The following is a 57,671-nucleotide window of genomic DNA, read 5'->3' on the forward strand; positions in this document are numbered from 1 at the left end:
GGTCAGGTCATTGAGGTGGGCTGCATGGCGCATGCGCGTCGTAAATTCCATGAACTGCATGTGACCAAAAAAAGTCAGGTCGCTGAACAGGCATTAGTGCTGATTCAGAAACTGTATGCCATAGAAGCAGAACTCAGGAAAAAGACCGATGGTACAGCAGAACAGCGCCGCGAATACCGACAACAGCATAGTCAACCGGTGATGCAACAACTGTATGAATGGCTCAACCAACATCAACTGACTGTGCCATCGAGTTCTCCAACCGCCAAGGCGATCAATTACACTCTGAAGCGTTGGCCAGCCTTAAGCCGCTATCTGGATGATGGCAATCTACCGATTTGCAATAACTGGGTGGAAAACCAGATGCGCCCCTGGGCGTTGGGACGTAAGAACTGGTTATTTGCAGGTTCGCTGCGCAGCGGTCAGCGAGCAGCCAATATTATGACATTAATCCAGTCAGCAAAGCTGAATGGGCTGGATCCCTATGCCTATTTAAGTGATGTGCTGAAAAGGTTGCCGACACATAAAGTGACTCAGATTGAAGAATTGCTACCACACCGCTGGAAACCGGAACCGAATTAAAAAATAGGCATGGGGTTCAGCGGACGCTTACGGTCTAAGCCCTGAATGCCTATGCCTTTGGGGCCTCCTGCTGCACCTGGAATAATATCGACGTGTTGGGCATGTAAGCCTTCTTGTTCAATCAGTTGGCGTGCCAGATGTCCTGCGCGAATACTAAGTGCAGGGACACGTTTATGCAAAATCTGAGTCATGCTTGATCTATAACGCTACAAATGTGCATTAATTGTAGGCGTGGTGATTTTTGCAACAATGGCGAGAGGCATCACTTGGTGACTGATGAGTCATACTATGGTTTTTTAGGATGAGTTAGGGGAAATCAGCGTGATAAAAAAGCCTGCTTTAAAACAGGCTTTCTAATTTTTTTATCGTTTAATCAGTTTGTTATCAAGCAATGTAGCTTTATTTGGCTATACGCCAAATCGCCAAGAAACTTGCCAACGCGATTAAAACAATAGAGACATACCACGGTGCAATAATCGCAATGGAGAGGAAAATGGCCATAATGCTGCCAAAAATCCAGCTGCGTTTTTGCTGATGTTCCATTTGCAGACGCATGCTTTGTAATTCATGTAATTGTTTGGAATGCCAAGCCGATTGGTTTTTTAAACCATTTAAACTGTCAATCATTAAACTTGGTAAGTCTTGTGCACCTAGTAACAGGTCGGGAATTTGCTGCCCAATTTCTTTGATATTTTTGACTGGATTCATATTGGCTTTAATCCAATCCGTTAAAATTGGTTTTGCCAGTTTCCAGATATCCAGTTCAGGATATAAGTCTGTGCCCAAGCCTTCAACGTGCACCAATGTTTTCAGTAGCAGCATCAATTGTGGTGGAATTTCCAAATGGAAACGACGTGCAATATCCATGACCTGAATCAGAATGCCAGCAAAGTCCAATTCGTGCATCGGTTTAGACACCATTGGCCCGACAGTACGACGCATTTCGCGGGCGAGGGCATCTTGATCTGTGCCTGGTGGAATCCAGCCAGCTTGATGTACGACTTGAATCAGCTGCATAAAGTTGCTGTTCATCACTGCTAGCAACATACGCGCTACGGTCATTTGGTCATGCTTGGACAGCTCGCCCATAATCGCACAATCTAGCGCAATAAAACGCGGATTATTCGGATTGATGGTTTCCACGAAGACGTTGCCAGGGTGCATATCGGCATGGAAAAAGTTGTCACGGAACACTTGGGTAAAGAAAATTGTGAGGCCTTTTTCTGCCAAATCGGCACGATCCATACCCAAACGATCAAAGGTTGCTGTGTCGGAAATTGGCACGCCTGTAATGCGCTCTGCCACCATTACATCTTTACTGTCCATATAGACTTCAGGCACATACATCATGCTTGAGCCTGTAAAGTAGTGACGCATGCGGCGGGTGTTATCCGCTTCTAAGGTCAAATCCAGTTCGTTGAGAATAATTTGACGATAGTCCTGAATAATTTCAGATAAATGTAGAGCACGTGCCGCTTCCAGACGTTTTTCCAGTGCTGCACCGAGCCATTCCAGAATTTCAAAATCTTGTAGAATTTGCTGGCGAATATCGGGACGGGTGACTTTAACCACGACTTCACGACCATCATGCAAGGCGGCGGTATGGACTTGCGCAATGGAGGCTGCTGCTAAAGGTTGCTCATCAAAACGGGCAAACAGGGTGTTGATGTCTGCCTTGAGCGATTGCTGAATTCGCATTTGTGCCACGTCAGAACCGAATGGTTTGACACGGTCTTGTAGCAACACCAATTGCTGTAAAACTTCAGGCGGAATCAGGTCACGACGTGTAGACAGCAATTGCCCAAGTTTAATTGCCAATGGTCCCATTTCTTCTAAAGCTTCTTTGAGCTTCAGCGGGTTTTTACGCTCTTTACTTGACCAAGCCGCAGGGTGCATGCGAATAAAACTGAGTGCATGACGTGCCTTTTCTGGTAGTTCTTCCGCAGGAAACAACGTGTCGAGTCTATAGTGCGCGGCAATGCGCCAAAGTTCGAGTAAACGTGAAACGTGCGGAATCATAAAGACTTATTCCCTAGGGCTGAGTGGAGTTTAAGGTGTCAGAAGCGGTATCTGGCTGTGCATCAAGCTGCGTTTGTAGCTGTTGGATTTTGGCTTCGGCACGGTCTAAATTTTGTTGAAAAATGCGCGTATCTTGTTGTAAGTCATCCATTTGCCAGCGTGGGGCAAATAAACCACTGTCTTCTTTTAGGGCATCTTCAGCAAAGAACAAATGGCTGTGTAGACTGCGTTTTAAATGCTTGGGTGCAAGCTGAATTTTGCCAACTTCATGAGCCAAAGCAGGACCAATCCAAGGGCTTAAATGTGCGGCCAAGTCTAGTTCAGCCTGCTGCATAATGCGCTGAATATCTTGTAAAAGATGATAGTCACCTTGTAGGGGAATATTGCCCACTTCATCGGATAGCAACAGTTTGAGCAATTGCACCACATTTTTAACATGCAAAGTGGTCGTTGCGGGGCTGATATTTTGCGCTTGATCAAACCTTGCGAAGCTAGAGCGCTTCTCATGCTCAAAAATAGAAGGCTGCTCGCTGTGACCTGTTGCAGTAGGTTCTAAACGAACTTTGTTGTCATCAAAAAAGACATCTACAGAAAGCTGTGGCGAATCGAGCACCACACGCAACATTTTGCCGTGTAGTTGGTTGAGCTGGATGCGAGTAATCGCATCCAAATCAATAACATGATGAATCAGTTTCTCAACTGCACCAAGGGCGAGAATTGACCACATTGCGGTACGCCTTAGAGTTTAAAACCACGGTGAACGGCAACAATACCACCAGTCAGGTTGTGGTAATCACAGTTTTGGAAGCCTGCCTGTTCCATCATGCCTTTTAAAGTGCGTTGATCTGGGTGCATACGAATAGATTCAGCCAAGTATTTGTAGCTTTCTGAGTCGTTTGCGACAATTTTACCCATCAATGGCAATGCTGTGAATGAATATAAATCGTAGAGTTTTGAGAACGGTTCAAATACTGGTTTTGAAAATTCTAAAATCAATAAACGACCACCCGGCTTGAGTACGCGGTACATCGCTGCCAAAGCTGCATCTTTATCGGTCACGTTACGTAAACCAAATGAAATAGTCAGTAAGTCAAAGCTGTTGTCTTCAAATGGTTCTAAAGTTTCGGCATTCGCCAACACGAAATCGACATTGGTACAGCCTGCATCAATTAGACGGTCACGGCCAACATTCAGCATAGATTCGTTAATATCTGACAGTACCACATGACCTGTAGGGCCAACTTCACGGCTAAAGACTTTGGCTAAGTCACCCGTACCGCCTGCAATGTCCAGTACGCGCTGACCACGACGTACACCTGACATATTAATCGCAAAGCGTTTCCATAAGCGGTGAATACCAAATGACATTAAGTCGTTCATAATGTCGTATTTGCTTGCAACCGAGTGGAAGACTTCTGCGACTTTCTGGGCTTTATCTTCACTGCTGACGGTTTGGTAGCCGAAGTGTGTGGTTGCACCGACATTGCCTGTGTTGGCACCGCGCGGCAAATTATATTTTGGCACTGAACCCGTAACAGGTGTATCCGTTAATTTTTGTTCTAAAGATTGTTGCTGACCTTGTGGAGCGCCTTGCGGTAGAGGTTCGGTTAAGAATGGACTCACTTTGTCTGTTGGTTGTGCCGACTCGGGAGTAGCGGTAGGCGTTTGATTTTCATTCGACATTGGAGTCACTCCTCAGATAAAAAGGCTTAAGGCTGCAGTGTATGCATGATGACAGATTCTAAGCACTTGTACAGTAATCATCATGCAATTGTTATGAATAATATACAGAAAAAATCAAATAGTGCGCTAGCCATGCGCGGAATTGTTGGCTATTTCACAGAATGAGCAATCCTCTGCTTGAGCTGACAGATGGCTTAAAGATCAACTGAGTAAACATGCCTACGATTGAAAGGGGTGTAAGTCACCTGCATGGACTTTGGCAATAATCTTGCGTTCTGTGGCTGTGAATTGTTTCACAAACTTTTCTGCAGATTTGAGGGGTTTCATGGCTAAGAAACCATCTTGCATAAATTCATACATGATTTGAAAACTGTATTTTTGAGCTGCACCTTTGCACATTTTAAATGCGGTATAGACCACAAAAGAGCGCATATATTTATCTAGGTTTTTACCCAGTTCATCCAACATATTTAATTGTTTTAAGCGTGCTTCGCCCTGATCGAGCTTTAAATAAGTCAGACGCATCATCTCATCATTTAAAGGCATATTTTCAGGATAGTCCTGTAGCAATTGTATCGCGACTTGTTCATCTAACTGCACTGCCAAAATCGCCAGACTTACCCCAGAAGTCCCTGTTTTTATTGCATTTTCAGGGATGATTTTTTCAGCTTTGTGTGCATATTTCAGTAGGCGAGCAATTTGACCTGCCAAAGCGTCAAAATCTGGACCGCCATATAAGCGGTTTAAAAAATATTCAGCCATCAAGACATTGTGCTTTTCGGCAAACTGTGTGGCATGGGTGCGTTGCATACGCTGTTTTTGCCATGCTTGAACATCTTGTAAGCGTTGAAAAAGCATAGGATTTTTATGATATTTAAATTGATAATACAGTTCTAACAGCTCATCTAAAGCAGCAAGTTTAGACATAGGGTGTCTCATTATTGAGTTGAATGGGCAAATCTTAATGTGAGTTTGATCTCGTCGCTATGACAAATTACACAGAATTCCAAACGGCAAAGGTCAGTGTGTGAGATTAATCTACAAAAATAAGCGAAAAGTTGTTAAAAAATGGGTCGATATTCGTATACTGATCAAAGTCTGTCGCTCATTCTAATATCGTAAATATAGATGAATGATCAGCAGAGCTTAAATAACACAACAATAGGGTAGATGATGTCACAAGCACATACTGAATTTAAACTCATGGAAGAAGAACAACTTTCAGTCGAGCTAATTGAAGCCCAATATGCTTTAAAAAACACCAAAGGTGAAAAAAATGCCAAAAGTTTGCTGATTTTAGTGAGCGGCATTGAATTGGCGGGTAAGGGTGAATCGGTTAAACAATTAAGAGAATGGGTCGATCCGCGTTATTTAAGGGTAAAAGCCGATGCACCGCACCCGTTTAATCCCAAACAGACACTTTGGCAGCCTTATGCACGTTTTATTCCTGCCGAAGGTCAAATTATGGTGATGTTTGGCAATTGGTATAGTGACTTATTAAGCACAGCCATGCATGTGTCTAAACAAATTGATGACACCATGTTTGATAACTATGTCGAAAAAATGCGTGCCTATGAAGAAGACTTAAAAAATAACCATGTGGATGTCATTAAAATCTGGTTCGATTTATCGTGGAAATCACTACAAAAACGACTAGATGATATGGAACCGAGCGAAGTGCATTGGCATAAATTGCACGGCTTGGATTGGCGCAATAAAAAGCAATATGACAGCTTGCAAAAGCTGCGCCAACGCTTTACCGATGACTGGATTATGATTGATTGCGAAGATGAAACCATCCGCGATCAACAATTTGCACAGCATATTTTACGTGCTTTAGAGCATTGTCCTGTGCATCCGACCAGTTCGGGCATCACTTGGCAAGCTGCAGAAATTCCAGAAGTTTTGCTTAATCCTATATCTGAATCGGTCAATGAGGATGACTATAAAGCAGAGTTAAAGAAACTCACGAAAAAAGTGGCAGATGCACTGCGTTTAGATAACCGTAATGTCAGCATTGTTTTTGAAGGAATGGACGCAGCAGGCAAAGGCGGCGCGATTAAACGGATTGTAAAAAAACTGGATCCGCGTGAATACGAAATTTACACCATTAGTGCACCTGAAGCCTTTGAAATCAGTCGTCCTTATTTGTGGCGTTTTTGGACGAAAATTCTGCCTGAAGAAAAAATCAATATTTTTGACCGTTCTTGGTATGGGCGGGTATTGGTAGAACGTGTAGAAGGTTTGATTAGCCCACTGGAATGGCAACGTGCTTATGACGAAATCAACCGTTTTGAAAAAGACTTAAATGATCATCAAACTGTCGTCATCAAATTTTGGTTAGCCATTAGTAAAGATGAGCAGGAGCTGCGTTTTAAAGCACGTCAGGAAACCGCACATAAGCGTTTTAAAATTACAGATGAAGACTGGCGCAACCGTAGCCGTTGGGATGATTATTTGGTGGCTGCGGCAGATATGTTGCAACGTACCAGTACCGAATATGCACCGTGGCACATCATTCCTAGTAATGACAAAAATGCAGCACGTTTGGAAATTTTAAGAACTATCTTGAAACAACTCAAGGCAGAATAATCTGCCTTTCAGGGCGAGCATATTTTTTGCTGCTATTGCGTTATGAGTCAGTCATTTAGAATGACTAAACTTCCTGCCTCATGCCTTATATCAGCTAAAAAATCTTGCGAGATATATCTCTCACACCAAAAACATAGGTGAATGATCAACAGACCCTATGCATTTACAACTTTGGCTTGTTTAAGCTGAATGCTTTTTGCTAGTTTATAGCTTTCTTCAACATGTGTTTCGGCAATTTTTTTCATAATAAAATAACCCAAACCTGCTGCCACCATTTGTCCACCCAATGGAATAAACTTGGTCACTTGTTTGGTGATGTACTTGGCTGCGACATTATTCAGGGATTTTTTTACTGCAGTACGCGCCACGACTAAGCCTGAAAACTCCACACCGCGTTTACGCAATTCGCTCCAGTGGACTTTTCGGGTTTCAGGATCGTACACGCTGACTTGTTCAGGAGATAAGCCAAAACGTGCATTAATTTCTGGAATCAGTTGCGACAAGATGCCCACATCAATGACAACGTCTAAGAACGGCACAGGAATGACGGCTGCACCTGCAGAAAAATAGGCACGTTTTTTGACCAGTTCTAGGCATTCTGCACGAATCATTTCCAAGTCTAGGCTTGGATCAATACTGTCTGGAATTGTCTCTCTTTTTATCATAAGTACAACCTTAAAATGGCGGATAATCGTATGCTGTTTGGTAAATTAAACCACTTTATTCAAAGCACTTTTTGAATAAAGTAGGCAATAAAAGTATGCTTGTAAAGTGGCATACACCGTTGTAAGTGTATAGCCAATAATCTTTATTCTTTTGTTGTGCTTGAGGCAAATGATAGATCAACGGCCTTCTAGTACATTTAATACATTCTTATTCAAAATAAATTAAAGGATACCTTATGGCGATTCATGTCATACAAAGCCAACGTATAGAAGTTTTAGTCAATGAAATGCTGAAAACCATACGTCAACCGACATCGAATCCGCTTCAGGTGCTACAAACCCAGCATTTTATTGTGCCTTCAGTGGCAGTAGAAAAGTGGCTGACGGAAAAAATAGCCGAGCAAAAAGGCATTAGTGCCAATACTGAATTTCATCATCGTATTCGTGCCTTTCAATGGGCCGCTTATCAGGCAGTTTTAGACGATAAAGATCGGGTGCGTCAGGCAAATATTCCGCGTATTGTGATGCAATGGCGTGTGTTTTATGACTTACAACCGTGGATACAACACGAACAAAACCCACTTCCTGCCGAGCATGCTTTACATCGTTTGATTCAGCGAATTTATGACAGCGCAGAGCAATTGTCACAGGGTTTAGAAAAGCAGCTCAAAAAGCAAAACATGCTGTATTGGGTGGCAGATAAAGTTTCACGTTTATTTAGCAATTACATGGTTTATCGTGGTTTTTGCCAAAAAGGCTGCGAGGGTGTCTGCCAATGTCAAAGCAATTGGTTAGCGGTTTGGGGACAGCAGAAACGCCTGAACTTAAAGCAGCAAATTTATATCCCTAAAAACTTTGAGAGCGAAGAAGAAAAACAAGCGGCATTGGAAATAGCCGCATTTACTCAAGAGCAAGCCGAAGAATTAGAGCAATGGCAAAGTTGGTTGTGGTTGCATATTTTTCATGCAGATTTTGAAAAAATGCAGGAGATTGATCTGCAATTTTGGCAAGCTTTGGGCGAGCCTGAAAATCCAAATTCGTGTATTAACAAATTACCCAAACAGTTGGTGATTTTTACCTTATTGGATTTGCCGCCAAGCCAGTTGTTGTTTATTCGCCGTTTGGCGCAGTATATGGATATTTTTATTCTGCATTACAACCCATCGCAAGAATATTGGGCAGACATGGTCGATCCTAAGTGGAAATTAAACATGGATGCGCGAATCAAAAGTCGCTTTATTCGCGAGATGGAAAGTCAAAATAAAACTGTAAGCGATGATGATATTGCTGCGTATATCAAAAAATATAATGGTGAATTTAATGCCGATATGCGCGAGTCACATCATCCCTTGCTGACACGCTTTGGTAAACAGGCACGTGATCACTTTTCTTTATTGGCGGCGTTGTCAAGTGGTGATGAAGGCGAGTGGTATGATCTTTTCCCTGAAGAAGAGCCGCAGCATTTACTGGGTAAAATTCAATCGGATGTATTGAATTTGGTTGAGCCAGTCGCGCAGGCGTATGACTTAGATCCTGCCGATGAGTCATTGCAAATTCATGTGTGTCATTCAAGTTTACGTCAGCTTGAGGTACTCAAAGATCGTTTAATTGCATGGCTAGGACAAGATGACAGCCGCCAAGCCAGTGATATTTTGGTGTTGAGTCCGAAACTCAAAGAACAAGAATCTTTAATTCGCAGCGTATTTGCTGCACCGCCAAGTGAACGTGATCTCTATCAGAAAGGACAACAAAAATCACAGCAGAATCAAGCCGCTTTAGGGCATCAACTCAGTCAAGATAGTGTGTATTTGCCTATTCAAATTGCAGGCATCAGCTCTTTAGACATTCATAATGCTTGGCGTGCGGTGGTTGGGCGTATAGCGCTAGTACAAGGACGTTTTAGCTTTGAGGAGTTTGGCGACTGGTTGAGTTTAGCTGCCACACAACAGCGTTATGCCTTGAATTTAAACAATATTGAGCGCATGAATGAGTTGTTGGCCAATGCAGGTTTTAAACGTGGTTTAGATGCCGAGCATTTAAAACGCAGCCTGAGTGCAGATGATCAAGATTATCGGTTCAGCTTAAAGTTTGCTTTAGATCGTTTGGCTTTGGGCGTTGCAGTGCCAGAGCATTGCGTGGTTCAGCACACTTTAAGTTATGCCGATGTGCAAAGTAGCGATTTTGAATTGATTTTTAAACTGGTTCAAATTTATCAGGATTTTGCACAGCGCCGTGATTGGCTAATTCAGCATGAATTGGGGCAAGCCAAAACGGTGGAATATTGGCTCAAACAACTGATGCAAGACTTGAGTGAGTTTCAGGATGCAGGAGTAGATGTGTTGGCATCGGTGTTTAGTTTGGTACAAAAACATGACCGTATGCTGACCTTAGCCAGTTATTTTGATGTGCAGTCGGGTCAAGATTTGCGTCATTTAAGCTTACCGCTGGATTATATTCTGCAAGAAATTTCAGCCCAGCTCGAAACCCAACTCGAACAAGCCAGTCCATCGGGCGCCATTACCTTTAGCCAAATTGGTGCAATTCGTCCGCTGCCATATAAGTTGATTGTGATGTTGAATTTGGACAATGGCGTGTTCCCAAGTCGTGATCAGCAATTGGCTTTTGATTTGATGCAATTATTAAAACCACAACTGGGAGATCGTTCACGCATTGAGGATGATCAGGGGGCGTTTTTAGACAGTTTATTGTTGGCGCAAGACAGTGTTTGGTTATTTTATAACGGTTTTGATGTCAGCGATGGTGAGGTACGTGATCCATCCGTGGTGGTGCAGGAATTTGTGCAGCATTTGGAATTGATTGTGAAACATCCCGATAGGGCTAGCGATTCACGCTTAAATTTGAATGGTGTCGAGATTCCCGCACAATTGAAATCTCTTTATCACTTACATAGTTTGCAACCTTTTGATCAACTGCGTTTTGCCGAAAGCCGTGAAGTTCGCTTTAAAGATCAATGGTATCGGGTTGCCAAACAAATGCAGCAAGAAACCACACCACGCGAAGCATGGTTTGGTGAATATCCATTATTGCCACAAGACGTGGTGGTACTCGACAGTATGCAATGGATTCGAGATGTATGTTTCCCTGCACGTGCCTATTTAAAAGCGATTGGAGTCGAAAATTTACAATCCGACACTGCTGCAATGAACCATGAGCCACTGATTTTAAATGGCTTGGAAAAATATAGTGTGCGTGATTTTTTACTCCAACATGGCACGCAAGATGCAGAAAGCTTGTTGCAAGATACTTTACCTGTGGGCAAAACTTTAAATGCCACGTTTAAAACGGGACTGCAAGAACAGCAATATTTACGTGACATACTGCAGCAGTTTGCAGATGAGGCAACCGCAACAACGCAACAGCTTTGGAAAATGAATCCGCATTTGCATATCCGTATTCAAGTGCCTGAACAGCCTACAAAGCTTTGGTGTAGCGTGGTGGCAGCGAGTGCCAGACCAAAAAAATATGCCGAAGTATGGTTGGAATATCTGTTCTGGGTGGCTTATCAGAACACAGAACAGCAAGATTTAGAGCGGATTGTGGTGTGTAAAGATGCGGTGATTCATTTTGCCAATATCCATGCACAGCAAGCACACGAGTATTTAGCCCAGTGGTTTGAGTTCTGGAAACACGCACAGCAATATCCTGTGTTATTGCCTGCGGCTTTGGTTTTAAAAATGAAAGATAAAAAAGAATTTGAAATTCAGTGGGATGAAGCTCAGTCCGATCAAGTTTTGAATATGGAAAGCTTCGTAAAACATTGGCATGACGGTGCTTGGGGAGGTTTTATTGATGAAAGTGAGAAAAACCACCCAGACTGGGCATTTATTTTTCAAGACAGTGAAACTGAACCGTTGTTGATTGAGGCGTTTCAGCAATATAGCCATCGACTGTATCAGCCCATCATTGAAAATTATGAGTCTACGAAAAATCTTCAAAAACAAGGGGAATCTGCGTGAACTCATCTAGCCCATTCCCAATTTGTTATGACCCAATTCAAGAGATGCAATTTAAAGGTTTGCATTGGATTGAGGCATCGGCAGGTACAGGCAAAACCTATACTTTATCGAGTTTGATGGTGCGGATTTTCCTGAAAGATTATTTGCCTAATCAAGTGATTGCGACCACATTTACCCGTGCCGCCGCAGCCGAGCTAAAAAGTCGTATTCGTGCACGCTTGCTTGAAACCCAACAATATATCGACCAGTGTTTAAACCAGTCTTTAGATCAGCGCGCCCTTACAGAGAAAATTGCACAACTACAAGATCCTTTACTCAAACATATTTTGCAGGAATATTGTTTAAAACTGGACTATGCCAGTTCACGTTTGAAGTTGGTGATTGCACAACTCGATGAGTTGTTTGTAGGAACATTGGATAGCTTTAGCCAAAAATTATTGCGTGAATTTTCCTTTGAAAGTGGCAAAATTGAGCGTGCCAATATTACCGACCAAGCATCGGTCTATACCGAACAATTGCTGCATGATGTGCTGCGTGAATGGATTCAGGCACAGCCTCAGCATGTTGTGGACTATATGCTGTTATGTGGGCGGTTGAAATCTGCAGCAGACTATGAGGGGTTGGTCAATACCAGTTTGAATTTTGCATCGGCAGAGATTCAGGGCATAGATCAGGCACAATTGGAGGTACAAGATTTAGCAGAGGCGTTGCAGAATTTAACCAGTATCACCATCCCACAAATTGAAGAATTAAAAGAATATTATGATGGTGAATATAGCTTTAGTTTTTCCCATTATGTCGCGGGGAGTGACAAGAAGGGGTTGCAGCCACTATTTACAGAAGCTTTGCCGAAACTGATTGAAAAAATTAAGCATAATCCTTTAGAACATTATTTTAATTCACACCTTGCTGCATTGTTTAATGCGGTCTTTGCAATATATTTGAATCAAGACGGTAAGCTCAGAAAATCAATTTTTAACAAAGCGAAAGCACCATGTACGCAAGAGGTGCAAGATGCTTTTTTTGATCATCCTGTGATCCGTAAAATTAAAGCAGTGGTGGATGCCAAACTTAATTTTGAGCGTCAAATTGAATTGGTGGATACCAATTTAAAATTCTATTTGGTACAACACGTCAAACAGCGTTTACCGCAACTTTTACAGCAAAAAGGGGAAACCACTTTTGCACAACAAATTCGCAGCTTAGCCGAAGCTTTGCAGGGAGAACGCGGGCAGCGTTTTGCACAGTTTGTGCATACCCGTTATCCACTGATTTTGGTGGATGAGTTTCAGGATACCAACCAAGATCAAGACGACATGTTGGCGCAAATTTGGCGTAATCCAAAGTGGTATATGCGCGGTTGTATGATTATGGTGGGCGATCCTAAGCAGGCGATTTATGGTTTTCGCGGTGGCGATATGCTGACCTATAACAATGCCCGTGATGACGTGCTGAAAAAACAAGGTCGCATTTATTCACTCAGACAAAATCATCGTTCAGTGAAAGAGTTGGTCTGTGTGGTGGACGAGCTATTTCAACGCCAACCCGCTTTTGGTGAGAAAGTGATTTATGAACCTGTCATTGCAGGTTCACGTCCTCATCCTGCTTTAATGGATCGGCAACAGGTCAATCCTACACCGCTGCGTTGGGTAACGGTGGAACATGATCAGGATGAGTCCATTCAAATTGCACGAAAAATTCGCGAGTTATTAAATCAAGGCATTGCAGGCGATTTATATTTTGATCACTCTTCAGGCAAAGTCGCTTTACAAGCCGATGATATTGCCATTTTATCGACCAGTCATCAAAAGCTTGATCAAGCCCAATACGAGCTTGAACGGATTGGAATTCAGGTCAATAGAAGTAGTCAGCGCAGTGTTTTTACAGGCTTTTTAGCCAAAGATGTGGCGGCAATTTTAACTGCAATTTTACATCCTTATGATGAAGCCAAGGTCAAGCGTGCCTTACTGACACGTTTATTGGGTTATAACCTGCAACAGTTGATTGAACTTGAGCAACAGGGGTTAGGTCAGTTTATTTATGACTTCGACTGCATTCGGGAAATGTGGGTCAATAAAGGCTTTTTAACCGCATGGAATTACTGCCTGAACTTATTTAAAATTTGGGAAAATTTGGTGGCAAAACGCAGTTTTGACAATGAACGGCATGTGGTGAATTTACGCCATTTAACCGAATTGCTGAGTCGTCAAAGTGAACGCCATCAAGGGGCTTACATGCTGTATTACTGGTATTTACAGCAAGTTGAATCACCTGCCAAACGCGATTGGGAAATTGAACGAAAACTTTCTAATGCGGCAGGCGTGAAATTGATGACCATTCACCAGTCCAAAGGCTTGGAGTTTAAAGTGGTCTTTTTGATGTCGGCAGATCAGCCGCCCAAATCTGACAAGTCTGCTTTGGTGTTTGCAACGCAGGAAGAGCAAGGCATTGAGCAACGTATCATTGCCATTAAACATAAAGACATAGATGCCACAGCAATGCAGCAGCACAGTGAGCGCCGTTTGGCAGAGTTGAATCGGCTTTGGTATGTGGCACTCACCCGTGCCAGTTATCGGGTCTATGCGATGCTAAAACAGCCTACGCCTGCAAAAGAAGGTAAAAAAGAGGCTGCACCAAAATCTGCTGGTTTAAATGTCTGGCGTTTACAAGCGCCAAGTTCAGCAGAAATTGCAGCAGCATGGAGCTGTGATGAAGCACCTCTGACACAATTGGCGGCAGCATTACAACTTGAACAAGTGCAAGAAATTAAGATTGAAGCTGCAGATTTTCCGCAGCGTCGCTTTTATCCACGAACCAAAACCAGTTTTAGTGGCTTGGCACAACATTTACCTGCCGCCATGCGTAGCGATACTTTGGCATTGGCAAGCGAGGAGCAGGCTGCTGCTGCCGACGAAATCAATCAGGAACCTGTCGAAACGGAACAGGAAATCGTACAGGTGGCTCAACCGATTGCATGGATCAAAGCTAATTTTCAGCGTGGTACTCAAGCGGGGAGTTTTTTACATAAACTCTTTGAATATATCGACTTTCAAGCCAGTCATGATGACATTTTTGAAGAAGTCAAACGCCGTTTTCATAACGACAAAGAGTTTAATTCAGATGTGTTATTGGTAGATTTGATTGCAAAACTCGACACTGCCAAAGGCAGCGCGACTGTGCAGGAAGCAGATATTTTTGCGCACATGACCGAGTGGCTGAAGGATGTGTTGAATACTCCTTTGCACGATACTTTCCAGCTTTCCGCCTTATCTACTGCACATTATTTATCAGAGTTTCCATTCTATTTGGCGTTGGCAGATCAGCGCTTATTTATTCAAGCAATTCAGCAATTGTTTGAAGATGCGGGACATCCTATTCAAGATTTAAATGAAGCCGCTACTGCGCGTTATCTGACAGGCTCAATTGACTTGGTTTATTTTGATGGGCAGTGTTATCACATTGCCGACTATAAGAGTAATTATTTGGGTGCCGATCAGCGCGATTATGAAAAAACCAACCTTGAACACAACATGACCCAATCGAGTTATTGGTTACAAGCGGCCTTGTATTTGGTGGCGTTGCACCGTTATTTGGGCAGTCGTTTGCAAGATTATGATATTCGGCAACATTTGGGTGGAGCCAGTTATTTGTATTTGCGTGGTATGCAGGGGCAAGCAGGGCAAGGGGTTTGTCATTGGCGGCCAGATGCGGAATTTATTCTGCAACTAGATCAAATATTGGGTTACTTTGAACTTAAAAAATAACGCTAAGTCAGCTTATCGACTTAATAAAACAATTGCTTATCCTGTGGATAACTTTGAGGATAACTGTGTGGAAAACAAGCATATTCACTTAAATTCAGCTCAAACGCCAATGCAGGCGTGGATGGATTACCTATGTCAGCCGCCATTTAGCAATGTCACTTTTGATGCTTCAGCGCAAATTTTGATGCAACAGGTACTCGATGCTATTCAGCAAGGGGATAGCTGTATTCCTGCAACCGCAGAACAAGTGGCGGCATTGCAACATTTGCACATGAACTTGCAGCGTAGCGCTTTAAATCCTGATCCACAAATTGCACCGTTTGTATTTGATGGGCAGCGTTTGTATTTGTATCGCTACTGGAAACTGGAACATCAGGTCGCCAGCGATATTTTACGGATTCAGGCGCAGCTGCCATTGTCATTTGAATTACAAGCCGAACAGCTTAATTTATTACAAGATCCTCAGCAGCAAAAAGCGTTACAGACTGCGGCAACTCAAAGTTTGAGCATTATCACAGGTGGGCCAGGTACAGGAAAAACCTATACTTTGGCGCATATTATTGCGGTGCTCAATCAAGCTTTACCAAATATTCGGATTGCGATGGCGGCACCGACAGGCAAGGCAGCACAGCGGATGCAGGAAGCCTTGCAAAATGCTTTGAATAGTCAAGCTTTACAAGCGTTTAATGTCGATGCCTTGCGTCAATTACAACCTGTGACGTTGCATCGTTTATTGGGTCTGGGCAATACAGGCAAGCCACGTTTTCACGCCAAACAACCTTTACCTTACGATGTGATTGTAGTCGATGAAGCTTCGATGCTGGATTTAAGCCTGTCACAGATGTTATTGGCCGCCATTCCTGCGCAGGCACGTTTAATTCTGTTGGGCGATGCCAATCAATTGGCTTCAGTCGATGTCGGTACAGTATTGGCCGATTTACAGCAAGTGCCTGAACTCGCAAATAACCGTGTCAATTTAGTGACCACACGTCGTTTTGCTGAAGGTGCAAAAATTGGCGCAATGGCGAAGTTTATTCAGCAAGAACATTCTCCTGCACAGGTTTTGGCTGAGTTTGAACAGCAAGTCGTGGCAGCAGGTGAATTAAAGCCAATTCAATTTAAGCAAGTCGAAATAGATGCCCTACAACTGCAATATTTACCTCAGCAAAATGGGCAAATTTCAGCGGAAAATTTAGCGCATTATTATGATCAGCTGATGTATGGTTATCAGGCTTATGTAGCGGTATTAAAAGCACATACTTTGGGCTTGGAACAATCAAGTACAGCATTTCAAGTGCATGTTGAGAATGTGGTGAATGTATTTGATGATTACCGTATTTTAACCGCAATTCGTCATGGTCATTTGGGTTTACAACAACTGAATTTGCAGATTGAAAAACGCTTGTTGCAACAGTTAAAACAAACCAAACATGGCGATTGGTATGCAGGACGCCCCGTCATGATGACCTATAACGATTATCAACTGGGGTTGTCGAATGGTGATATTGGCATCTGTTTTATGCGAGAGCAGAATGATCAGCGCCAGTTTGAAGTATATTTTCCAAGTTTAAATAAGTGGGTGCCTGCAACACGCTTACCTAAAAATATTGAAACCGCATTTGTACTTACTATTCATAAATCGCAAGGTTCTGAATTTACTCATACAGCTGTGGTGTTGGATGCTGCGGCAAAAAACTTGCTGAGTAAGGAGCTGATCTACACTGCCATTACCCGTGCTAAAAAAGTCGTAAGTTTGTTGGTTGATGCGCAAGCTTTGCAGCAAGCTTTGATGATTCGTACCCGTCGCAGCAGTGGTTTATTAGCCAGAATTAATGACGCTTTGGATTGTTAAGTAAAACTGAATAAGAGATGGTTTTGTACGAAATGGCTTACATTGATTCGAGAAATTTGCGCATAGAGATTTCAAGATCTTTTTGAGAAGATGACTTCACATAAAAAGCTCAATAGGGATAGTTGAGCATAATCGCAGAATAATAACGATAAATGTCGAAAGACAGCGAACTGACAGGACGTGAGTGAGAAGAGGAAACTTACAGCCGCTAAGCCTTGTAGTTTTGGGAGAGACTACAGGGCTTTTTTATGCCTGTAAGTTTGGGTGATTTGCAAAATGCTGACAATGCTTACCTGTTGTAAGAAAAAGCTTACAAACAGATACGAGAAATACGACTTCTTTCACTTTAGTATTGTGGCAAAATCTACCACACAAGGACGTGAAAGCAAGAACAGGAATGTTCAGAGAATAAGACGCGAAAACGCGCAAATAACCACAATAAACAAGACAATAAGAATAATAAGACAAGAAACTACAGCGCAAAAAACAGCCCGAGCTATGCTCGGGCTGTTTTATTTTAACGGCAAAATATTCCAGTGGATGAAAAGCAGTTGGCAAAATATTACATATTATCAATCATATACAATTGTATATTTATTTTCCTTAGACACTTTATACCTAACATGATGTGTATACCCTTAGCATAAATCATACTTTTATTGGTACATCTCAAAATTAAAAGTGCTTGTTTGTCGTTCTGTTTTGCAATCGGCACGTTTTTGCCTTAAAATAATGCCCTTGCTGTAGTGATGCACGGCAGTCAATTGAGCAATCAATTGATCGGTATCAAATCTTTTTATTAAGCATCTCGGAGAAATCGAATGGCTTTAACAAACGCAGATCGCGCAGAGATCATCGCTAAATTTGCTCGTGCTGAAAACGACACTGGTTCACCAGAAGTTCAAGTAGCGCTTTTAACTGCTCAAATCAATGACTTACAAGGTCACTTCAAAGAGCACAAACACGACCACCATAGCCGTCGCGGTCTAATCCGTATGGTTAACCAACGTCGTAAGTTACTTGACTACCTTAAAGGCAAAGATGTGACTCGTTACAGCGCATTGATTGCTGCTTTAGGTTTACGTCGTTAATTCGATTTAAGCTTTTATTTTCGGACTATTGCATGTTGAATGCTGTATTACTGAAAACTAAAGTATATCTAGCCTTGGCTAGATCAGTGGAAGGGGCGAATGATTCGCTCCTTCTTTGTGTTTAAAAATCGTGTTTCATTCGAGTGAGGTCGGCTTCTAAGCTTTGTCATTTACCTAAACAATTGTATTGTGAATGCCAAACCTTAGGGGTCTCCACGAGAATAATTGTTCACAAGAACTAGGAAAAAATAAAACATGTCGATGTTTAATATTATTCGTAAAGAATTCCAATTTGGTCAGCACCAAGTTGTACTTGAAACTGGTCGTGTAGCGCGTCAAGCCAACACGGTAATGATTACTATGGGTGGCGTGACTGTATTGGTTGCAGTGGTTGCTCAACCAACAGCAAAAGCGGGTCAAGATTTCTTCCCACTGACTGTTAACTATCAAGAAAAACAATATGCTGCAGGTCGTATCCCAGGTGGTTATGGTAAGCGTGAAGGCCGTGCTTCTGAAGCAGAAACTTTAATTTCACGTTTAATTGACCGTCCAATTCGTCCGTTGTTCCCAGAAGGTTACTACAACGAAATTCAAGTTACTGCGACTGTTGTATCTTCTGACAAAACCATGGAAGCTGACATTGCTGCAATGTTAGGTACGTCTGCTGCACTTGCAATTGCAGGTACACCGTTCCGTGGCCCAATTGGTGCGGCGCGTGTGGGTTTAATCAACGGCGAATACGTGCTTAACCCGAACTTTGAACAAATGGCGCAATCTGACCTTGACCTTGTGGTTGCAGGTACAGAATCTGCTGTATTGATGGTTGAATCTGAAGCAAAAGAACTTTCAGAAGACCAAATGTTAGGCGCAGTGCTTTACGGTCATGACGAAATGCAAATCGCGATTCAAGCGATCAAAGAATTTGCTGCGGCTGCAGGTGCAACTGAATCAACTTGGACTGCTCCAGAGAAAAACGAAGACCTTCGTGCAAAACTAAAAGAAGCGTTTGAAGCAAAAATTTCTGAAGCGTACACCATTGCGATCAAACAAGACCGTTATGCTGCATTAGATGCACTTCAAGCAGAAGCAGTTGCGCAATTCGTTCCTGAAAATGACGAAACTGGCATTGCAGATGACTTGAACGAACTCTTTGAAGATCTTAAATACCGTACCGTACGTGACAACATCTTGTCTGGTAAACCACGTATTGATGGTCGTGACACCAAAACCGTTCGTGCGCTTGACGTACAGGTTGGCGTTCTAGACCGTGCGCACGGTTCTGCATTGTTTACCCGTGGTGAAACTCAGGCTTTGGTTACCACCACTTTAGGTAATACACGTGATGCCTTGATGGTTGATACCTTATCGGGTACTAAAACTGACAACTTCATGTTGCACTACAACTTCCCTGCATATTCAGTAGGTGAAACAGGTCGTGAATCTGGCCCTAAACGTCGTGAAATTGGTCATGGTCGTTTGGCACGTCGTGGTGTGCAAGCAGTTCTTCCTGCAGCAGATCGCTTCCCGTATGTGATTCGTATCGTATCGGACATCACTGAATCAAACGGTTCATCTTCTATGGCGTCTGTTTGTGGTGCATCGTTATCACTTATGGATGCAGGTGTTCCATTGAAAGCACCAGTTGCGGGTATCGCAATGGGCTTAGTGAAAGAAGGCGAGCGTTTCGCTGTACTTTCTGACATTTTGGGTGATGAAGACCACCTTGGCGACATGGACTTTAAAGTTGCGGGTTCTGCCAACGGTATTACTGCATTGCAAATGGACATCAAGATTGAAGGCATCACTGAAGAAATCATGGAAGTTGCATTAAATCAAGCTTATGCAGGTCGTATGCATATCTTAAATGCAATGAACCAAGTGATTTCACGTGCGCGTCCAGAAATTTCAATGCATGCACCAACTTTCCAAGTGATTAACATCAACCCAGACAAGATTCGTGACGTGATTGGTAAAGGTGGTGCTACCATCCGCCAAATTACTGAAGAAACTAAAGCGGCAATTGATATTGAAGACAACGGTACAGTGCGCGTATTTGGTGAAACCAAAGCTGCTGCACAAGCTGCTGTTGCAAAAATTCAGGCTTTAACTGCTGAAATCGAGCCGGGTACAATTTACACAGGTAAAGTAATCCGTATTGTTGAATTCGGTGCGTTCGTAAATATCCTTCCGGGTACTGACGGTTTACTTCACATTTCTCAAATTTCAAATGAGCGTATTGCCAACGTTGCAGACGTGTTGAAAGAAGGTCAGGAAGTGAAAGTACAGGTTGCTGATGTAGACAACCGTGGTCGTATCAAATTAACTATGAAAGATATCGAACAAGCGTAATGCTGTGTTGATGATCTGAAATGGTCAAAAAACCCGTATTCAATCTGAATGCGGGTTTTTTTATGCTAAAAATTTTGTTGCATCGTACAAACCATCTTTGTTGTATGAAAAGCGGCATAAATTACAGCATGTATTTGAAAAGAAGCCTGATCCATGCTTAAACTGAGTACATCTTAAAATCTCAAAAAACCGTACAAGAAAACTGAAATAGAGTGCCCGTTCTATGCAAAGTTATTATTTTTATCTGCATACCAATCATAAAACCAATATTTATGTGCAAAAACAGCCAATTGAAGGGCTTGAGCCTGAATTTATCTGGATTGATTGCACCCGTGATGATGTGCTTAACCGTGCAGAACAGTGGCAACAAGAGATTTTTCAGTACAGTCAATTATCGCTCAATGAATATCATGTGCGCGATATTTTAAATATAGAGCATCCATGTGCGTTTGATACTTTAGATGATTATGACTTATTGATTTTCCGTAAACTGATCACACCCGAAGACCGTATTGCAACAGGGCAACAAGTCGGGGAGAAACATGAACGGATTTTTGGACTGGCCACTACGCCGATGAGCTTTATTATGACACCGCAGATTTTGATTAGTGTGCGGGAACAGGGCAATAAAGTCATGGAAAGCTATTTGTCACGTGTGGAAGCAGCGGTACAACGCCCGATTGAAGAACAGAATAAAGCACGCAAATTGGCAGCAACACCACTAGATTTAACGTTGCGTTTACTGAATTTGGTAGCGGATGATTACTTGGATATTCGCATGCCGCTAACCCGCCGTGTGGAATATTGGCAACAAGAGTTGTTGCAGGGACATCGTCGTTTTACCCGTTGGCATCAATTGCTGCAAGAAAATATGGCGTTTCAGCAAGTTGAAAATTTATGTGAAGAGCAAATAGAAGCCTTGCAGGAATTGCGTGATGAAATTGTCGATAACTACCCACATTTACGTGGCAAAAAACGTAGTGAACGGCAGGATATTATTTTGGTACGTTTGGATGATTTGACCAGTCACATTGAACGAATTCAAAAGCATACCATTCGCTTACGCTCTGCAGTGCAAACCGCAATTGATCTGCATTTTTCTGCTATTGCCAACCAGACCAATGAAAACATGCGGATTTTAGCCATCATTACCGCAGTTTTTGCACCTTTGACTTTATTTACAGGGGTGTATGGTATGAACTTTGAGTTTATGCCGGGGCTGAAACACGCACAGGCCTTTTGGATCATGCTTGGGGTAATGGTGATGACTACTTTGTTGTTGCTGTATTATTTTTATCGTAGGCACCTTGTCGGTCTGGGTGAAAAAAGTGTGATTGATATGTTGGCACAGCAACATAATGACCAAACCATGAATTTATTTTGGTTTTTAGACTATGAACCCATTAAGCAAACCGTGAAAGGCACCATTAAAGAAGTCGAAAAACTGACTAAAATTAAATAATCCAGAAGATAGACTTGCAGATGTGGTGATAAATTGAGTTCCACATCCAATATATGTCACAAGATAATTCGTTGATAAAAGTTGTCCACAGACCTCAAAAGTTATCCATAGGACTGATAAGCTTATACACAGATTGAACCAGATAGGCAGACACTTAGCTCAAGATGGCAGTTTTTTGAATGCTGTTTTCAGACTTGAATACGCCATCTTGTTTTGCTTTTTGTCTTTTCTTGCTGTGTCCTGCATTTGATCGTATGAGGATTTGCAGTTCAGACTTGTATGTATTTTTAAGCCAATTGATCATTTTGTGCATTACGCAGCAAGTGATACATTTCATCTTTTAGTCTTAATTTTTTGCGTTTCAGCGCTTCAATGTCATCATTAATTTGATGCACAGGATCAAGCTCTAACTGGCTGATTTCACGGTCTAGCTGTTCGTGATCTTCAAAAATTTTTGAAAAATGTGGATTGCTGTCGCGTAATCCCTGAATTAAATCACGAAACTCAGGAAACATATTTTTAATCTTCTTGTTGCAGTCTTTAGTTTTCATTGTGTAGATCATTCTCATCAAAAAAATTTACGGGCATAGAAAGAAAAACGCTCTAGCAAGGTGATGAATCACACAGCTAGAGCGTGAGGATTAACTATGTTGAAAATTCAGATGTTTAACTTCTTTACGTAATTTTTGCACTTCATCAATCAGGTCAAGCATCATGGCGACAGCTGAAAAACTGGCATCAAAATCACGTTGCAGCCGATAGGCTTGGCGTGCACGGCTGACATCTTCACCAAAAAATTGGTGGATACGTTCGGCAGGGCGGGAAGGCAGGATGTCATATTCTAAAAGTTGTAAGACCCATTCAGGGCTTTGCCCACACGCTTCGGCAAATTTTTTTAAATCTAACTGGGTAAATTCTTCAATAATTTCTGTGTGCTGTCCGTCTGAAGTGATTTCACGATATAAAATGGTGGTCATGGCATACTCCTTCTGATCGAATTCAAACGAGTTGGCTCGCCTGAAATGAGGGATTGCTTTACATCAATAATTGGTGGATATCCAATAAGTGATTCTCTTTAATTTAGCCTGTGTACGCTGTAATAGAATCTTTTATTTGTATTCCTTTGGTGAAATTCAGCCAACCCTTTGCTGTGCTCACGCCTGTTATATTGATGTGTCAATTTGGCTTGTGCGTATAGATGTCTTATAGATATTAGTCTATTTTTTATTCAATGCCATCCTTTATTTCAATATTTTGGATTGAACGGTCGTACGGTGTTTAAAAGGATTGTTTCAAAATTTGGTAATAAAAAGGGCTCTTTAAAAAGAACCCTGTAAATCAATATCTTAGTTTTTGGAATTAGTATTTTACCCAAGTCACGCTGCGACCAATCACTGAAACACCTACATAGCCACGTAAGGTGAGGCGCTTACCGTTAGCGCTTAAACGAGCTTTGCCTTTATAAACTTTACCGCCAATTGGGTCTAAAACATGACCTTGGTTAAATTCACGTGGGTTTTTAGCATCTTGTTTAAAGCCCCAAATAAATGGCAAGCCAATAAAAGGTTTATTCTTTAAGTTACCTGGACAATTGCTACAAATCACCATTTTTTCTGCACCCGGAATATTACGGGTTTCCACGATAATGCCTTCATAAGTGCCATCTGGCTTTTTGCGAATTTCGACATCGGCACGTGAATAACCAGTGCGGTCATCAATGGTTTTCCATTTACCGACCAGTAGATCGCTTTCTGCAAAGCCAACACTTGAGAGGGTTGTTAAAACGAAACCCGCAAAAATCCCTCTGAAATTTATTTTCATGAACAGCATCCCCAAAATTGTTATTTTAAAAAATAGAGTAAAAATTCTATTTCGGGTTTTATAGCAAGAATGTAATAAACAAGCAAATTGAGCAGTGTGAGATGTCAGGCAGGAAAAGATATAAGTGTTATGGAGTTGGTAATTTAAATCTAATCATTCCGATAAAAGTGTGCAGAACACAGCTTTTATCGCATTGGTGAGGAATAAAATCAGTATTTCACCCACGTCATTTTGCGGCTGGCATTGGTGGCAAGGTCTACATTATAAAGGGTTAAATGTTTGCCATTGCTGCTTAAACGTGCACGAGTTTTATATTGTTTACCTGTGCGCGGGTCTAAATAGTCACCTTCATAAAATTCAATTTGATTGCTTGGCGTAGCTTTTAAGTGACTTAATGGCACAAAACCTAACAGTGGCTTATCTTTATTTTTACCCGTACAGAGTGTGCAATTTTCCAAACGCGGTGCGCCAGGAACCGCACGTAGTTCTATAATCGTAGCGGCATACGCACCTTGTTTATCTTTACTCATGACTACGTCAGACAATGAAAAACCTGTGCGGTAGTCTAATGTTTTCCATTTGCCCAAAAGTGGGTCTGCATTGGCTGCATAAGCTAAACTTGAACAGCAAATCGCGCTGATGAATGCTAAACGAGAAAAGAACAGGGTGTTCATAAAATCAATATCCCAGAGAAGAAGCAGCCTAAAATATATAAAGGCATAAAAAAAATATGGGATTATTTATACCTAATTTACGCGGTATTTTCTAGTAATTGCATGAAAGTTTTGTGAAATTAATCACATGAAAAGTAATAAAATAATAGGTTTTGACGATGATCGTCACGCAAATAAAAATGAGCAGAATGGACTGCTCATTTTTGGTGAATTTTCAGTATTGCATCACACATTAATCACGGTATTCGCCATGTAATTTAGCTGAGATGTTCTCCGAATAAACCTAAGGCTTCTTCGGCACTAAAGCTATATTGTGTGCTGCAGAATTGGCAATCCATAGTAATTGGGTTCTGATGTTCCAAAGTTTCACGCACCGCAGCAACGCCAATCTGCATTAAGGCATTGGCACAGCGTTCTTTGGAACAAGTGCAACCAAAACGTAAGGCTTCTACTTCAGGCAAACGCACTTGTTCTTCATTGTACAAACGGTACAAAATTTCATTGACGTCTAAATCAGTCAATTCTTCCGCTTTTAAGGTTTCAGTCAGCATGGTCACACGCGGCCATAAATCTTCATCGACTCGTTGTTGTTCTTCTTCACTGTTACGCGGCAACAATTGAATCAGCAAACCGCCCGCACGTTCAGCATTGCTTGCCAACACAATACGAGTTGGAATTTGTGCCGATAAGTCGTAATACTGCATTAAACATTCAGCTAAATTGGCTTTGTCTAAAGGCACAATACCTTGATAACGCTCACCAAATTCAGGCTCGATATTAATAAACAGTACAGGACTGACCAAACTTTTCAGGACGGTGCTGCTGTCTTCAGCGTTTAAAAAGCGCGGGTCTTGTTCGTAGTCTGCCAACGCACGTACTTCACCCAAATGGTTACATTCCGCCATAGCCCATTTAAATGTGCCAGATGCCTGAATTTGTAAGCTAATACGCCCTTTAATTTTTAGGGTACTGGCCAGTAGGGCAGTGGCGCAAAGCATTTCTCCCAACAATACTTGCACCGCAGGCACATAATCACGTTGTTTTAAAATGGTTTGCAAAGCTTCTTCGAGATGAACTACTTCACCACGAACAGGGCTATCTTCAATAAAAAAGCGTTGGCGTAAATCAGACATAAAATTCTCCATAACCCTGTTTTAATGGTGGCAATATTGTAAAACACAAGTCAGTTTGCTGCATCACGTGTTACATCAATATGACTGCTATGCAAGCCGCGTTTTAAATCGACACCCAAGGGCATTTCACGGTTTTGTGCATCACTTTCAAACAGGTGTTCCAGTTCTGCCAAAGCGTTACGATGGGTTTCATATACTTTTTGTTCATCGGTATAAATGTGCTGCTGTTGTGCCAAGAGTTGTTCATCATAATCACGGAACAACTCAATGCTTTTATAGGCATCTTTTTCATTAATGCCCAAATCGCGCAAAGCCTGATAGGCCATGCCTAAAGAGGATAAATACGTTTCACGCCAAATATAGGTAACGCCTAAATCGCGCAATAAGTGCACATGATGACGATCACGAGCGCGTACCAGTAATTTTAGCGCTGGATAATTCAGGCGAATATGCCGTGCCACGTTCATTGAGTCTTCAATATCATCAATGGCTAGAATAAAGATTTTGGCATGCTCGATGCCTGCGGCACGTAAAATTTCAGGTTGAGTGGCATCGCCATAATAGACTTTACCGCCGTAATTCCGCACAAAATCAATTTTATCCATATTGCTGTCGATGGCAGTAAAGTGCAGATGCTGCAAGTACGCCACACGGGCAATAATTTGTCCAAAACGACCAAAACCCGCAATAATCATGGGGTGATGTGTATCGGGAATTTCGTCATATTCAGGCGATTTTTCACGTTCTAAGCGAGGAATAATTTGACTGCTCATCAACCAATATAAAATTGGGGTCAACACCATCGACAAAGTCACAATTAAGGTCAGTGGTTGCAGCATGGCCTGGCTGAGCACACTTTCACTTTGTGCGACACTGAGCACCACAAAGGCAAACTCACCGCCTTGTGCCAAGCAAGTCGCCAACAACAAACTATTGCGCCAAGAATATTGGAAATAACGGGCAATGGCCGTGAGGCTAATCAGTTTGATGAGCAGGAGCAGCAATGCACCGCCTACAATCAGCCAAGGGGTATTCATTAAGATTGCCAGTTCGGTGCTCATCCCGACGGTCATAAAAAATAAGCCTAGCAATAAGCCTTTGAATGGGGCAATACTGGCTTCTAACTCATGTCTAAATTCGGAATCTGCCAACAATACGCCTGTTAAAAATGCACCTAAGGTGGTGCTAATGCCCAGCACATCCATAATGCTGACCACGCCAAGTACAATGAATAAACCGACAGCAGTGATCAGTTCATGTGCGCCACTTTTAGCCACAAAACGAAAAAATGGACGCATGAGATAACGGCTAAATAAGAACAAACCGCTAAAGGTCGCCATGATTGCAGCAAAATAAGCAATGCCATGATGAGTCGATTCTGCACCTGCTAACATGGGAATGATGGCAATTAAAGGAATGGCGGCAATATCTTGAAACAGCAGAATGGAAAAGGATTGTTGTCCATAACTGCTGTTGAGTTGCTGCTTTTCTTGCAACATTTGTAGCACAAAGGCTGTAGAGGAAAGTGCCAGTGCAAAACCTATCACCACACTTGAGGCAATGCCTTGCTGTAAGGCAAAAAAAGCCAAGATTGCAAGTAGAATACCCGTGATGCCGACCTGTAAACTACCCAAAACAAAAATGGGCTTGCGCATTTCCCACAGCCGTTGTGGACGCAGTTCTAAGCCAATAATAAACATCAGGAACACCACACCATATTCTGCCAGTTCCTGAATATCATCGGGGTCGCTGGCAATATTGAATACGCTAGGCCCTAGCAAAATGCCTGTAAACAAATAGCCCAATACGGTCGCAATACCAAAGCGTTTTAGTAAGGGAACCAAAACCAATGAAGCGCCTAGAAAAATGGTTATTTGTAACAATAAGGACATGTGGTCATCCAAAGTTTAAAGCGGTGGATTATTGAAATAAGTGCTGATACAGCTAAGTTTCAATTTACAGTATTAGCTAAATTCTTGCGGATCTATATCTAAACTTAGTTTCATGCTGGATGGCTTTTCATGCAACATATTTTGCCACCAGTTCCTGATATAAAAATGTAAGCGTGCCCGATCTTTAGACAACAACACCATGTGTGCATGAAAACGTCCTGCTTTACGTTCCATTGGCGCAGGAATCGGCCCCCAAATTTCAATTAATTGTTCTGAATGTTCTCTAAGCCATTGTGCATGTTGTTGTAAAAATTGCTGGTTTAATTCCTGACTTTTAGATTCACAGCGAATCAAAGCACTGTAACGATAAGGCGGTAATTGTGCAGCTTTGCGTTCTTTTAAACTTTGTTTGGCGAACTTGCGGTAATCTCCCTCGACCAATGTGGTGAGAAGTGGATGATCAGGACGCACACTTTGCAAATAAACATCACCTTTATGCTCACCACGCCCTGCACGTCCCGCCACTTGCACAATCAGTTGAGCCGTGCGTTCAGGTGCGCGAATATCCACACTAAGTAAGCCTGAATCAATATCTAAAATTGCCACCAATGTCACATACGGAAAATGATGCCCTTTGGCCAGCATTTGCGTGCCCAATAAAATCAGTGGTTCGCTGCGTTGAATACGGTCATAAATTTTTTGCCAACTGCCAACACGACTGGTTGAGTCACGATCTACCCGAATCACATCTACATTGGGAAACAGCTCGTTTAAACTGTCTTCGACTTTGGCAGTGCCCATGCCAATTGGTTTGAGTTCTGCATGGTTGCAGGCAGGGCATTGCTCAGGTTTACGATGAATCGTACCGCAGTGGTGGCAATGCAAATGTGTATAAGGTTGATGATGCAAGGTAAAGTTGGCATCACAATTCGGGCATTTGGCTTGCCATGCACAGCTCTCACAAATCAATACGGGTGCATAGCCGCGTCGGTTTAAAAACACCAAAACTTGTTCTTTTTTAGCCAAGCGTTTTTTGATTTCATCAATCAATTGTTGGCTAATACCGTGCTGTTTTTTGGCAATTTTTAAATCAATCAGGTGGATTTTGGGCATGAGTGCCGTGCCCGCGCGTTGATTTAATTCCAGACATTGCATTTTGCCTTGATCGACTAGTGCATAGCTGTCAATGCTTGGAGTTGCCGAACCTAAAATAACAGGGCAATTTTCCAGATGGGCACGATAGAGCGCAACATCACGGGCATGGTAGCGAAAACCTTCCTGCTGTTTAAAAGACAGGTCGTGTTCTTCATCTAAAATAATCAAGCCTAAATTTGGCAATGGGGTATAAATCGCAGAACGTGTACCTAAAATAATCGAGGCTTTGCCCGTTTGTGCGGCTTGCCACGCCTGCAAACGCTTGGAATCATTTAAACCTGAATGTAAGAGGGCGATGTGGCAGTGAAAACGCGATTGGAAACGGCTAATGGTTTGTGGCGTTAGACCAATTTCAGGTACTAACACCAACACCTGTTTGCCCTGTTTTAGTACCTCATGCATGATGTGTAAGTACACTTCAGTTTTACCGCTACCCGTTAAACCATCCAGTAAAAATGCCTTATATTGCTGCCGTACTTTAAGTACGCTGTCGATGGCTTTTTTCTGATCTGGATTAGGGGTTAAAGGCATTTGCGCCAAAGTCACTGGCATTGGGCTAAAATCTTGGGCTTCCAAAACACATGCGCAAATTTCTTTATTCGCCAAGGCTTTTAGGGTTGCTGTTTCAATGCCTGCCAAATTTAAAATATTTTCAGAAGTTCCCGAAGGATGCAGCTTTAAAATTTTATAGGCTTCTTGTTGTTTTTCTGAGCGTGTAATTTTAGCTTCGGCATGTGCATCCAACAATTTCCAAGTACGTGCCAATAAATTATAGGGTTTGGCTTGGCGCAATAAGCTAGGTAAGGCACTTTGCATCACTTCACCAATCGGGAATTGATAATATTGTGCCGACCATGTCAACAAAGTTAAAACTTTAGGGTCTAAAATCGCTTGCTCATCTAAAAGTTCGCTAATGGCTTTGAGTTTAAAACGTGGATCAATTGGGGTGTCGAGTGCCAGTTTTTCGACAATAATTCCGACCAAGTTTTGCCGACCAAAAGAAACCAAGACCCGCGCGCCCACTTCTGCTTGCTGATATTGTGCTGCACTGAGCATATAATCGAAGCAGTCGTAAAGATATACGGGTACAGCCACTCGAATACGATAAACAGGCTGTGGGTCTAAAGTGGAATCTGGCATAGAAAAAGTCGTATCGTCCTGTGAAAAATGGCTTCGTGCTCGACTTTGGCATGTGTTAGAGTGAGCACAGAATTTATATCTAAGAATATGAATGATTTTAGTGGTCAGACGCAACTGCGTTGCAAGAAATTTTGGAAAATTAGAGCATTACAATGCCAGCATATCAATTTACTGCCATTGACGCTTCAGGGAAGCAGCAAAAAGGTGTTTTAGAGGGTGATTCTGCACGACAAATCCGTCAGCAATTACGTGACAAAGAATGGATTCCTGTCAGTGTCGATACCGTTGAACAAAAAGATAAACACAGTGGCAAACAATGGTTTCAGAAAAAAATCACCGCCTATGATTTGGCTTTGCTGACCCGTCAGTTATCGGTTTTGGTGGCTGCTGCGATTCCTTTGGAAGAAGCCGTTCGCGCTGTGGGTAAACAAAGTGAAAAAGCCCATGTGCAAAATTTGCTGATGTCGGTGCGTTCCAAAGTTTTGGAAGGTTATTCACTGGCCAATGCTTTACAACAATCGGGGCGTTTTCCAGACTTATATATTGCCACCATTGCCGCAGGCGAGCGTTCGGGGCATTTGGATTTAATTCTGGAACAATTGGCAGATTACACCGAAAACCGCTTTGCCATGCAGAAAAAAATTCAAGGGGCGATGATTTATCCCATCATTTTAATGCTGATGTCTTTTGCGATTGTGATGGGTTTAATGACTTATGTCGTACCCGATATTGTTAAAACCTTTGATCAGAGCAAAGATGCCTTGCCGTGGATCACCGTGGCATTAATGAAAGCCAGTGATTTTATTCGTGTTGCATGGCCGTTTTTACTGGTGGCTTCTGTGGTGGGGGTATTGTTGTTGGTGCGTTTTTTACGCACCACCGCAGGGCATTATGCCTTTGACCGTTTAACCTTAAAGTTGCCGTTATTTGCAAAATTATCACGTGGGATTAATGCCGCGCGTTTTGCCAGTACCTTGTCTATTTTGACTCAGTCGGGTGTGCCTTTGGTGGATGCGCTAAATATTGGTGCTGCGGTCAGTAACAACTGGGTCATTCGTGATGCGGTCAATTTGGCGGCAGAAAAAGTCACTGAAGGTGGTAACTTGGCGACGCAATTAGAGCGCAGTGGTTATTTCCCACCGATGATGGTACAAATGATCAAAAGTGGTGAAGCCTCGGGCGAGTTAGACCGTATGCTGTCACGTGCTTCAGACATGCAAGACCGTGAAGTGACCACACTGATTTCTACCCTGTTGGCATTATTAGAACCGTTGATGTTGGTACTGATGGCGAGTATTGTACTGGTGATTGTGATTGCGGTAATGCTGCCAATTGTGAATATGAACAATATGATTTAAATCGTTTTGAAGCATCGTTCTTCAAACAGAATCTAAAATAAATGTCGAATTGATATAAATAAATGAGAGAGATTGAATGAAACAGAAGCAACCGAGTAAACAGTCTGGTTTTACCCTGATTGAAGTCATGGTGGTGATTGTAATTTTAGGTGTGTTGGCGGCTTTAATCGTACCGAACGTAATGGGACGTGGTGAAAAAGCCAAAGTAGATACTACGGTTATTACTTTAAAAGGTGTGGCTGGCGCACTCGATCAATACAAACTCGATAATCAAAAATATCCTTCAATGCAAGACGGCGGTTTAGATGCCTTGGTGAATCAGCCTGCTTCGGCTAAAAACTGGTTGCCAGGCGGTTATGTGAAAGGGGGCTATCCGAAAGACAGTTGGGATAATGACATCCAATATGTGATTCCGGGTTCAGAAGGTCGTCCATTTGATTTATATTCTTTTGGTGCAGATGGTCAGCAGGGTGGTGAAGGTACCGATGCCGACATTTATTATCAGCCTTAATAGAAGATGAGTTGAGTCTATATATTGATTCAGTGAACTCCAAAAAAAACCGAGCGCTTAATGCTCGGTTTTTTATGAATGGTCGTTTCTAAGCACTATTGAACAGTACTATTAACGACGTGATTTAAACGACACATCTACCTGACGTGGTCGATAAATCCACCCTAGAATTAACAACAGCAATGAAAAAATCAGCACAGGCCAATCGCTGAGTTGAGTATACAGAGTTTGACCTTGCATGGCAGGCAGATCTCCACGCAGTACAAACTCCTGATCCATTGGCGCTTGTTTGACAATATGTCCATGATGGTCAATAAATGCGGTCACCCCTGTATTGGTGGCACGAACAAACCAACGTCCATTTTCTTTGGCACGCATTTGTACCATTTGTAAATGTTGCAACGGCCCTGCAGTACCCGTAAACCAAGCATCATTGGATACTGTTATCAAAAAGTCACTTTGGCTAGCATTGCGGCGGGTCAGGTTCGGATAAGCCACCTCATAACAAATGGCTGCCCCCAAATGATGCTGTTTAATTGCAAGCGGTTTTTGCTCAGACGCTCCACGTGAAAAACCACTCATGGATGGGTCATTTTGCATCGCAGGTAGTACCCAACTCAGTAAGCCTGAAAGCGGAATATATTCACCAAAAGGCACCAGACGCTGCTTTTTATACAAGCCTTCAGCCGCATCTCCCGTTGCCATAATGCTGTTGTAATACATTGGATGTTGCTGCACTTGTGATTCAGGCAAGTCCCAATACGGAATACCTGTCACCCACGAACTGCCCGTTTTTTCAGCCTGTGTTTTCATGGCATCCAAAAACGGTTCAATATCGGTCTGGAACATTGGAATGGATGATTCAGGCCAAACAATAATGTCGCGTCCCCATTCAGTTCGGGTCAAGCGGGTATAAATTTCCAAGGTCTTAATTTGGTATTCGGTTAGCCACTTTAAGTCTTGAGGAATGTTGCCTTGAATCAGAGAAACCGAGAGTGGCTTTTCAGATTTTGCAGTTACAAAACTGAGTTGTGCTGCACCCCATGCACCCAAAAGTAAAATTGCCGATGGAATCAGCCAGAAGATACGCTTTTTAAGGACTTCAACCAACGCACAGGCCAGCAAGATGACCACAAAAGACACCCCGAAAATACCAAACAACGGTGCATAGCTATCCAAAAAGCGTTCGGTGAAGGCATAACCTGCAAACAGCCATGGAAAACCTGTAAAGACCCAAGTTTTCGCCCATTCAAAAAATACCCATAGCGGTGCAAAAGTCAGTGGTGTTTCAGGGAAAAACCGACGATATAACCACGTTTGTACGGCAGTAAACAAACCCATCAACAGCGCCATAATGACAATCATCAGCACGCTTAAAAAGGCATTGGTGTCGCCATAGACGTGAATGGATGTATAGAGCCAAAATGCTCCGACAAACCACAACCCAATCCCGTAAGACCAACCAATCAAAAAGGCCTGTTTCGGGGTGCGTTTGCTTAAAGTCGCATACAGCAAAGCAGGTGAAAGTAAGGCAATCCACCAGTAATGATAGGGAGCAAGTGCCAAACTAAACACTGCACCTGCCAATAGGGCAATGATTAATGGATAAATTAAGGGCAGTTGTTGATGTTCTGCAGGATTAGACAGCTTGGAAAAAAAAGTCCTCATTGACGTACGGCTCGAATCAGATGAATAGTGCGGGCATCTGCTTCAAGAATGGTAAACTCCCAGTTGCCAATCACAATCACTTGTCCTTGCAAATCACTCACCAAACCAATTTCCTGAAGCAATAAACCGCCCACAGTTTCTACTTCATCGTCAGAAAAATCTGCATCTAAAACATTATTAAAATGTTCGATTGGTGTAAGTGCTTGTACTAACCAAGTATTTGCCGTTTTTGGGTCGTGATCGGGGATGATGTATTCTGCTTCTTCGTCAATATTGTCGTGTTCATCTTCAATTTCACCGACAATTTCTTCTAAAATATCTTCTAAAGTAACCAAGCCCGAAGTGGTGCCATACTCATCAATCACCACTGCAATATGGGTTTGGGTGTTTTTGAGCATACGCAATACTTGGTCTGAACGAGCACTTTCAGGCACAAATAACGGCTGACGCATTAAGGCGCGAATATCGACTTTGGTTCTTTGTTCGGTCAGTAAAGGCAATAAATCTTTTGCCAATAAAATCCCCACCACGTTGTCGGGTTGGTCAGATGAGAACACAGGAAAACGTGAATGTGCCGATTCGACCAGTACATGCAAAATGTCGAGTAGCTCATCATCTTCTTGTAAGCTAATCATGGCGGTACGTGGGGTCATGACTTCACGGATTTTGGTGGCAGGTAAATCCAGAACACCTTCGAGCATTGCCACCGTATCGGGTTCTAAAAAACGACGTGAATCTTGTACTAATTTTAGCAATTCATCGCGGGTTTCTGGTGCAGTGCCTAACCATTTTCTTAGGCCACGCATACCCCACGATGGGCCTGATTCCTCGTGCATGATCTTTCCTAAAGACTCTTTATATCTAAAAAACTTAGCTTAATCATACCTTAGAAAATACAGTTGTCTATTGCTAATCTTGGGAGAAAATGACGGCAATTACGTCACGAGATGTGTTGCTGTGCGTAGCGGGAACACATAAAACAAGGCTGCGCTTTATGCTAAACTAGCCCGATGTTTTAATATCGAGTCTGTGCATGTCTGAACTTCCTGTCACACCTAGCATTCAACTGAATACCCGCGGTTTGCGTTGCCCTGAACCTGTGATGATGCTGCATCAAGCCATTCGCAAATCTAAGTCTGGCGATGTGGTTGAAGTGTTTGCAACTGACAATTCGACGTCTTGGGATATTCCAAAATTTTGCATGCATTTGGGGCATGAGTTGTTATTGCAAGAAGAACGCTTAGATGAGCAAGGCAATAAAGAATTTCATTATTTGGTGAAAAAAGGCTAATAGGCAAAAATTAGCCTCAGCACTTTTAGAACACTATAATTTAAACACGATAAAATAGTCATGTGATCCATATAGGCATATTTCATTTGCAATTCATGCAAGTTGAAATATGCCTTTTGTGTTTTTAGCCATGACGTTCAACTTTATTTTTAATTTTTCATCAATTTTGCATCAATCCAACCTGCTTCACAGTTTGAGTTAAAAAATGGCGAAACGATCCACGAGTTGCGTTATCTGCTACACATTTTTTAAGGGACTTTTCAACTTTTCTGCATTTATAGGGCAAGTTGTGTGCTTGTGCAAAATCTAACAAAGCTCTGTGTGTTGTATAAGAAATAATTTTTAGAGTGTGAGTTTAGTATATTGTTTAGTTATTGATTTTTAACAAAATTATTTTAAATATTTTTTAATATATGGAAAAATTAGCCTATAATGCGATCAGTTTATTGAGTTCGATTGCAGAACATTTGGGGATAAAATTAAGCAGATTTGGGGTTTTGCTTGGTTTGAATGTTATATGGCAGTGTTTATGTTTTATAAGGCTGAAAAAGCTGATTAAGCTGTCGCATTAAAGTAGTCAAGTTAAGAAAAATAATTTTGGGGGGCTTAACTGATTGTCTTTATCTTAAAAAAATATGCCATTTAGACTGAGCAAAATCTGCTTAATTTTTTACGTGATCAATCATCAATAAATCTTGCGTTATCATCATTTTGATTGAGTACGGTATGATTTTAGATAAAAAGCAAAACTTTTCTTTAAAGCCACTGAGTGTGGCGTGTTTATTGACCATGAGTATCTCAGGCTGTTCATCGGGTTCAGGCTCTCAGTCAAGCACGGTTCAAGTCACTGATGTGTTGGGGGCAGAAAATGTCAGCCAAGAAGATCAACCGACTACAAATGAAGGCATTGGCAGCGGAGTAGAGCAACCTGTCGCACCATCTGCACCCATTACCGATCAACCTCCTGTGAATTTAGAGCTAGATCATGGCGATGCATCATCCAATGGCGGTGGTTTGAGTGGTGGCAGTACAGATCATGGCAATACATCACCAACTGAAGATTCACTTTTAGACAGCAATGATGCTGTACCTAGCGATGATGCTACCGTTTTAGAAAATAATGATGTCAATCAGCCTGATACGATACCTACACTTGAATCACCTCCGTCAGAAGTAGAGCAACCAGTCGATGTGGTAGCTCCACCAGTAGCCGAGCCTGTTTTAACCGACACCGTCTTGGTCGATAGTGCAATTCAAGATATTGAAGCACCACAAGATACCTCTGACATCGAGATGGGCAGTGCGATTCAAGAACCTGAACCTTCACAAAACATTTTAGAAGTCGAAACAGACAGTGCATTTCTTGAAACACCTGCAACCAACGATGAAGCTGCTGCAGAGATTCAAATGGATGCTGCAATCATTGATGCGGCAGAAGCAGAAGAACATTATTTTGATCCTGCAGCATTGCTGCAACAGCCGAGTTATGTTGCGCCTGTGAGCGCGGAACAACTGAGCAAACCTCAGTATGTGCGTGCAGTGCAAGCAGAACTACAAAATGCCCAACCACAAGCCAGTGCAGGCACACTTGCAGGCTATGCGGTGATGGATTCAAGCAATAACAGTAATCTCACCGAAGCCATGTATGGTTTAAATGAAGCCGACTATGCAGCAGAACTCGGTGCATTAAAAACCAAAATCGATACCCGTAATATGCATGTGGGTGTTATTGATACGGGGATTGATCCGAATAATCCTGACCTGAACAATGTCAATTTACATGACAGCCAAGTGGTATGTACGCAAAATCCGTTGTGCTATTACAGTGAGCAAGGTCTAGAAAATTTAAGTTATACCGACCATCAAGCCAGTCATGATCATGGTTCACAAATGGCTGCCATTATTGCGGGGAATAATGGTTTAAGTAATGCACGGATTTATGGCAGTGACAGCATTGACTCAGGCTCGAATGGTGGCAATCAATTCCTAATTATCAGCAAAATTAATCGCGACAGTCAGGGTGAGGTTAAAATTTTTAACAACTCTTGGGGCGGTGACAACAGTGGTTTATGGACACAGCTTACTCGGAATGAACGCTATGATGCTGCCACAGGCGTAGGCAATGGCGACTTGGCAACTGTGCATGATTTAATTTTAAATCGGGATGTATTGTTGCTGAAAGCCACAGGCAATGAAGGTCTGGATAACTCCAGCGATGAAACTTTATTGCCCGACTTTAACCCACGTTTTAAAGAAGGTTTTATTGCAGTTTCTGCACCACGTGAAGATTTTTCTGGCGCAAATCTTTGTGGTGATGCGGCAGAATGGTGTTTGGCTGCACCATCATCCACACAAAACTATAGCAATAGTGGTCAATTACAAAACTATAAAGGCACATCACCTGCTACAGCGCGGGTGACAGGTACGGCAGTATTGGTTAAAGCTGCTTATCCCTGGATGAAAAACCACAATTTGGTACAAACCATTTTAGGCACAGCTAAAGATTTTGACGAGATTCGTGCTGAATCACCAACTTATCGTGGCATTGTGCAGGTCGATGAAGTTCCAGAGCATATCTGGAGTTACTGGCGTGATGGACAAGGTAACTTCTATATTGAAGGCGAAGCAGCGTGGGAAAATCGCAATCGTAACAGCCGCGATCATCATGGTAAAACCATCACTTATGAAAGCGGTTGGGGCTTGTTAGATACTGTTGCCGCCACGCAGGGCTATGGTGGTTTTTATTGGGATGATGTGCAGTTAGATACCGCAGGTACACCTGTTTCGGTCTTTTCAAATGATTTAAAAGGGAATAAAGGCTTTACTAAATCGGGTGAAGGTAAGCTGGTATTTACGGGCAATAACCAATATTTGGGCGATTCGATTATTCGCGGTGGTGTGCTGGAAATTAATGGCAATAATGGGCCATCAAAATTTCAGTTACATGCAGGTGAGCTGACGGGTTATGGCAGCATCAGTGATGTGCAGCAAACAGGCGGTTGGCTAAATAACGAAGGCAATTTAACCATCACAGGCAACTATTCGATGCAGATTGCTGCAGATCAGCAGCAACATGCGGGTTTTAAAGCACGTTTTGGCAATTTGCTGACGGTAACGGGAACCGCCAATTTGGCAGGGACTTTGAACCTGTTTGATGAAGTGCCACTTGATCAGCCACTTATTACTGCACAAGGTTCACAAACTACCGTATTACGTGCGCAACAAGGCGTACAGCGTGAGTTCGATGCTTATCGCTCAAGCAATCCATTATTTGAGTTGACACAAGTTAGTTATCGTCCTGAACTGAATGCAACGGGCGAGCCTGTACGTGCGGCAGATACAATCAATACCGATGTGGTGATTACGGCAAAGCGTAAATCGACTGAAACGGTGGCGGCTCTTGCTGCTGAACTTGAAGGACGTACTCAGGTTGCCCGTAATTTAGATGTAGTTTTAGCAAGTCTTGATCAGAAACAACAGTTAGAAACGCTGGAAGATGCTGAAAAAGTTTTTGCCAATCGCTTATTTAACAATTTTGCTCAAACTATACGTTATAGCAATGCTGCTGAAAGTACAGTTTCTACGCAGGCATTGAATCAACTGTTTCATCAACTTGATCCAAGTTTTTATGCCAATACCGTTTTAAATGTCGCAGAAGAAAGCAGCAAGCAAGAACGTCAGTTTGCACAGCGTTTGGCAACCGCACAACCCAAACAGCTTTGGTTTTCGGGTGATTACCAAAGTTATGATATGGATTATGTCGGCTTAAATAGTGAGCGCCGTAGTCATCATCAAGGTGTTGGTGTGGCAACAAAACTGGCAGGGATGACCTTGGCAGCGCAGGCCGATTTCAGTCAACTGAACTTAGATGATGCCGTACAAACAGGCTCAAAAAATAGCAGTCAGAGCAAAGCCTATGCACTAACTATGGGGACAGCACAGCAGCTTAATCGTGATTTAAGTGTCGCGGCATGGTTAAAAGGCATGCAGGTGGATGTTGACGCGCAGCGTGGTCATGCTCAAGCACAAAAAATACAGTTTGATGGACAAATGTATGCCGCAGGTTTGCGTCTAGATTATAGCTATCCACTCAGTCAAAAAATGCAGATTCAACCGTATTTAGACGCTTCGTTCCAACATTATGTTCATGCCGAACAAACTCAGCAGGATGGTGTCAACAGCTTAGATGATTTGGTGATGCAGCGCTGGAATTTTGGTGCAGGTTTGCAAGCCAATTACCAGTTGAATCCAGCATGGCAATTGCAAGGCAGCTTGTATTACAGCCAACCGATTCAGGAAAAAGCATATTTAGATACCCATTATGTAGGCACAGCGGAGAAACTGAAGTTTGATGCATGGCATGCCGATCAAGGTCAATATCATGCTGCCTTAGGTTCACAACTTCACTTTGGACAACATAGTTTTATCAATTTGAATTATGAATATAGCGGGCGATCACATAGCGACAGTCATCGGGTACAGTTGGCGGTAACGACTCGATTCTAATTGATCGTTTTATTCATGAGAAAGTCATGAAAAAGCGTAGATTTGCGTATGAATGAGAAGTTTGAATCTTGATTGAAACAGCCATGTAGATAAATCTGCATGGCTGTTTTTTAGATCACAGTCAAATGGACTGAGTTTTAGACCGCATAGCGACTCATTAAAGTCAGTGGTGCTTTGGACTGTAAATAATCGGCAGGAATAAATACGATATTGGCAGCGTGTTGCTGTGCTGCATCAATAATATGGTTGATCACATCGTCTGTGGCTTGTGCGCTGTCAGGTGCGTGCGCTTGATCTAGATAAATTCGTTGCTGGTCGGTATCGACCCAACCTGTCTGCATGTAGCCTTGTTGAACATATAAAGTATCGACATTATTTTGCAACACTGCCTGATAAATTTGCTGCAGATCGGTCACAACACGGTCACTGGCATAGAGTTCATCCAGTTGCTGCGCATGTTGCTGATGCAATTGTTGTTGATGGCTTTTTAGCTCGGTCTGAATACTGTCAATAATGTGTTGTGCGCTGCCTTGTTCTAGCTGAGTGACGTTATCTACACTGAAAATAATGGCATTGGGTTGGTCGCAAATAGATTCATAAAAACTGATATTGCGTCGATCACCCACAATGACCAAGCCCAATGGCTCACTGGCACGTACAGTTTGCACATTTTTATCGACACGGTTTAAAAACTCTTTGAGTAAACGGTCTTCATTGGCGGCTGTGGCACGTTCTGCACCGCTGGTGCTATATAAGTTATCATTTTGAACAGGAAATGCACCATGTGGCAGTCGTTCATTCAAGTCGCTGTCATCTACAGAAAACTCATGGATTACACGATCATTGGAGGCCTTAATCAGACGTCCAACTTCACGACTGATCACTACCACATAGTATTGCACTGCATAAGATAGCTCACGAATAAAATCACGCACTGAAAATTGTTGATCAATCACAATACGTTCTTGGGTAGGGAATGGCAGACGCAGTACTTGTGCACTGTCGGCTGTGGCAAAAATAGCCAGACTGTCTAAATGGTAGTTGGGATTCAAATCTTTGGTTTGATGATGAATCTGTTCTAAAATTTGTGCCACCAGACGTTTGTCATAGTCTGCCAACAGGCGTTCTTCGAGTTGTTTAAGTTGGTTTTTAAGAGCAATCACATCTTGCTGATTGTCTGGAAAGGTACGATGTGTGGGTAGAAATAAGCTGACTGCAGGTTGTGCCTGCACATTTTTAAGTTGGTTGAGGGTGTCTGTTAAATTAAGCATGTTGGAATTCCTCTTCTAATGAAAATAAGAAGAACAACCAAATGCTTGAGCAAGATAAAACTCAAAGTACTGCTTTATACTCCACTCAAGTCAGTTTTAGTCAGCATCTACAACATTTTGCTACCGTGCTAAGTGCTGCATAAAATGCCGAATAGCATTGTATAAAAGCTGACAAAACAACATTTTCGGTTGTTCAAGTCTGAAAAAAACGAAATAAAAAACTAAAAATAGAAAAGATAAAAAATAAGCAAAAACAGCATAACAAGGAAAGTTATTCAATCGCCTGCTTTTGAATAGAGAAATACCTGAAAAATGTAAGGGATTATGATACCTTGGTAATTTTGTAAACTGTGTATAAAAAAGCAGTGCCGAGGCACTGCTTTTGGGTTTCTCAATTGCGATTCGCAATTACATATTCGGGTAATTCGGACCACCGCCACCTTCAGGTGTTACCCAAGTGATGTTCTGTGATGGGTCTTTAATGTCACAAGTCTTACAGTGAACACAGTTGGCTGCGTTAATCTGGAAGCGTTTTGAACCATCATCATTTTCCATGATTTCATAAACACCCGCAGGGCAGTAGCGCTGTGCAGGCTCATCCCATTTAGGTAAGTTTACGTTCACTGGAATAGAGGTATCTGTCAACTTTAAGTGTGCTGGCTGATTTTCTTCATGTACGGTATTCGATACGAACACTGAAGATAAACGGTCAAAAGTCAGCTTGCCATCTGGTTTTGGATAGTTCGGTTTAAAGCTGGTTGCATCTACAGTTTTGAGTGCGCTGAAATCAGGCACTAAATCATGCAAAGTAAATGGTACTTTAAACACGTTCTGGTCGATAAAGTTAAACGCACCACCCATCCATTGACCAAACTTATGCATTGCAGGGCCAAAGTTACGTGCGCTATAAAGTTCTTCTTTCAGCCAGCTGTTGTTGAATTTTTCAGTGTAAGCCGTTAGCTCTTTCACAAAGAAATCTTCGCCTTCAGTTACGCGAGCAATCGCCAAGTCACCGCCTTTTGCGACACCTGCAGCAATCGCTTCAAATACTGCTTCACCGCAAAGCATGCCAGACTTCATGGCGGTATGAGAGCCTTTGATTTTGGCAAAGTTTAAGAAGCCTGCATCATCACCAATTAAAGAACCACCTGGGAAGGTGAATTTTGGCAATGAGTTAAAGCCACCTTTGGTCACAGCACGTGCACCATAAGAAATACGCTTGCCGCCTTCTAGATACTGTTTAATTAGAGGGTGAGTTTTCCAGCGCTGCATTTCCATAAATGGATACATGTGTGGGTTGGTATACGACAAGTCCACAATCATACCCAAAGTCACTTGGTTGTTTTCTGCGTGGTATAACCACCAACCGCCTGAAGAACCTGTTTCACTTAATGGCCAGCCTGCACCGTGCATGACTAAACCTGGTTTGTGTTTTGCAGGGTCAATTTCCCAAAGTTCTTTAATACCAATCCCGTAGTGTTGAGGATCGGCATCTTTATCCAAATTGAATTGCTGGATTAAACGCTTACCTAAATGACCACGACAGCCTTCTGCGAAAATGGTGTATTTGGCATGTAGTTCATAACCCGGTGTGAAGTTATGCGTTGGCTCGCCATCTTTACCAATGCCCATGTCACCAGTTTGGATGCCTTTAACCGTACCATCGGCATGGTACAGAATTTCAGATGCCGCAAAGCCAGGGAAAATAGAAACTTCTAATTCTTCGGCTTTTTGACCTAACCAACGCACCACGTTGCCTAACGAGATCACGTAGTTACCATCGTTATGCATGGTTTTAGGCACCATCCAATGCGGTGCTTGCTGAGCTTTTTCAGGTGACATCAAGAAGAAAGTTTTATCTTCAGTCACAGGCACATTTAAAGGCGCACCTTCTTCTTTCCAGTTAGGAAATAACTCGTTGATGGCGCGAGGCTCAAGAATTGCACCCGAAAGGATATGCGCACCAACTTCAGAGCCTTTTTCGACCACACAAACGGACAGATCATTTAAATTGTTTTCAATTGCAAGTTGACGAATTTTGATCGCAGCAGAAAGACCCGCAGGGCCTGCGCCTACGATGACTACGTCAAACTCCATCGATTCACGTTCGATGTGTTCCATGTAGGACTCCTCATATAATTGAAGGTGGCAACCGCATCAAGCAACGGTGCTGCCATGAGTATTTTTAGTTGCCAGACACAAATTTAATCGTGTCTTTTACAGTATGGGTAAGTATTGTGAGCTAGTATAGTTTTAAACCGAGTCTTAGCCAATTGGCTGAATCGTATTATTTTTCCGTCAGTAAGGTACTGCAGCATGAAGCATGACGATAATTCAATCAAACCGACAGAAAATGTAGCTACGGCTGATAATAAAAATTTAATGCACATTGCACAATATATAAAAACTGGACAGTCAGGTCACAAAAGATCAATCCCTCCTTTGGAGCAATGGCATCCAAAGCATTGTGGAGCAATGGATTTGCTGGTCAAAGCCAATGGAGAATGGTGGCACGAAGGTCAATTGATCAAACGTCAGGCATTGGTTGATCTGTTTTCTAGTGTGTTATGGAAAGAGCAGGGCAAGTTTTATTTAAAAACCCCAGTGGAACAAATTGAAATCCAGGTAGAAGATGAGCCTTTGTTCATCAATCAGGTTGATGTGGTCGAAATCGGACAGCAAAATTATATTCAACTTATCACTACACATCAGGATATTGTGATTGTTGATGCCGAGCATCCTATTTTTATGCGTGAATATGCAGGTGAGCTGCGTCCTTATGTGCATGTGCGTTTTGGTATTAATGCCCTGATTCAGCGTGCGGCTTTTTTACATTTGGTGGAATTGGGCGAGCTGAGTGAAAATGCGCAGGGCGAAACGATTTTATCGTTGAAAAGTGGTGATTTGCACTTGCATTTAAGCAGCTGAGGTTTAAGCTTTATTCATCCCATTTTGTATTGCTGAATCTCTTGCTATGACAGCCATTCATCCTGTTTCTCCCTTAAATCAAGCCATGCCAAAAGCACAAGCCAGTGCGCCAATTGGTATTTTTGATTCGGGCATAGGAGGCTTGTCAGTTGCCATTGAAATTGCAGAATATTTGCCCAATGAGCGCATCCTTTATTATGCCGATACTGCACATGTGCCGTATGGCCCACGTGATGATCAAAATATTCGAGAACTCACTGCAGCTGCAATCGAATGGTTATATCGACAAGGTTGTAAAGTTGCGGTCGTGGCGTGTAATACTGCTTCTGCTTTTAGTCTAGATTATCTGCGCGATCATTACGGCGAAGATTTTCCCATTATTGGTTTAGTGCCTGCTTTAAAGCCTGCCGTATTAAATAGCCAAAGCAAAACTGTGGCTGTACTTGCGACGCCTGCGACTTTTCGCGGACAACTTATTAAAGATGTGATGCAGCGTTTTGCGATTCCTGCTCAAGTGCAAGTCTTGAATGTCACCAATCTAGATTTAGTGCCTTTTGTTGAGCAAGGGGCGCAAATGAGTGAGGCATGTTTAAGTTCCTTACAGCAGAGTTTGCAACCTGTGGTCGATCAGGGCGCGGACTATTTGGTGCTCGGTTGTACCCATTATCCTTTCCTAAAACCTGCGATTGAGTCCATTTTTGGTCAGAAACTGACATTAATTGACTCAGGAATTGCCGTTGCGCGTCAAACTTCCCGCATTTTAATTAAAAATGAGTTATTATTTGAACAAAGTTTGGCAGATACTTTACAAATTGCGTGTTATGTCAGCGGGAACAATGCAGAACAATTAAAGCCCGTGTTGCAGCATCTTATTCCAGGCAATATTTCTTGGAGTATCGCAAATGTGAGTACTGTGGACTGACTTTAAGATAATTTTTTTATGATTGGGGAAAAGCATTACAAGTAGACGGTGACCGACTTGTAATGGCAATAGGAGAGGGGAAACCAATGCTCGATAAGCGCTATCAGGTCTTTATCTCGACTTCTGGGGCAGATATGCAGCCAGAACGAGTGATCTTGGCACAAACATTGGTGGGAATGGGTTTTTTTTCGTGGGGTTTAGAACAACGTACCCCACTCAGCACTGCATTTGCACGCCGTCAAATTGATGATTGTGATTATGTGGTGATTCTATTGGGCAGCCAGTACGGTGAGCAATCGGTGTCGGGCGTGGGGTATATGCATTTAGAGTATATTTATGCAGTCACCAAGCAAAAGCCGATCATTGTATTTATGCACGAAGACCCAGATTCACGTGATTCATCTTTACATGATGAAAAACCTGAATTGCGTGAAAAATTCAAAGAGTTCCGTAAATTATTACAACAAGAAGTCGATCAGGTGTTTAGCTACCGCACTCTGCGTGATTTAGAGCTTGCTGTCCGCTTTAATATGTCGCAAATGCTAGAACGTTATCCGACTTCTGGTTGGGTGCGCCCGCAAAATACACAAGCTTTGCATGATGAAATTGAACGTTTAAAAAGTAAGTTACGTCAGCTGGAAACCGATGTGGGACAGCGCGAAGCAGACCCGTTTCTAAGCGTATCTAAAGTGTCGATGAATGAATCATATCGTTTTGAATATCGCATGCATGCCTATCAGGATGGTAACTTTAGAGAGCTGAAAGTTGAGCGAAGTTTAAGTTGGGCGCAGTTGTTGGCAATTTTAGGCAATACTTTTATTCATCCAACCCCTGAAGAATATTTTTCGAAACGCATGAATGAATATTTGAATGAAACTGGTTTGGAGGATGCACGTCGGATCATGCCACGTGCGCATGCAGTTGCACGTGCCCAAATCAATATTCGGGCCTTGCATCAGATTAAAATGCAAATGCGTCAAAATGACTGGATTGTGCAGGCGGGGCGTGATGATCGTCAGCGGATGTTGTGGCAAACCACGGCAAAAGCGCAAAAACTTTTAGAGAGCAATTTGCTAGATACCGATCGGGTTTATTCATTTAAAACACCGTATTAATCTCTCAATACAGAGTGAAAAAACTGTTAAAGTAGTCGGGCTCAATCATCAGACACGAGGGCTGGATGTTGTCTACAGCAAAACCCAAAGTAACCGTTCTTTTAGCCAATTTAGGTACGCCTGATGAACCGACTGCAGCAGCGGTTCGCCGTTTTTTAAAGCAGTTTTTGTCTGATCAGCGCGTGATTGAAATTCCAAAACCGATTTGGCAAATCATTTTGAACTTATTCATTTTGCCATTTCGTCCTAAGCGTGTTGCACATGCTTATGCCATGGTCTGGCAGCAAGATTCACCGATGCGGGAAATTTTGTTGCAACAGGTTGATGCTTTAAAACAGCAGTTATTGCCGCTATATCCTGAGTTTGAATTGAATATTCTACCGGTAATGACCTATGGCAATCCGGGTATTCAACAGGCTTTGGCAGCTTTGAGTCAAAATCCTCAAGATCACGTGATTTTGTTCCCTTTATTTCCACAATATTCGGCAACTTCGACTGCACCTTTATATGATGCCGTTGCCAAATGGGTGCCACAGCAGCGTAATTTGCCGGGCTTATCCATCATTCGTGATTATTATCAGCATCCTTTATACATTCAGGCGTTGGCGCAAAGTGTGCGTGAATTTCAAGCCGAGCATGGTGTGGCAGAAAAATTATTGATGTCGTTTCATGGCATTCCACAGCCGTATGCCGATAAGGGTGATCCGTATGCAGAGCGTTGTCGGATCACGGCCAAATTGCTTGCCGATGCTTTAAATTTAAATGATGATCAGTGGGCAATTAGCTTCCAGTCACGTTTTGGCAAACAAGAATGGGTCAAACCCTATACCGATGTCTTACTTGAAGAATGGGGACAGCAGGGCGTGAAGTCGGTGCAAATTATGAGTCCTGCTTTTTCTGCAGATTGTTTGGAAACGCTAGAAGAATTGGCGATTCAAAACGCAGAATTGTTTTTACAAGCAGGTGGCAAAGAATATGCCTATATTCCTGCACTGAATACCCGTGCCGATCATTTGGATTTGCTCAAACATTTACTTCAAGCTAATCTTGATGCTGTAAAGCTTAACCTAAGCCATTAATTTTTGAGGTTCGCCACCATGTTGCAAGTCAAAATTGTTCCCGTCACCGCTTTTCAGCAAAACTGCTCGATTGTGTGGGATGCAGAAAGCAAAGAAGCAATTTTGATTGATGCAGGCGGTGAGCCTGAAAAGCTGAAAGCCGAAGTTGAAGCGTTGGGTTTAACGGTGAAAGCTTTGTGGCTCACTCATGGACATTTAGACCATGCGGGGGCTGTTGGTGCGTTGCAACATTACTGGAATGTTCCTGTGATTGGTCCACAGAAAGAAGATGCTTTTTGGTTAGATCAACTGCAAGAAGTGTCTGCACGTTATGGTTTTCCTATCCCTGAACAAGTCACGGTTACACAGTGGTTAGAGGGTGGTGAAGTGCTGCAATTGGGTCAAGAAAGCTTTGAAGTGCGTTATGCACCAGGGCATACCCCAGGCCATGTGATGTTTTATAATGCAAAATATGGCGTCTTGTGGACAGGCGATGTGCTATTTAAAGGCTCGATTGGACGCACCGATTTTCCACGTGGCAATCATCAACAATTGCTAGATTCAATTCAGCGCGAATGTTTTAGTTTGCCAGATGACACTCAGTTTATTTCGGGGCATGGTCCCATCAGTACCATAGGATTTGAAAAACAGCACAATCCTTTTGTGGCGGGGCAAGCAGGTTAAGTCTTGTGCTGTGATTTAATAGTAAAAGATCAGCTAAAAGTCAGTGTGTGCTGACTTTTTTATTTACGGAAAGGATTGCCTAAGACTTGTCTGCTTTCACGAGCAAATAGCATGGCAAAGAATGTGAGTAAAATCCTCAGCATTAAACTTCCTTTAAGAAATGCTTCCATGGTGTTGTGTTCCTAAAATTTTTGTTGTTGTTTAATTTTTATTCAATGCCGTATGTTCTACACGCGGCACGATTATAAAGTGCAGCTTATCTTTTTTAAGCCATTATTAAGCAACAAAATTTTGAACAATTTTTGCAAAAATGTGAAAGGTTCCATGAAAGTGGTTGTATTTCTCAATCGAATTTTGAGCTGAAATTTAAGTGCATTTTGTTGTCTTTTAAGCTGAGTGATCGTTTGAGTTTATTCCTCAGAGTTTTCTGCTTGCGGAGCATCTTGGGTGGGTAAACGATACTCGTCATTTGCCCATGCGCCTAAATCAATGAGCTTGCAACGCTCGGAACAAAATGGACGAAAAGGATTGTCTTCCCATTGTGTAGCTTCGCCACAACGTGGGCAAGGGAAAGTACGTGGCATGCTGAACTCCTATGAAAAATACAGGATTGGATTAGGCAAATAGCACCTGACTTGGTAGACTTGTGCCGAATTTTGTAAGTTTGATCTGATTATGCCAATTCGTCAATTTCAAGCCCAGCGTATGCATGCCCCTCGTGATTTTCAAGCCATTGCCAATGAATCGATTTGTGTTGAAATTGGTGCGGGAAAAGGCAGGCATGCTTTATTATTTAGTGGGCAACATCCCGATAAAAAATTAATTGCGATTGAGCGTACCCGCGAAAAATTTGTAGCGATGCAAAAACAGCATCAACTTGAAGGTCAGCACAACTTACAAATTGTGCATGCCGATGCCATTCCATGGATTGTGCATGCTTTATTTCCTGCTCAAGTTGAGCAATTCTTTATTTTATATCCGAACCCAGAACCACATAATGCCACCCAGCGTTGGTTGAATATGCCATTTTTTGAGTTTTTATTGTCGCGTTTAAAAGCAGGCGGCAGTATTACTTTGGTAAGTAATATTCCTGAATATATTGCAGAAGCACAGCAACAGCTGATTGAAGTGTGGAAATTGCCATTTATTCAGCAGGATGTTCCAGTAGATTCAGCACGCACTCATTTTGAAATCAAATATTTAGCACGTGGTGAGCGTTGTCAGGAACTGCTGATCACCAAACCTGCGGCTTATACAACCCGTTTTGATGATTTTCAGCCTTTGCAAGGACAGCAGCCGACTTTAACACCTGCTGCAGTTGAGGCGAAAGTTTCTGCAGACTCAAGTGCAACAACTGAGTAAACAGGCATGAAACAGCGCATTGCAATTATAGGAGCAGGGCCAGCAGGGCTAATGGCTGCCGAAGTGCTGAGTCAGTATGCCTATGATGTGCATGTCTATGAGCAGAAACCTTCAGCGGCACGTAAGTTTTTGATGGCAGGTAAAACGGGGCTGAATATTTCACATGCCGAACCGATTGCACAATTTATTCAGCGTTATGATCGGGCGGAATGGTTGGCGCCGTGGATTCAACAATGGGATGCGGCTTGGATTCAAAACTGGATGCAGGGTTTAGGTATTCAGTCTTATGTAGGTTCATCGGGGCGAATTTTTCCACAAGAAATGAAAGCCGCACCTTTGCTACGCGCATGGTTAAAACGCTTGGTTGATGCAGGCGTGCAGTTTCATTATCGGCATCAGGTATGTGATTTAAAGAACAATCAACTCAGTATTCAAAATCTAAGTACAGCGCAAGTTGAACAACAGCAGTTTGCCGCTATTGTGATGGCATGTGGAGCAGTGTCGTGGTCAAAATTAGGTAGTGATGGTGCATGGCAGCGTTGGTTATCTGCCAATGAAATTCAGCCTTTTCAAGCCAGTAATGCAGGGGTGGAATGTCACTGGTCTAACTATATGCAGCCAGTTTTTGGACAACCTTTAAAACGTGTGCAAGCATGGGTGAGCGGTGCTGAACCGAGCATGGGCGATATTGTGATTAGCCATTATGGTTTGGAAAGTGGCTTAATTTATAAGCAAGGGCGAGCATTGCGACAGTTGCAGCACGCTCAACAACCGCTGCAGTTACAACTCGATTTGCTACCCGATTTAACCGTTGAGCAACTCTACCAAAAGTTGCAACCTTCCAAAAAACAGTCTGTAAGCAATATTTGGCGTAAGGCAGGTTTGGATGCCGTGAAGTCTGCAGTCGTGCGTGAGTTGGTGGATAAAGCCCTTTGGCAGCAACCTATGCAATTGGCGCAGCAGATTAAAAATTTAACGGTGCCTTTAAAGGGTTTTCGTCCTATTGAAGAAGCAATTAGCTGTGCGGGCGGAGTCAAACGTGAGGTTTTATCTGCACAATTGCAGTTAAACTCTAATCCACACGTTTTTCTCTGTGGTGAAATGCTGGATTGGGATGCGCCAACGGGCGGCTATTTGCTGACAGCCTGTTTTGCTACGGGACGCGCTGCTGCTGAAGGAGTGCATCAGTATTTACAGCAGCGTCCGTAAAACACGTTATTCATCAAGTTGTGGATATTGCCCACGCCAATGTTCTAGTTGTTGCTGCGCCTGTAATAAGTCTGCTAAGCCTTGCTGTCGTTGTTGTTTGCTGACAGGATAAGGTGCAGAAGTTGTGTCTTGAGTTGCCAGATATTGCGCTTGTTTTTCCCAATAATGACTCATTAAGCCTTGAATATAACGCCCTTGCGGCGTTTTTAAATCCAGCTCTTTAAGCATACTCAAGGCAGATTGAACATTGTCCTGCAGGCGATTTTGTGCAAATGCAGCATCGAGTTGTTTGCTTTCATGCAAGCGTTCTAACTCATCTTCCAAATCATTGCTCATTTGGTCATGGCGTTGTTCATAATCCATCAGCAATTGAATATCATGCGGGTCATCCGCAGTCTTCTCAATGGGTTGAATCGCGGCTTGCTCGACCTGACTTTGCATGATTTGATCTTCAGGGCTGAGTTTGTCTGCATGTTCTACTTTGCTGCGTTCGCAAGCGCTGAGGGAGAACGCCAAAAAAATTGTTAAGGGAGCAATCGCGTGTTTAAAGGTTATTTGCATTTATTTGCTCCCTCTCATTCAACTTTTTGATAGACATACAAATGTGTGCAATAGGGAAATTCAATTTCATCTTGCACATGCTTATTCGTATATTCTAATACTAATTGTTCAAATTGTGTTTTGAGTTGTTGTTGCTGTTCAGTTGGCATTGCAGCAATGAAACTGGTCGAAAGCAAACGCTTAGACACGACTTGTTCAACTGTACCAACATGCGTGTGATGAAATTTCTGCTCGTGAGTAAGTTGGAATAAATCTGTATCGGCAAATACCTGACGCCAGTCCTGATTGTGAAAACGCGGTGTATCGCCCTCAAAAGGCAAAATCATCTGTGCCAGTGCATTGACCCAATTGACTGAAATATCACGTTGATTCCAAATTAACAGCAAATAACCTTGAGGTTTTAAGATTCGGTGAATTTCCTTTAAACTTTGTAGGTTGGCAAACCAATGAAAAGATTGCGCACAGCTCACCAAATCTGCACACTGGTCGGGGAGTGGTAATTGCTCACTTCGTGCCTGAATTGTCGCAACTTGCGGGTAAAGTTGTTCTAATTCGGCTAACATGCTGGCAATTGGATCTACCGCTATAAGCTGAGTTGTCAGTTTGAGCAAATGTGGCAGGAACTTTCCTGTGCCAGAACCCAAGTCTACAATATTGCTATTCAGTGGAACTTGGAGCTGATCTTGCAGGAAAACATCGACTTCTTGCGGGTAACTGGGGCGAACTTGTTGATATAGGTTTGCCCCTAAAGCAAAGCCTTGTTGTGCGGCAGGATGTAGAGATTGTGTCATATTTTGCGATTTTTAATCTGCTGTGCATCTATAAAATAACATATTCACTTTTGGACTTGCGTACAGTGTATTCAAGTTTAAAGTAACGGTTTAATTCAGCGCCTTGGCGCCGGTGTGGGAATGGACAAACACATAATTTTTGAAGACGGACATATCCGCGCTATTTTCATGAAAGGCTCATCTCAGGAGCTGATTTTTTCTTTTGGCGATTTAATTACACGGGCCAAAGGAACGTCTATTAATGCCGAAAAATCACTGGAAAAGTTTCATTTTAATGTGATTGGGGTCATGCCTAAGGAAAAATCATGGTTTCCTGAAGCTTCTATGCGCGCCATGTTGGCCGCCATTCAAGACCTGATTGCCCCATTTAAAATTCGTGTGGGCTATGGCGGCTCAATGGGCGGCTATGCGGCAATTAAATATTCCAATTTGCTGGATTTAAACCGCATTGTGGCTTTGGTGCCGCAGTATTCAATTGACCCTGAAGATATTCACGATCCGCGCTATAACATGTTTTATCATGCAGACTTAAATGCCAATATGCGTATTCAAGCGCAAGATGTATCGGCACAGCGTGAATATATTGTGGTCTATGACCAATATTATCCTGAAGATCGTGGGCATTATTTAAAAATTCAACCTTTAATTCCGCATTTACATACCTTACATTTGCCATTTACTGGGCATGATGCGATTGCGATTTTAGCCAACTCTGAATTACTGAATGACTTTTTAACCCATCCTTTTGATGCGCCGTTCTTTTATCAAAAAATTCGCAAGGTGAAAAAGAACAGCAAGTTTTACTATCGTAAGGTGATTGAAAATGTCTTGCCGAATCATCGTTGGTCTTTAGGTCGTATTTTAAAATACAATAACTTACAGCTTGACAGTAACTTCTTTGATGCCAAGTTGAAACAAAACCTAATTCGCTCCTTACTGAGTAATAAACAGGTCGATCAACACGATTTAAACAAACTCGGCTTACAAATTCAGTTGCCGTATGAAAATCGTAATGTCTTGCTCGACCATTTTGGTCATGATTTAGTGTTTAACATCATCAGCCAAAAAATTGAGAGCTATGCCGCACATGCAATTGCCTTAAATCATAAATTCCTGATTCCGATTTATGCAAAGGGCAGTGGTTTGGTGCAAATTTATCTGAATGATGAACGCTATTTAATTAGTATGAATGATCGTCATGTCATGAAACTATGCAAGGAACAAGATGCGCTTGCTGCAGGCATGCACCCATTAATATTGAAAAAATATAGCGACTATTTTGTGTTGAGCTATAAAGATTTGAACCTGAGCAGTGATGAGTTTGGCGGCAACGACTTTGTGGAAGATTTGCCAGATACTGCCAAATTTACCCTAGAACTGGAACAGTAAGCTGCAAAGTTTGATCCATTATTTAGAAGGTTTAAATTTTAGACACTTGTATTGTTTTGCCATTGGGCTAAGATGATCTTAAAACATGGTTTTGTTGATCATTCCAAGGGTAGTATGTATGACCAAGTTGTTGATGCCTGCTGTGCTTGTTTTGCTGTCCAGTTTCATTTTATCTGCGACTTTATTTGTAGATGCGCCAGAGCCTAAAGCCTATTTATTCTTTGCTTTAGCTGTGTTGGTATTACTTGGGCTTAGCCTATATGTGTTCCGACAAATACAAAACTCTATTCGTTTTCACATGAATAAGCCTGCAGAATAATTGCAGGCTTTTTTATAATTTTAAAGCAAATCATCAATCCAATATTTTTATAGTTTAATCACTTTAATTTCTTCTTCAGATTCGTCACTTGGGGCAGCCTGAGTCTGTGCTTCCTGTGTCTGTGGCGTTGTAGTGGTTGGCGCAGGCGTTACATTTTGTGATGGTGTACTTAATGGCGCTTGATAGATCGGCACGGCTTGATCACTTTGCCCTGTAATCACTTCTTTGGTTTCCTGAATTTTATTATTGACCTGACCCGCCAGTTGCTGCCCTGTTTGCTTGGCTTGCGCTGCACCCTGACTGCCCAAAGTTTTGGCATTGTCTAAAGCCTGATGTGCCGATGGACGAATTTTCTCAATGCCTTTTTCTGTGACTTCACCCACTTTTTGTGCAGCCTGAATCACACCTTCCTGAGTTTTATAAGCCCAGACGTGTAATAAATTTGGATTGTCTGCATAAGGGCGAATCGGTTTGTGGCTTTGATTGTCTTGTGTAGGTTCAGAACTGTTTTGCGCACATACAGCAGCACTGCTGAGCAATAATCCAATGGCAATACCGAAACTGATTTTATTCATGTGTTGGCCTCTTTAAATACGCAGTGTGGTGGCTACTGAAAGCTTGAATGTAGATGAGGATTCTTGGCAGTACCCATCTTAAAATTACAACCTTCACGCGCTATGTAGTGATGTTGTTGAGGATTGTATAAGGAATACATGACAAATACTGTTTGCTTCTCGCAAGTTTAATTGTCTTTAGAGTGATGATTGAACATGCGTTTGAATCATGTGGTGTTTCTAAGCACAATTTATGCAGGTCATAAGCAGAGCATAAATAGAAAGACCCACAATAATTTGTGGGTCTTGTTACTCTGGAGAGTTTTAAAGCAGGGCAGTATTGGACTGCACTGCACGATTATCTTAATTTGAAATATCTGAAGGTGGCGGGTTTGTGTTAAAAGTCACACAATCTTGCTACATCAGGATACATTCAGGTTCGTTTTAAATTAGTTGCATTGTGCAAGTGCATCTTTATGAAAGTGACTGCGCAAGGTAATGAAGTTTTTTTGTACCGTAGCATCGTGCAAGTCAAAGTGCTGTGCGGTACTGGTACCGTCTTGGGCAAAAGTTGCAGAACCTGCTGAAATTAAAGTGTTGCCTTTAAATGCCCATTGTTCAATTGAGCGACCTGCCTTGAGTGTACCTGTAAATTCAATAACACATTTATCAATAAATTTTGTGAGTTTGGCGCTGTTATTGACAGTGTCTGGGTAAACTTCGATGTTTTTCACTTCTTGTAAAACACCTGCTGTGAGCTGTGGAATGACAGGTGCAGAAGTACACGCACTAAGAGAAAGGCAAGTTAAACCCGATAAAATGAGTGTTTTAAGTTTCATAAGCTCGTTTTCTTGTTGAGTGTTGTTAGGTTGAGTATAGGGAATCTAGAGTGAAATGCCTATAGTAGATTATTCGTCTAGTTGTGAAGTATTTTGTGATTGTAATTCAACTTTTTTAGTATCAGGTGTAAACAAGAAGGATAGGGATCCTAATATAATAAGTAAGGCGATGAGAATGACAGCAAATTTCAAACGATACAGTTTGAGGTCTCTGATGTAGATGAGTTTTAAGTGTTCGAAGCTTAATTCGTTTAGAAATGGAAAATTTTCATCATTTAATTCATCAGAATACTTTTGCACGGTTTGTTGAGAGCGAATATCAGTGCGTAAAAAACCATTTATAATATTAAAACTAAATGTGCATCCACCATAGTAATAGCCTTTTTGAGCATACCCATCATGAATATGTTTACTCGGATTATCTATTGCAGATAAAGCAGCCAAAAGAATAAAAACAATCAGTAGCCAAATAATAAAAATGATCCAAGCAAGAGCTTCTTGCCACCAAAGATTAGATTGGGTAAGAAATTCAAAAATTTCTCGAATTTTAGGAAATGGAACAATAGAACCTGCAAGCAAGGCTCCAATCTTAAAATCTATAGCGCGAATTGTTTGTTGAGTATCTTGAATTGCAGATTGAAGAAAGGAGAATTTATCCATTATCCTGAACCCATTTATTCATGTAGGCGTTGATTAAATTACCTTCATAATAATCAGTATTATGTACTTTTTGACATAAACTTTGATTATAGTCGTTGAGATTTGCATAAAATATATCAGAAAGAATAATAGTTTTTCGCCATCCTTTATTTGCGTCATTGCAATATTTCGCAGTTTTCCCAATAAGTTCACCAATCCAAGTTACTTCGTTAATAGCGCTACCTTTATAGCCAGCCTTAATGACTAATGCTTGTCCATAGTGGAGCCCTATACCAACTTTAAGTTGAGTGTATGATTTCTTCTTTAATTTGATATTTAATGTTTGGATTAGTGAATTTGCTTCGCAGGCAGTTTGAAATACGCTATCAATTTGAGATTTTATTTCTGTGTTGAAAACGCCCCAAACACAATCACCTTCAATATAGATTTGTTGAATATTGGGATTTCCATTAAGAAGAGCAACTAATTCAGAGATATATGCTCTATAAATTTTTGCTAAAACTTTCTTTTGATGTTTAGTAGCTAACTCTTTTGAGTCGCGTAAATCAATAAAAAGAGCAGAGCAATTTATATGATAGCCATTGGTATAAGTTAAATCATCAATACTGGGTATTTTGTTGCTCTCTTGGTAATTATTATCGGAAGAATCTAGTATTTCATCCATCCTTTCACGACTTTTCTCAAAATCATAGGCTTTGTGATTCGCTTGCATTATATTTGTCTATTAAAAAACCCCACTCATTTATAGCGGGGTTTCTTTTAACTTACAAGCAATTAAGACTTTAGTGCTGCAACACACTTACATCTGCAACACGTGTAAATAAATCACGTAACTGCGCGAGTAAACGTAAGCGGTTGGCTTTCAACTCAGCATCATCAGCCATCACCATCACACTGTCAAAGAAGGCATCAATAGGCGCACGTAATGCAGCCAATTGAGAGAGTGCAGTGGTGTAGTCTTTTGCTGCCAATAATGGCTCAACCACAGGTGTGATTTTTGCAAGTTCAGCGAATAATGCTTTTTCTGCATCTTCCACCAAGTTTGCTTCAATGACGCTTCCTTCAGGCGCAGTTTCTTTGGCTAAAATGTTGGCAACACGTTTGTTGGCAGCAGCCAATGCAGCCGCTTCAGGCAAGGCACGGAAGTGATTTACTGCATTCACACGTTTATCAAAATCTAGTGGAGATTTTGGTGACAAGGCTTGAACAGCTTGAATCACATCTACCGCAACGCCTTGATCTTCGTATTTCGCACGGTAACGACCTTCAAGGAATGCAACAGCATCTGCCAAAGTCTTGTCGTGATCTTTTAATACATCGCCATAAGCAGCCAATGCCAGCTTGATCAGGTCTTCGATAGATACATCAAGTTCATTTTCAGTCACTAGACGCAGGATACCAATGGCAGAACGACGTAGCGCAAATGGGTCTTTAGAACCTGTAGGTGCCTGACCAATACCGAAAATACCAGTTAAAGTATCTAGACGATCCGCAAGGGCAATCGTTGTACCCGTTTTGGTTTTAGGCAGAACGTCACCCGCGAATTTAGGTAAATATTGCTCACCTAAAGATTCAGCCACTTCATCATTTTCACCTTCAAGACGTGCGTAGTAAGTACCCGCGATGCCTTGAAGTTCTGGGAATTCACCTACTAACTCAGAAGTTAAGTCGCATTTTGCAAGCAGGGCAGCTTTTTCAGCATCTTCAGCTTTTGCACCCGTAATCGGAGCAAGTGCGACAGCCAGTTTAGCAATACGTTCAGACTTGTTCCACAAAGTACCCAGTTGTGCCTGGAATACCATGTTGGCCAGTTTCTCTTTACGAGAAGCTAATGGCTGTTTCTGGTCTTGCAGGAAGAAGAACTCAGCATCTGACAGACGTGGACGAACCACTTTCTCATTACCTTCAATAATTTGAGTCGGATCTTTAGACTCAATGTTTGAAACGGTAATGAAGTAAGGCTGTAATTTGTTTTCAGCATTCACCAGACAGAAATACTTCTGGTTATCCTGCATGGTAGTGATCAGGGCTTCTTGAGGAACGGCAAGGAAGCGTTCTTCAAAGCTGGCACGTAAAGCTACCGGCCATTCAACCAATGCAGTGACTTCATCACGTAGGTCGCTTGGTACAATCGCAATCGCATTAACTTCATCTGCCAACGCTTTTACTTGTTGGTCGATGATAGCTTGACGTTCTTCAAAAGAAGCAATGACTTTAGCCGCACGTAACGCATCTAAATAGTCATTGGCGTGTTGTAGTGTGATTGCTTCAGGGGCATGGAAGCGGTGACCATAAGTGACATTAGCTGCCTGATGATCTTGAATCGTGGCTTCAACCACGGTGCTGTCTTTGAGCAACACCACCCATTTAACAGGACGCACAAATTCAGTACGGCTTGCGGCAGAGCGCATACGTTTTGCGATTGGCAGGTTGTCCAACGCAGTTTGTAGAATTTGTGGCAATAATGCATCAAGGCTTTGACCTTTCACATCTTTTAAATAGCAGACTTTTTCAACTTTACCCGCTTGGAAAGTAGAGACTTGATCTACCGTAATGCCTTGACCACGCATAAAGCCTTCAAGGGCTTTGGTTGGTTTGCCTTCGGCATCGTAAGCAGCTTGAACAGCAGGGCCGTCAAAGCGTTTTTGTGTGTCTGCTTGTGCGGCATCGACATTAGCAATTTTAAGTGCCAAGCGACGTGGTGCTGCATAGGCTTCAATTGCATCAAAAGCCAAGCCTGCATCTTTCAAACCTTTTTCAGTTTCTGCAAGTAGTGCATCACGTAAGGTTTTTAAGCTTTTCGGTGGGAGTTCTTCGCAACCGA

45 protein-coding genes and 1 pseudogene (1 of these 46 running past the window's edge) are annotated in these 57,671 nt (G+C 42.2%); 21 read left to right on the top strand and 25 right to left on the bottom strand.

What is annotated here, in order from left to right:
- A partial coding sequence (locus HYG89_RS03050; RefSeq protein WP_178866012.1) for an IS66 family transposase occupies positions 1-582 on the top strand: 582 nt, incomplete at its 5' end.
- A 29-nt stretch (positions 583-611) separates the two neighbouring features.
- Here the strand turns inward: HYG89_RS03050 and HYG89_RS03055 are convergent.
- The 5 genes and pseudogenes from HYG89_RS03055 to HYG89_RS03075 form a co-directional block, all read right to left on the bottom strand.
- Positions 612-773, bottom strand: a pseudogene (locus HYG89_RS03055) (patatin-like phospholipase family protein); the annotation flags it as partial.
- A 208-nt stretch (positions 774-981) separates the two neighbouring features.
- Positions 982-2,601, bottom strand: a complete 1,620-nt coding sequence (locus tag HYG89_RS03060; RefSeq protein ID WP_178866013.1) for an AarF/ABC1/UbiB kinase family protein — start codon at positions 2,599-2,601, stop codon at positions 982-984.
- A 13-nt stretch (positions 2,602-2,614) separates the two neighbouring features.
- Positions 2,615-3,328: an SCP2 domain-containing protein gene (locus tag HYG89_RS03065; protein WP_178866014.1), complete on the bottom strand. Its 714-nt coding sequence runs from the start codon at positions 3,326-3,328 to the stop codon at positions 2,615-2,617.
- An 11-nt stretch (positions 3,329-3,339) separates the two neighbouring features.
- Entirely contained in the window at positions 3,340-4,284 is a 945-nt protein-coding gene (gene ubiE, locus HYG89_RS03070) for a bifunctional demethylmenaquinone methyltransferase/2-methoxy-6-polyprenyl-1,4-benzoquinol methylase UbiE (RefSeq protein ID WP_004975907.1), read from the bottom strand.
- A gap of 219 nt (positions 4,285-4,503) precedes the next feature.
- Positions 4,504-5,211, bottom strand: coding sequence for a hypothetical protein (locus tag HYG89_RS03075; RefSeq protein WP_178866015.1), 708 nt, complete (start codon positions 5,209-5,211; stop codon positions 4,504-4,506).
- A 246-nt stretch (positions 5,212-5,457) separates the two neighbouring features.
- Between HYG89_RS03075 and HYG89_RS03080 the strand changes: the two genes are divergently transcribed.
- Entirely contained in the window at positions 5,458-6,876 is a 1,419-nt protein-coding gene (locus HYG89_RS03080; protein WP_178866016.1) for a phosphate--AMP phosphotransferase, read from the top strand.
- A 155-nt stretch (positions 6,877-7,031) separates the two neighbouring features.
- Here HYG89_RS03080 and HYG89_RS03085 read toward each other — a convergent pair whose 3' ends face one another.
- Complete coding sequence (locus tag HYG89_RS03085; RefSeq protein WP_004975913.1) at positions 7,032-7,541, bottom strand: hypothetical protein; 510 nt, start codon at positions 7,539-7,541, stop codon at positions 7,032-7,034.
- Positions 7,542-7,777: 236 nt separating this feature from the next.
- Between HYG89_RS03085 and HYG89_RS03090 the strand changes: the two genes are divergently transcribed.
- From HYG89_RS03090 to HYG89_RS03115, 6 genes are all read left to right on the top strand, one after another.
- Positions 7,778-11,518, top strand: coding sequence for an exodeoxyribonuclease V subunit gamma (locus HYG89_RS03090; RefSeq protein ID WP_178866017.1), 3,741 nt, complete (start codon positions 7,778-7,780; stop codon positions 11,516-11,518).
- Positions 11,519-11,562: 44 nt separating this feature from the next.
- Complete coding sequence (locus HYG89_RS03095) at positions 11,563-15,282, top strand: UvrD-helicase domain-containing protein (protein WP_178866115.1); 3,720 nt, start codon at positions 11,563-11,565, stop codon at positions 15,280-15,282.
- A gap of 109 nt (positions 15,283-15,391) precedes the next feature.
- Positions 15,392-17,134, top strand: a complete 1,743-nt coding sequence (gene recD, locus HYG89_RS03100) for an exodeoxyribonuclease V subunit alpha (protein WP_218644909.1) — start codon at positions 15,392-15,394, stop codon at positions 17,132-17,134.
- An 821-nt stretch (positions 17,135-17,955) separates the two neighbouring features.
- The gene (gene rpsO, locus HYG89_RS03105) at positions 17,956-18,225 is read left to right on the top strand and encodes a 30S ribosomal protein S15 (RefSeq protein ID WP_004975922.1); all 270 of its coding nucleotides are present in this window, start codon (positions 17,956-17,958) and stop codon (positions 18,223-18,225) included.
- 261 nt (positions 18,226-18,486) lie between these two features.
- Positions 18,487-20,574, top strand: coding sequence for a polyribonucleotide nucleotidyltransferase (gene pnp / locus HYG89_RS03110; protein ID WP_171257431.1), 2,088 nt, complete (start codon positions 18,487-18,489; stop codon positions 20,572-20,574).
- A gap of 223 nt (positions 20,575-20,797) precedes the next feature.
- Positions 20,798-22,036 (top strand): magnesium transporter CorA family protein, encoded by a 1,239-nt coding sequence (locus HYG89_RS03115; RefSeq protein WP_167845736.1) that lies wholly within the window; start codon positions 20,798-20,800, stop codon positions 22,034-22,036.
- 287 nt (positions 22,037-22,323) lie between these two features.
- On the opposite strand, the gene HYG89_RS03120 is transcribed toward HYG89_RS03115, so the two are convergent.
- The 7 genes from HYG89_RS03120 to HYG89_RS03150 all read right to left on the bottom strand — a co-directional run bounded on the left by HYG89_RS03120 (position 22,324) and on the right by HYG89_RS03150 (position 29,851).
- Positions 22,324-22,587, bottom strand: coding sequence for a YdcH family protein (locus tag HYG89_RS03120; protein ID WP_026438326.1), 264 nt, complete (start codon positions 22,585-22,587; stop codon positions 22,324-22,326).
- A 90-nt stretch (positions 22,588-22,677) separates the two neighbouring features.
- Positions 22,678-23,013, bottom strand: coding sequence for a chaperone modulator CbpM (locus HYG89_RS03125; RefSeq protein WP_004975930.1), 336 nt, complete (start codon positions 23,011-23,013; stop codon positions 22,678-22,680).
- A gap of 382 nt (positions 23,014-23,395) precedes the next feature.
- Positions 23,396-23,857, bottom strand: coding sequence for a DUF2147 domain-containing protein (locus HYG89_RS03130; protein ID WP_004975935.1), 462 nt, complete (start codon positions 23,855-23,857; stop codon positions 23,396-23,398).
- A 209-nt stretch (positions 23,858-24,066) separates the two neighbouring features.
- Complete coding sequence (locus HYG89_RS03135; RefSeq protein ID WP_004975938.1) at positions 24,067-24,531, bottom strand: DUF2147 domain-containing protein; 465 nt, start codon at positions 24,529-24,531, stop codon at positions 24,067-24,069.
- A gap of 257 nt (positions 24,532-24,788) precedes the next feature.
- The gene (gene hslO, locus HYG89_RS03140; RefSeq protein WP_178866019.1) at positions 24,789-25,664 is read right to left on the bottom strand and encodes an Hsp33 family molecular chaperone HslO; all 876 of its coding nucleotides are present in this window, start codon (positions 25,662-25,664) and stop codon (positions 24,789-24,791) included.
- Positions 25,665-25,714: 50 nt separating this feature from the next.
- On the bottom strand, positions 25,715-27,556 hold the full coding sequence (locus tag HYG89_RS03145) for a monovalent cation:proton antiporter-2 (CPA2) family protein (protein ID WP_154321101.1): 1,842 nt from the start codon (positions 27,554-27,556) through the stop codon (positions 25,715-25,717).
- Positions 27,557-27,628: 72 nt separating this feature from the next.
- Entirely contained in the window at positions 27,629-29,851 is a 2,223-nt protein-coding gene (locus HYG89_RS03150) for a primosomal protein N' (RefSeq protein WP_004975947.1), read from the bottom strand.
- Between the two features lie 152 nt (positions 29,852-30,003).
- Between HYG89_RS03150 and gspF the strand changes: the two genes are divergently transcribed.
- Positions 30,004-31,209 carry a type II secretion system inner membrane protein GspF gene (gene gspF / locus HYG89_RS03155; RefSeq protein ID WP_004975948.1) on the top strand — a complete coding sequence of 402 codons (1,206 nt, stop codon included), beginning with the start codon at positions 30,004-30,006 and terminating at the stop codon, positions 31,207-31,209.
- Positions 31,210-31,285: 76 nt separating this feature from the next.
- Entirely contained in the window at positions 31,286-31,720 is a 435-nt protein-coding gene (gene gspG, locus HYG89_RS03160; protein ID WP_004975950.1) for a type II secretion system major pseudopilin GspG, read from the top strand.
- Positions 31,721-31,831: 111 nt separating this feature from the next.
- Here the strand turns inward: gspG and lnt are convergent, their stop codons facing one another.
- Positions 31,832-33,388 (bottom strand): apolipoprotein N-acyltransferase, encoded by a 1,557-nt coding sequence (gene lnt, locus HYG89_RS03165; protein WP_178866021.1) that lies wholly within the window; start codon positions 33,386-33,388, stop codon positions 31,832-31,834.
- On the bottom strand, positions 33,385-34,224 hold the full coding sequence (locus HYG89_RS03170; RefSeq protein WP_004975954.1) for a CBS domain-containing protein: 840 nt from the start codon (positions 34,222-34,224) through the stop codon (positions 33,385-33,387). The genes lnt and HYG89_RS03170 overlap by 4 nt, the downstream gene beginning before the upstream one ends.
- Before the next feature lie 197 nt (positions 34,225-34,421).
- Between HYG89_RS03170 and tusA the strand changes: the two genes are divergently transcribed.
- Positions 34,422-34,679: a sulfurtransferase TusA gene (gene tusA / locus HYG89_RS03175; protein ID WP_004975955.1), complete on the top strand. Its 258-nt coding sequence runs from the start codon at positions 34,422-34,424 to the stop codon at positions 34,677-34,679.
- A 726-nt stretch (positions 34,680-35,405) separates the two neighbouring features.
- Positions 35,406-39,185 carry a S8 family serine peptidase gene (locus HYG89_RS03180; RefSeq protein ID WP_178866023.1) on the top strand — a complete coding sequence of 1,260 codons (3,780 nt, stop codon included), beginning with the start codon at positions 35,406-35,408 and terminating at the stop codon, positions 39,183-39,185.
- Positions 39,186-39,322: 137 nt separating this feature from the next.
- On the opposite strand, the gene HYG89_RS03185 is transcribed toward HYG89_RS03180, so the two are convergent.
- Both HYG89_RS03185 and HYG89_RS03190 read right to left on the bottom strand, forming a co-directional pair.
- Positions 39,323-40,456, bottom strand: a complete 1,134-nt coding sequence (locus HYG89_RS03185) for a hypothetical protein (RefSeq protein ID WP_104852982.1) — start codon at positions 40,454-40,456, stop codon at positions 39,323-39,325.
- Between the two features lie 408 nt (positions 40,457-40,864).
- A complete protein-coding gene (locus HYG89_RS03190) occupies positions 40,865-42,577 on the bottom strand; it encodes an electron transfer flavoprotein-ubiquinone oxidoreductase (RefSeq protein ID WP_004975965.1) in 1,713 nt (570 codons plus the stop codon).
- Positions 42,578-42,772: 195 nt separating this feature from the next.
- On the opposite strand from HYG89_RS03190, the gene HYG89_RS03195 reads away from it, so the two are divergent.
- From HYG89_RS03195 to HYG89_RS03215, 5 genes are all read left to right on the top strand, one after another.
- Complete coding sequence (locus tag HYG89_RS03195; RefSeq protein ID WP_004975967.1) at positions 42,773-43,384, top strand: DUF1285 domain-containing protein; 612 nt, start codon at positions 42,773-42,775, stop codon at positions 43,382-43,384.
- A 46-nt stretch (positions 43,385-43,430) separates the two neighbouring features.
- Positions 43,431-44,306: a glutamate racemase gene (gene murI, locus HYG89_RS03200; protein ID WP_004975969.1), complete on the top strand. Its 876-nt coding sequence runs from the start codon at positions 43,431-43,433 to the stop codon at positions 44,304-44,306.
- An 86-nt stretch (positions 44,307-44,392) separates the two neighbouring features.
- Positions 44,393-45,421, top strand: a complete 1,029-nt coding sequence (locus HYG89_RS03205) for a DUF4062 domain-containing protein (RefSeq protein ID WP_096901324.1) — start codon at positions 44,393-44,395, stop codon at positions 45,419-45,421.
- Between the two features lie 65 nt (positions 45,422-45,486).
- A complete protein-coding gene (hemH, locus tag HYG89_RS03210; RefSeq protein ID WP_104852985.1) occupies positions 45,487-46,500 on the top strand; it encodes a ferrochelatase in 1,014 nt (337 codons plus the stop codon).
- Positions 46,501-46,518: 18 nt separating this feature from the next.
- Complete coding sequence (locus HYG89_RS03215; protein ID WP_178866025.1) at positions 46,519-47,163, top strand: MBL fold metallo-hydrolase; 645 nt, start codon at positions 46,519-46,521, stop codon at positions 47,161-47,163.
- A 410-nt stretch (positions 47,164-47,573) separates the two neighbouring features.
- On the opposite strand, the gene HYG89_RS03220 is transcribed toward HYG89_RS03215, so the two are convergent.
- Complete coding sequence (locus tag HYG89_RS03220) at positions 47,574-47,747, bottom strand: DNA gyrase inhibitor YacG (RefSeq protein ID WP_154321096.1); 174 nt, start codon at positions 47,745-47,747, stop codon at positions 47,574-47,576.
- 85 nt (positions 47,748-47,832) lie between these two features.
- Between HYG89_RS03220 and HYG89_RS03225 the strand changes: the two genes are divergently transcribed.
- Together HYG89_RS03225 and HYG89_RS03230 are read left to right on the top strand one after the other, a co-directional pair.
- Positions 47,833-48,525 (top strand): tRNA (guanine-N(7)-)-methyltransferase, encoded by a 693-nt coding sequence (locus HYG89_RS03225; protein WP_225555817.1) that lies wholly within the window; start codon positions 47,833-47,835, stop codon positions 48,523-48,525.
- A gap of 6 nt (positions 48,526-48,531) precedes the next feature.
- Positions 48,532-49,734, top strand: coding sequence for a TIGR03862 family flavoprotein (locus tag HYG89_RS03230; RefSeq protein ID WP_178866029.1), 1,203 nt, complete (start codon positions 48,532-48,534; stop codon positions 49,732-49,734).
- Positions 49,735-49,740: 6 nt separating this feature from the next.
- On the opposite strand, the gene HYG89_RS03235 is transcribed toward HYG89_RS03230, so the two are convergent.
- Entirely contained in the window at positions 49,741-50,295 is a 555-nt protein-coding gene (locus HYG89_RS03235) for a hypothetical protein (RefSeq protein WP_178866031.1), read from the bottom strand.
- Between the two features lie 14 nt (positions 50,296-50,309).
- Positions 50,310-51,086: a class I SAM-dependent methyltransferase gene (locus HYG89_RS03240; RefSeq protein WP_178866033.1), complete on the bottom strand. Its 777-nt coding sequence runs from the start codon at positions 51,084-51,086 to the stop codon at positions 50,310-50,312.
- A 120-nt stretch (positions 51,087-51,206) separates the two neighbouring features.
- On the opposite strand from HYG89_RS03240, the gene HYG89_RS03245 reads away from it, so the two are divergent.
- Positions 51,207-52,475: a hypothetical protein gene (locus HYG89_RS03245; RefSeq protein WP_178866035.1), complete on the top strand. Its 1,269-nt coding sequence runs from the start codon at positions 51,207-51,209 to the stop codon at positions 52,473-52,475.
- A gap of 118 nt (positions 52,476-52,593) precedes the next feature.
- Positions 52,594-52,794 (top strand): hypothetical protein, encoded by a 201-nt coding sequence (locus HYG89_RS03250; protein ID WP_178866037.1) that lies wholly within the window; start codon positions 52,594-52,596, stop codon positions 52,792-52,794.
- A gap of 47 nt (positions 52,795-52,841) precedes the next feature.
- Here the strand turns inward: HYG89_RS03250 and HYG89_RS03255 are convergent, their stop codons facing one another.
- The 5 genes from HYG89_RS03255 to glyS form a co-directional block, all read right to left on the bottom strand.
- The gene (locus tag HYG89_RS03255) at positions 52,842-53,369 is read right to left on the bottom strand and encodes a hypothetical protein (protein WP_168525235.1); all 528 of its coding nucleotides are present in this window, start codon (positions 53,367-53,369) and stop codon (positions 52,842-52,844) included.
- Positions 53,370-53,797: 428 nt separating this feature from the next.
- Positions 53,798-54,187, bottom strand: a complete 390-nt coding sequence (locus HYG89_RS03260; protein WP_168417537.1) for a hypothetical protein — start codon at positions 54,185-54,187, stop codon at positions 53,798-53,800.
- Between the two features lie 69 nt (positions 54,188-54,256).
- Positions 54,257-54,847 carry a hypothetical protein gene (locus tag HYG89_RS03265; protein ID WP_178866039.1) on the bottom strand — a complete coding sequence of 197 codons (591 nt, stop codon included), beginning with the start codon at positions 54,845-54,847 and terminating at the stop codon, positions 54,257-54,259.
- On the bottom strand, positions 54,840-55,559 hold the full coding sequence (locus HYG89_RS03270; RefSeq protein WP_178866041.1) for an adenylate/guanylate cyclase domain-containing protein: 720 nt from the start codon (positions 55,557-55,559) through the stop codon (positions 54,840-54,842). Before HYG89_RS03270 ends, HYG89_RS03265 begins: the two co-directional genes overlap by 8 nt.
- A 70-nt stretch (positions 55,560-55,629) precedes the next feature.
- Positions 55,630-57,671, bottom strand: the 3' portion of a protein-coding gene (glyS, locus tag HYG89_RS03275) for a glycine--tRNA ligase subunit beta (protein WP_178866043.1). Its footprint extends 28 nt past the window's final position; the window shows 2,042 of its 2,070 coding nt (coding positions 29-2,070); the start codon falls outside the window, past its right edge; the stop codon is at positions 55,630-55,632.

The organism is Acinetobacter sp. SwsAc5 (assembly GCF_013391485.1).
Lineage (GTDB): Bacteria > Pseudomonadota > Gammaproteobacteria > Pseudomonadales > Moraxellaceae > Acinetobacter > Acinetobacter towneri.

Bases quoted from the DNA above. Each gene is read 5' to 3' on its own strand.
- HYG89_RS03060 (WP_178866013.1), bottom strand. From the start codon at position 2,601: ATGATTCCGCACGTTTCACGTTTACTCGAACTTTGGCGCATTGCCGCG.
- HYG89_RS03065 (WP_178866014.1), bottom strand. From the start codon at position 3,328: ATGTGGTCAATTCTCGCCCTTGGTGCAGTTGAGAAACTGATTCATCAT.
- ubiE (WP_004975907.1), bottom strand. From the start codon at position 4,284: ATGTCGAATGAAAATCAAACGCCTACCGCTACTCCCGAGTCGGCACAA.
- HYG89_RS03075 (WP_178866015.1), bottom strand. From the start codon at position 5,211: ATGTCTAAACTTGCTGCTTTAGATGAGCTGTTAGAACTGTATTATCAA.
- HYG89_RS03080 (WP_178866016.1), top strand. From the start codon at position 5,458: ATGTCACAAGCACATACTGAATTTAAACTCATGGAAGAAGAACAACTT.
- HYG89_RS03085 (WP_004975913.1), bottom strand. From the start codon at position 7,541: ATGATAAAAAGAGAGACAATTCCAGACAGTATTGATCCAAGCCTAGAC.
- HYG89_RS03090 (WP_178866017.1), top strand. From the start codon at position 7,778: ATGGCGATTCATGTCATACAAAGCCAACGTATAGAAGTTTTAGTCAAT.
- HYG89_RS03095 (WP_178866115.1), top strand. From the start codon at position 11,563: ATGCAATTTAAAGGTTTGCATTGGATTGAGGCATCGGCAGGTACAGGC.
- recD (WP_218644909.1), top strand. From the start codon at position 15,392: ATGCAGGCGTGGATGGATTACCTATGTCAGCCGCCATTTAGCAATGTC.
- rpsO (WP_004975922.1), top strand. From the start codon at position 17,956: ATGGCTTTAACAAACGCAGATCGCGCAGAGATCATCGCTAAATTTGCT.
- pnp (WP_171257431.1), top strand. From the start codon at position 18,487: ATGTTTAATATTATTCGTAAAGAATTCCAATTTGGTCAGCACCAAGTT.
- HYG89_RS03115 (WP_167845736.1), top strand. From the start codon at position 20,798: ATGCAAAGTTATTATTTTTATCTGCATACCAATCATAAAACCAATATT.
- HYG89_RS03120 (WP_026438326.1), bottom strand. From the start codon at position 22,587: ATGAAAACTAAAGACTGCAACAAGAAGATTAAAAATATGTTTCCTGAG.
- HYG89_RS03125 (WP_004975930.1), bottom strand. From the start codon at position 23,013: ATGACCACCATTTTATATCGTGAAATCACTTCAGACGGACAGCACACA.
- HYG89_RS03130 (WP_004975935.1), bottom strand. From the start codon at position 23,857: ATGAAAATAAATTTCAGAGGGATTTTTGCGGGTTTCGTTTTAACAACC.
- HYG89_RS03135 (WP_004975938.1), bottom strand. From the start codon at position 24,531: ATGAACACCCTGTTCTTTTCTCGTTTAGCATTCATCAGCGCGATTTGC.
- hslO (WP_178866019.1), bottom strand. From the start codon at position 25,664: ATGTCTGATTTACGCCAACGCTTTTTTATTGAAGATAGCCCTGTTCGT.
- HYG89_RS03145 (WP_154321101.1), bottom strand. From the start codon at position 27,556: ATGTCCTTATTGTTACAAATAACCATTTTTCTAGGCGCTTCATTGGTT.
- HYG89_RS03150 (WP_004975947.1), bottom strand. From the start codon at position 29,851: ATGCCAGATTCCACTTTAGACCCACAGCCTGTTTATCGTATTCGAGTG.
- gspF (WP_004975948.1), top strand. From the start codon at position 30,004: ATGCCAGCATATCAATTTACTGCCATTGACGCTTCAGGGAAGCAGCAA.
- gspG (WP_004975950.1), top strand. From the start codon at position 31,286: ATGAAACAGAAGCAACCGAGTAAACAGTCTGGTTTTACCCTGATTGAA.
- lnt (WP_178866021.1), bottom strand. From the start codon at position 33,388: ATGAGGACTTTTTTTTCCAAGCTGTCTAATCCTGCAGAACATCAACAA.
- HYG89_RS03170 (WP_004975954.1), bottom strand. From the start codon at position 34,224: ATGCACGAGGAATCAGGCCCATCGTGGGGTATGCGTGGCCTAAGAAAA.
- tusA (WP_004975955.1), top strand. From the start codon at position 34,422: ATGTCTGAACTTCCTGTCACACCTAGCATTCAACTGAATACCCGCGGT.
- HYG89_RS03180 (WP_178866023.1), top strand. From the start codon at position 35,406: ATGATTTTAGATAAAAAGCAAAACTTTTCTTTAAAGCCACTGAGTGTG.
- HYG89_RS03185 (WP_104852982.1), bottom strand. From the start codon at position 40,456: ATGCTTAATTTAACAGACACCCTCAACCAACTTAAAAATGTGCAGGCA.
- HYG89_RS03190 (WP_004975965.1), bottom strand. From the start codon at position 42,577: ATGGAACACATCGAACGTGAATCGATGGAGTTTGACGTAGTCATCGTA.
- HYG89_RS03195 (WP_004975967.1), top strand. From the start codon at position 42,773: ATGAAGCATGACGATAATTCAATCAAACCGACAGAAAATGTAGCTACG.
- murI (WP_004975969.1), top strand. From the start codon at position 43,431: ATGACAGCCATTCATCCTGTTTCTCCCTTAAATCAAGCCATGCCAAAA.
- HYG89_RS03205 (WP_096901324.1), top strand. From the start codon at position 44,393: ATGCTCGATAAGCGCTATCAGGTCTTTATCTCGACTTCTGGGGCAGAT.
- hemH (WP_104852985.1), top strand. From the start codon at position 45,487: ATGTTGTCTACAGCAAAACCCAAAGTAACCGTTCTTTTAGCCAATTTA.
- HYG89_RS03215 (WP_178866025.1), top strand. From the start codon at position 46,519: ATGTTGCAAGTCAAAATTGTTCCCGTCACCGCTTTTCAGCAAAACTGC.
- HYG89_RS03220 (WP_154321096.1), bottom strand. From the start codon at position 47,747: ATGCCACGTACTTTCCCTTGCCCACGTTGTGGCGAAGCTACACAATGG.
- HYG89_RS03230 (WP_178866029.1), top strand. From the start codon at position 48,532: ATGAAACAGCGCATTGCAATTATAGGAGCAGGGCCAGCAGGGCTAATG.
- HYG89_RS03235 (WP_178866031.1), bottom strand. From the start codon at position 50,295: ATGCAAATAACCTTTAAACACGCGATTGCTCCCTTAACAATTTTTTTG.
- HYG89_RS03240 (WP_178866033.1), bottom strand. From the start codon at position 51,086: ATGACACAATCTCTACATCCTGCCGCACAACAAGGCTTTGCTTTAGGG.
- HYG89_RS03245 (WP_178866035.1), top strand. From the start codon at position 51,207: ATGGACAAACACATAATTTTTGAAGACGGACATATCCGCGCTATTTTC.
- HYG89_RS03250 (WP_178866037.1), top strand. From the start codon at position 52,594: ATGACCAAGTTGTTGATGCCTGCTGTGCTTGTTTTGCTGTCCAGTTTC.
- HYG89_RS03255 (WP_168525235.1), bottom strand. From the start codon at position 53,369: ATGAATAAAATCAGTTTCGGTATTGCCATTGGATTATTGCTCAGCAGT.
- HYG89_RS03260 (WP_168417537.1), bottom strand. From the start codon at position 54,187: ATGAAACTTAAAACACTCATTTTATCGGGTTTAACTTGCCTTTCTCTT.
- HYG89_RS03265 (WP_178866039.1), bottom strand. From the start codon at position 54,847: ATGGATAAATTCTCCTTTCTTCAATCTGCAATTCAAGATACTCAACAA.
- HYG89_RS03270 (WP_178866041.1), bottom strand. From the start codon at position 55,559: ATGCAAGCGAATCACAAAGCCTATGATTTTGAGAAAAGTCGTGAAAGG.